47 protein-coding genes and 1 pseudogene (1 of these 48 cut by a window edge) are annotated in these 57,671 nt (G+C 45.3%); 35 read left to right on the forward strand and 13 right to left on the reverse strand.

The window, feature by feature from the left end; genetic code table 11:
• Nucleotides 1-597, reverse strand: partial view of a sensor histidine kinase gene (locus J2Z28_RS05010; RefSeq protein WP_211081445.1) — the 5' end (the start) only. The gene continues 1,221 nt to the left of window position 1, outside the view; 597 of the gene's 1,818 nt are visible here — the first part of the coding sequence; it begins with the start codon at nucleotides 595-597; its stop codon lies off the left edge, out of view.
• 115 nt (nucleotides 598-712) lie between these two features.
• Nucleotides 713-2,002, reverse strand: a complete 1,290-nt coding sequence (locus J2Z28_RS05015; RefSeq protein WP_211081446.1) for a Gfo/Idh/MocA family oxidoreductase — start codon at nucleotides 2,000-2,002, stop codon at nucleotides 713-715.
• 127 nt (nucleotides 2,003-2,129) lie between these two features.
• Here J2Z28_RS05015 and J2Z28_RS05020 point away from each other — a divergent pair, with 127 nt between their 5' ends.
• The 12 genes and pseudogenes from J2Z28_RS05020 to J2Z28_RS05075 all read left to right on the forward strand — a co-directional run bounded on the left by J2Z28_RS05020 (nucleotide 2,130) and on the right by J2Z28_RS05075 (nucleotide 13,764).
• Complete coding sequence (locus J2Z28_RS05020) at nucleotides 2,130-3,032, forward strand: AraC family transcriptional regulator (protein ID WP_211081447.1); 903 nt, start codon at nucleotides 2,130-2,132, stop codon at nucleotides 3,030-3,032.
• Entirely contained in the window at nucleotides 3,029-3,475 is a 447-nt protein-coding gene (locus J2Z28_RS05025; protein WP_211081448.1) for a RidA family protein, read from the forward strand. Before J2Z28_RS05020 ends, J2Z28_RS05025 begins: the two co-directional genes overlap by 4 nt.
• Before the next feature lie 8 nt (nucleotides 3,476-3,483).
• Nucleotides 3,484-4,074, forward strand: a complete 591-nt coding sequence (locus tag J2Z28_RS05030) for a GNAT family N-acetyltransferase (protein WP_211081449.1) — start codon at nucleotides 3,484-3,486, stop codon at nucleotides 4,072-4,074.
• 244 nt (nucleotides 4,075-4,318) lie between these two features.
• Nucleotides 4,319-6,541 (forward strand): class I SAM-dependent methyltransferase, encoded by a 2,223-nt coding sequence (locus tag J2Z28_RS05035; protein ID WP_211081450.1) that lies wholly within the window; start codon nucleotides 4,319-4,321, stop codon nucleotides 6,539-6,541.
• On the forward strand, nucleotides 6,538-7,116 hold the full coding sequence (locus J2Z28_RS05040; RefSeq protein WP_244988125.1) for a histidine phosphatase family protein: 579 nt from the start codon (nucleotides 6,538-6,540) through the stop codon (nucleotides 7,114-7,116). Before J2Z28_RS05035 ends, J2Z28_RS05040 begins: the two co-directional genes overlap by 4 nt.
• Nucleotides 7,117-7,361: 245 nt before the next feature.
• A pseudogene (locus J2Z28_RS05045) lies at nucleotides 7,362-7,835 on the forward strand (3'-5' exonuclease); the annotation flags it as partial.
• Nucleotides 7,836-7,857: 22 nt separating this feature from the next.
• Nucleotides 7,858-8,232, forward strand: a complete 375-nt coding sequence (locus tag J2Z28_RS05050; RefSeq protein WP_211081452.1) for a hypothetical protein — start codon at nucleotides 7,858-7,860, stop codon at nucleotides 8,230-8,232.
• A gap of 178 nt (nucleotides 8,233-8,410) precedes the next feature.
• Nucleotides 8,411-9,409 (forward strand): ABC transporter substrate-binding protein, encoded by a 999-nt coding sequence (locus J2Z28_RS05055; protein ID WP_017688912.1) that lies wholly within the window; start codon nucleotides 8,411-8,413, stop codon nucleotides 9,407-9,409.
• Nucleotides 9,410-9,764: 355 nt separating this feature from the next.
• Entirely contained in the window at nucleotides 9,765-11,231 is a 1,467-nt protein-coding gene (locus J2Z28_RS05060; RefSeq protein WP_017688911.1) for an AraC family transcriptional regulator, read from the forward strand.
• A gap of 933 nt (nucleotides 11,232-12,164) precedes the next feature.
• Nucleotides 12,165-12,482: a hypothetical protein gene (locus tag J2Z28_RS05065; protein WP_211081453.1), complete on the forward strand. Its 318-nt coding sequence runs from the start codon at nucleotides 12,165-12,167 to the stop codon at nucleotides 12,480-12,482.
• A 186-nt stretch (nucleotides 12,483-12,668) separates the two neighbouring features.
• The gene (locus tag J2Z28_RS05070) at nucleotides 12,669-12,935 is read left to right on the forward strand and encodes a hypothetical protein (RefSeq protein ID WP_211081454.1); all 267 of its coding nucleotides are present in this window, start codon (nucleotides 12,669-12,671) and stop codon (nucleotides 12,933-12,935) included.
• A complete protein-coding gene (locus J2Z28_RS05075) occupies nucleotides 12,877-13,764 on the forward strand; it encodes a fibronectin type III domain-containing protein (protein ID WP_211081455.1) in 888 nt (295 codons plus the stop codon). The genes J2Z28_RS05070 and J2Z28_RS05075 overlap by 59 nt, the downstream gene beginning before the upstream one ends.
• Nucleotides 13,765-13,823: 59 nt before the next feature.
• Here the strand turns inward: J2Z28_RS05075 and J2Z28_RS05080 are convergent, their stop codons facing one another.
• From J2Z28_RS05080 to J2Z28_RS05110, 7 genes are all read right to left on the reverse strand, one after another.
• Complete coding sequence (locus tag J2Z28_RS05080) at nucleotides 13,824-15,149, reverse strand: SLC5/6 family protein (RefSeq protein WP_211081456.1); 1,326 nt, start codon at nucleotides 15,147-15,149, stop codon at nucleotides 13,824-13,826.
• Between the two features lies 1 nt (nucleotide 15,150).
• Complete coding sequence (locus J2Z28_RS05085) at nucleotides 15,151-15,849, reverse strand: response regulator transcription factor (RefSeq protein ID WP_211081457.1); 699 nt, start codon at nucleotides 15,847-15,849, stop codon at nucleotides 15,151-15,153.
• Between the two features lie 39 nt (nucleotides 15,850-15,888).
• Entirely contained in the window at nucleotides 15,889-16,653 is a 765-nt protein-coding gene (locus J2Z28_RS05090) for a sensor histidine kinase (RefSeq protein ID WP_211081458.1), read from the reverse strand.
• Between the two features lie 178 nt (nucleotides 16,654-16,831).
• Nucleotides 16,832-17,821 (reverse strand): ABC transporter ATP-binding protein, encoded by a 990-nt coding sequence (locus tag J2Z28_RS05095; RefSeq protein ID WP_211081598.1) that lies wholly within the window; start codon nucleotides 17,819-17,821, stop codon nucleotides 16,832-16,834.
• Between the two features lie 38 nt (nucleotides 17,822-17,859).
• A complete protein-coding gene (locus J2Z28_RS05100; RefSeq protein ID WP_211081599.1) occupies nucleotides 17,860-18,900 on the reverse strand; it encodes an ABC transporter ATP-binding protein in 1,041 nt (346 codons plus the stop codon).
• Nucleotides 18,901-18,921: 21 nt separating this feature from the next.
• Complete coding sequence (gene nikB, locus J2Z28_RS05105; RefSeq protein ID WP_211081459.1) at nucleotides 18,922-19,842, reverse strand: nickel ABC transporter permease; 921 nt, start codon at nucleotides 19,840-19,842, stop codon at nucleotides 18,922-18,924.
• 31 nt (nucleotides 19,843-19,873) lie between these two features.
• Complete coding sequence (locus J2Z28_RS05110) at nucleotides 19,874-20,758, reverse strand: ABC transporter permease (protein ID WP_211081460.1); 885 nt, start codon at nucleotides 20,756-20,758, stop codon at nucleotides 19,874-19,876.
• Nucleotides 20,759-20,973: 215 nt separating this feature from the next.
• On the opposite strand from J2Z28_RS05110, the gene J2Z28_RS05115 reads away from it, so the two are divergent.
• The 11 genes from J2Z28_RS05115 to infC all read left to right on the forward strand — a co-directional run bounded on the left by J2Z28_RS05115 (nucleotide 20,974) and on the right by infC (nucleotide 36,229).
• The gene (locus J2Z28_RS05115) at nucleotides 20,974-22,245 is read left to right on the forward strand and encodes an amidohydrolase (protein ID WP_211081600.1); all 1,272 of its coding nucleotides are present in this window, start codon (nucleotides 20,974-20,976) and stop codon (nucleotides 22,243-22,245) included.
• A 57-nt stretch (nucleotides 22,246-22,302) separates the two neighbouring features.
• Complete coding sequence (locus tag J2Z28_RS05120; RefSeq protein ID WP_211081461.1) at nucleotides 22,303-23,592, forward strand: amidohydrolase; 1,290 nt, start codon at nucleotides 22,303-22,305, stop codon at nucleotides 23,590-23,592.
• A gap of 55 nt (nucleotides 23,593-23,647) precedes the next feature.
• A complete protein-coding gene (locus J2Z28_RS05125) occupies nucleotides 23,648-25,204 on the forward strand; it encodes a glutathione ABC transporter substrate-binding protein (protein ID WP_211081462.1) in 1,557 nt (518 codons plus the stop codon).
• A gap of 20 nt (nucleotides 25,205-25,224) precedes the next feature.
• On the forward strand, nucleotides 25,225-26,526 hold the full coding sequence (locus J2Z28_RS05130; protein ID WP_211081463.1) for an amidohydrolase family protein: 1,302 nt from the start codon (nucleotides 25,225-25,227) through the stop codon (nucleotides 26,524-26,526).
• Nucleotides 26,507-27,664, forward strand: coding sequence for an amidohydrolase family protein (locus tag J2Z28_RS05135; protein ID WP_211081464.1), 1,158 nt, complete (start codon nucleotides 26,507-26,509; stop codon nucleotides 27,662-27,664). The genes J2Z28_RS05130 and J2Z28_RS05135 overlap by 20 nt, the downstream gene beginning before the upstream one ends.
• Before the next feature lie 150 nt (nucleotides 27,665-27,814).
• Nucleotides 27,815-30,094, forward strand: a complete 2,280-nt coding sequence (locus J2Z28_RS05140; RefSeq protein WP_211081465.1) for a putative PEP-binding protein — start codon at nucleotides 27,815-27,817, stop codon at nucleotides 30,092-30,094.
• A 115-nt stretch (nucleotides 30,095-30,209) separates the two neighbouring features.
• Entirely contained in the window at nucleotides 30,210-32,147 is a 1,938-nt protein-coding gene (locus J2Z28_RS05145; RefSeq protein WP_211081466.1) for an LTA synthase family protein, read from the forward strand.
• 234 nt (nucleotides 32,148-32,381) lie between these two features.
• Nucleotides 32,382-33,389, forward strand: a complete 1,008-nt coding sequence (locus J2Z28_RS05150; RefSeq protein ID WP_091016929.1) for an LLM class flavin-dependent oxidoreductase — start codon at nucleotides 32,382-32,384, stop codon at nucleotides 33,387-33,389.
• 99 nt (nucleotides 33,390-33,488) lie between these two features.
• Nucleotides 33,489-34,241, forward strand: coding sequence for a metallophosphoesterase family protein (locus tag J2Z28_RS05155; protein WP_211081467.1), 753 nt, complete (start codon nucleotides 33,489-33,491; stop codon nucleotides 34,239-34,241).
• A gap of 443 nt (nucleotides 34,242-34,684) precedes the next feature.
• A complete protein-coding gene (locus J2Z28_RS05160; protein WP_017688903.1) occupies nucleotides 34,685-35,617 on the forward strand; it encodes a manganese-dependent inorganic pyrophosphatase in 933 nt (310 codons plus the stop codon).
• 120 nt (nucleotides 35,618-35,737) lie between these two features.
• Entirely contained in the window at nucleotides 35,738-36,229 is a 492-nt protein-coding gene (infC, locus tag J2Z28_RS05165) for a translation initiation factor IF-3 (protein ID WP_211081468.1), read from the forward strand.
• Between the two features lie 185 nt (nucleotides 36,230-36,414).
• On the opposite strand, the gene J2Z28_RS05170 is transcribed toward infC, so the two are convergent.
• Nucleotides 36,415-37,239 carry a protein-glutamine gamma-glutamyltransferase gene (locus tag J2Z28_RS05170; RefSeq protein WP_211081469.1) on the reverse strand — a complete coding sequence of 275 codons (825 nt, stop codon included), beginning with the start codon at nucleotides 37,237-37,239 and terminating at the stop codon, nucleotides 36,415-36,417.
• A gap of 272 nt (nucleotides 37,240-37,511) precedes the next feature.
• Here J2Z28_RS05170 and J2Z28_RS05175 point away from each other — a divergent pair, with 272 nt between their 5' ends.
• A complete protein-coding gene (locus tag J2Z28_RS05175; protein ID WP_211081470.1) occupies nucleotides 37,512-40,259 on the forward strand; it encodes a PAS domain-containing hybrid sensor histidine kinase/response regulator in 2,748 nt (915 codons plus the stop codon).
• A 49-nt stretch (nucleotides 40,260-40,308) separates the two neighbouring features.
• Here J2Z28_RS05175 and J2Z28_RS05180 read toward each other — a convergent pair whose 3' ends face one another.
• Together J2Z28_RS05180 and J2Z28_RS05185 are read right to left on the reverse strand one after the other, a co-directional pair.
• Nucleotides 40,309-40,521: a cation:proton antiporter regulatory subunit gene (locus J2Z28_RS05180; RefSeq protein ID WP_017688899.1), complete on the reverse strand. Its 213-nt coding sequence runs from the start codon at nucleotides 40,519-40,521 to the stop codon at nucleotides 40,309-40,311.
• Between the two features lie 117 nt (nucleotides 40,522-40,638).
• On the reverse strand, nucleotides 40,639-41,394 hold the full coding sequence (locus J2Z28_RS05185; RefSeq protein ID WP_211081471.1) for a hypothetical protein: 756 nt from the start codon (nucleotides 41,392-41,394) through the stop codon (nucleotides 40,639-40,641).
• 605 nt (nucleotides 41,395-41,999) lie between these two features.
• On the opposite strand from J2Z28_RS05185, the gene J2Z28_RS05190 reads away from it, so the two are divergent.
• From J2Z28_RS05190 to J2Z28_RS05240, 11 genes are all read left to right on the forward strand, one after another.
• The gene (locus tag J2Z28_RS05190) at nucleotides 42,000-43,694 is read left to right on the forward strand and encodes a M3 family oligoendopeptidase (RefSeq protein ID WP_047842657.1); all 1,695 of its coding nucleotides are present in this window, start codon (nucleotides 42,000-42,002) and stop codon (nucleotides 43,692-43,694) included.
• 245 nt (nucleotides 43,695-43,939) lie between these two features.
• The gene (locus J2Z28_RS05195) at nucleotides 43,940-45,091 is read left to right on the forward strand and encodes an iron-containing alcohol dehydrogenase (RefSeq protein ID WP_211081472.1); all 1,152 of its coding nucleotides are present in this window, start codon (nucleotides 43,940-43,942) and stop codon (nucleotides 45,089-45,091) included.
• Nucleotides 45,092-45,302: 211 nt separating this feature from the next.
• The gene (locus J2Z28_RS05200; protein ID WP_211081473.1) at nucleotides 45,303-46,922 is read left to right on the forward strand and encodes an ABC transporter substrate-binding protein; all 1,620 of its coding nucleotides are present in this window, start codon (nucleotides 45,303-45,305) and stop codon (nucleotides 46,920-46,922) included.
• On the forward strand, nucleotides 46,919-47,863 hold the full coding sequence (locus J2Z28_RS05205) for an ABC transporter permease (RefSeq protein ID WP_241230762.1): 945 nt from the start codon (nucleotides 46,919-46,921) through the stop codon (nucleotides 47,861-47,863). The genes J2Z28_RS05200 and J2Z28_RS05205 overlap by 4 nt, the downstream gene beginning before the upstream one ends.
• 2 nt (nucleotides 47,864-47,865) lie before the next feature.
• Nucleotides 47,866-48,726, forward strand: coding sequence for an ABC transporter permease (locus J2Z28_RS05210; RefSeq protein WP_211081474.1), 861 nt, complete (start codon nucleotides 47,866-47,868; stop codon nucleotides 48,724-48,726).
• Complete coding sequence (locus J2Z28_RS05215; protein WP_211081475.1) at nucleotides 48,726-49,478, forward strand: ABC transporter ATP-binding protein; 753 nt, start codon at nucleotides 48,726-48,728, stop codon at nucleotides 49,476-49,478. Before J2Z28_RS05210 ends, J2Z28_RS05215 begins: the two co-directional genes overlap by 1 nt.
• A 2-nt stretch (nucleotides 49,479-49,480) precedes the next feature.
• Nucleotides 49,481-50,266: an ABC transporter ATP-binding protein gene (locus J2Z28_RS05220; RefSeq protein ID WP_211081476.1), complete on the forward strand. Its 786-nt coding sequence runs from the start codon at nucleotides 49,481-49,483 to the stop codon at nucleotides 50,264-50,266.
• Entirely contained in the window at nucleotides 50,250-51,308 is a 1,059-nt protein-coding gene (locus J2Z28_RS05225) for an aminotransferase class V-fold PLP-dependent enzyme (protein WP_211081477.1), read from the forward strand. Before J2Z28_RS05220 ends, J2Z28_RS05225 begins: the two co-directional genes overlap by 17 nt.
• A 2-nt stretch (nucleotides 51,309-51,310) precedes the next feature.
• Nucleotides 51,311-52,453 (forward strand): amidohydrolase family protein, encoded by a 1,143-nt coding sequence (locus tag J2Z28_RS05230; protein WP_211081478.1) that lies wholly within the window; start codon nucleotides 51,311-51,313, stop codon nucleotides 52,451-52,453.
• A 143-nt stretch (nucleotides 52,454-52,596) separates the two neighbouring features.
• The gene (locus tag J2Z28_RS05235) at nucleotides 52,597-53,535 is read left to right on the forward strand and encodes a tyrosine-type recombinase/integrase (RefSeq protein ID WP_211081479.1); all 939 of its coding nucleotides are present in this window, start codon (nucleotides 52,597-52,599) and stop codon (nucleotides 53,533-53,535) included.
• 43 nt (nucleotides 53,536-53,578) lie between these two features.
• Nucleotides 53,579-56,014: an ATP-binding protein gene (locus J2Z28_RS05240; RefSeq protein ID WP_211081480.1), complete on the forward strand. Its 2,436-nt coding sequence runs from the start codon at nucleotides 53,579-53,581 to the stop codon at nucleotides 56,012-56,014.
• A gap of 10 nt (nucleotides 56,015-56,024) precedes the next feature.
• Here the strand turns inward: J2Z28_RS05240 and J2Z28_RS05245 are convergent, their stop codons facing one another.
• A complete protein-coding gene (locus tag J2Z28_RS05245) occupies nucleotides 56,025-57,092 on the reverse strand; it encodes a D-alanine--D-alanine ligase family protein (RefSeq protein WP_211081481.1) in 1,068 nt (355 codons plus the stop codon).
• Nucleotides 57,093-57,671: the final 579 nt, after the last annotated feature.

The raw sequence follows: 57,671 nt of genomic DNA on the forward strand, positions 1-57,671 counted from the left end.
ATAAGATTCACTGACATTCACCTTCATGACATTCTGCGCTGTAGCATGATGAAAGGTGCCAATGGGCATCAGCAGACTGACCACCGGATTGCCATGATCTCTGACACGTTCATATTGATCGGTGTGTGCAGGTAACCAGCGTTCCCCCAACCTGTAGAAATTCGTATACCAGGATTCTTGTACAAAGGCAGGGTCATATGTTACCTGATTCTCGCTGCCAATTCGCAGTCCATTCCGTCGATAGATGGATACATCCGAGATACTGGTGTAACTGTTGGTTGCCTGAGTGAGAAAACGGCTCATCGCAAGGTTGGCCAGCATCTTTTCTCCTTCCGAAAGGTTCGGATCTCCGATCGCATTATCCCAGTTTTTGCCCATATCACTATTGAAAACAAGAGAGGCGACATCATAGATCTGCATCTGCACCATGTCTACGTATGAACCGTATTCCTCCATTTTCTCAAGAGCAGAGGATTCGATGTAAGAGCGAATGACCGTGCGTGATTCCTTGAACAGCAGGTAGGAGAGTGTGCCAAAAGCGAGGACAAACAGGACAACGATAAAGGCAATCAGGCGGTTTTTTAAAGAGAAGAACATAGATTTCCTCCTTCTACCGAGTCGACGTGCAGATTAATTATAAAAATATAAAAAAGACTGCGTGATATGCGCAGCCTTTAGATGAAATTAATAATGTATTGCAGACCTGGGAGACTTAGAAACGAACCAGATTATTGACATTGACAGGCAAGCCCGTCGCGATGGCGCGATTGGCAGCAATACCCGTCAGAATGGATCTGGCACCGTCCACGTGGTTAGCAGCGCGATGGAACGGATCTTCAACAGGCTCTCCAAACAGATCATTCAGCAGAACCGGGTCACCTCCGCCATGTCCACCTGCTTTTTCTTCCACTTCAACCTCATATGGCTCATCAAACATTGGAAGAACCCGCAACGTTTTACCGATTAATGCACCTTCTTTACTTTTGTCACCCAATGAATTGACATAGGATTGCTCCACAATGTTCATTTCAATCCGGCCTTTGGTGCCATTAATGGCAATGCGATAACCTTCCCATGGCTGGTAGGCAACGAGGGAGTAGGTCAGAATGGCTTTGTTCCGATACTTCACAAGAACACCCATCGTATCCTCAATGTTGATGCCATCCCCAAATACGCTCTGATCGCGCTGGTAACCATCTTCCGATTCGGCATCCAGATACATGGACTTCATATGTGCGTCTGAATCCAAATGCAGTGCAAAAGGATCATCCTTTGCGATCGGGTTGCCGGTTGCCCGGTTGTAGAATTGCGTTACACCGCGTTCTTCTGCATTTTCTCTGCCGTAATACATCAGATCACCAAATGCAAACACGGTATCCGGTTGCGAGCCAATCCAGAAATTCACCAAGTCAAAGTGGTGGGTGGATTTGTGCACAAGCAGTCCGCCGCTATTACGCTTGTCCCGATGCCAACGGCGGAAATAATCTGCCCCGTGGCGGGTATTCAGCAGCCATTCGAAGTGAACGGAAGTGACTTTCCCAATGGTATCATTCAGAATAAGTTCCCGAATCTTAGTATGGTGCGGTGCATAACGGTAGTTAAAGGTGACTCTTACGTTCTGGCCAGTCCGCTTGACGGCATCCAGAATCTCCTGACATTTCTCTTCATCGATGGTCATCGGTTTTTCGGTGACAACATCACAACCCAGTTCCATCGCACGAATGATGTACTTGTGATGGGTGCGGTCAACGCTTGTTACGATGACATAGTCAGGCTTCTCGTTCTCAATCATCTGATCAAACTGATCTGCAGGATAAGTGGGTACCTCAGGATACTCGTACTTTTCCTTCAATAGTTGATTCGCGTAATTCATGCGGACTTGATTTATATCACAAAAGCCGACAAGCTCGGAAGTATCCCTGTAATCACGGGTTAATGCACCATAAAAAAATTCGGCGCGACCGCCGGTTCCGACTAATACATAACGTTTCTTGTTACTCATGTCTATCGCCTCCTTGAATATAGCTCTAGACTATAACAAGGGAGTACTTCTTTCGCCGCATTTTATGCGTAACCGCTTTCAAATGCCGCATATTTTGCTATAATTTATGGAAAGGAGAGAGGGCGACATGACAGAACCTTTTCGTGCAGATTTTCATGATCCCTCGGATTTACTGCACATCGAATATGATCGTCGCATTGGATACTTCTCTATGACGGATGACCATCTGCATGATCATTATGAGTTGTATTATCTGTTGTCTGGCGAGCGTATTTATTTCATCAAGGACCGGACTTATCGGGTAAAGGCTGGCGATCTGGTGTTTGTTGACCGCAACACGGTTCACAAGACATTGGAGAGTGGTATGCCTGACCATGAGCGGATGGTGCTGTATTTGAAGCCGGAGCTTTTTGCTGGTATGTCTATTTCAACGGAGTTAATTGAAGCCTTAAAGGAACCCTTCTGCTGGGAGATTCCTATTGTAAGGTTTCCATCTCAAGTCACTGAGGTTCTAGAACGGATGGTTAGCGAAATGGTGGATGAAATGCTTCGTCCCCAACCGGGAAGCAACCTGTTGCTTCGTCACCGGGCTATTGAATTGTTGCTGCATGCCTATCGGAATCAGCATCTGGGCAGGTTAAGCTCCGATGATCGTGAGCCGGTTCTTCATCCCAAGACACAGGCAGTTGTACGTTACCTGAATGAGAACTATCAGAAACCACTGACATTACCGGAGGTGGCGGGCATGTTTCGCATTAGTCCGCATTATCTGAGTCGATTGTTCAAACAAACGACGGGATTTACCTTCAGTGATTATCTGAATCTGTTACGGGTGAAGGAAGCACAGCGTTTGCTGCGAGAAAGTGAGGAATCCATTACAGACATCGCCTGGCTTGCGGGATTCAGTAACTTCTCTCATTTTGGCAAGATGTTCAAACGTACCGTTCAGGTATCACCAAGAGTTTATAGGCAGGAATACAAGGAATTGGGTTCCGTGAGGACCATTAAAGAGGGAGAGAATATACGATGATTGAAGCGAGATTAAATGAACTGGGGATCATTTTGCCACAGGCCAGCGCGCCCGCAGCGAAATATGCCAATGCCGTTATTGTGAATGGAATTATGTATGTATCCGGGAAAGGACCGGATACCTCCGAACGCGGCAAACTGGGATCAGACTTCACAACAGAGCAGGGGTATGATTTTGCCCGGAATGCTGGACTGGAGGTGCTTGCTGTCGTTCGAGACGTGCTGGGTTCACTGGATCGGGTGAAGAGAGTGGTTAAAGTGCAGGGCTTTATCAATGCGTCCGCTTCGTATCAGGAGCATCATAAAGTGCTGAATGGATTCTCGGATCTGATGTTGGAGGTATTTGGGGATCAGGGGGTACACGCTCGTTCAGTATTCGGTGCAGTGTCCGTAAGGGATAATTTGCCGCTGATCATTGATTCTATTTTTCAAGTGGAGGAGTAGGTATAACCATGACAGAATCGTCTTCATTTAATCCGATCATGTTAACGATACCCGAGAGCTTCCATACGGAACGCCTCACAATTCGAGCACCGCAGTGGGGGGATGGCGCAGCCGTTAATGAAGCCGTCCGTGAGAGTGCGGAGCAGCTGCGGTTGTGGTTACCTTTTGCCGAGAAAATCCCTTCATTGGAAGAGTCTGAAATGACCGTTCGCAAAGCAAGGCTGCAATATCTGGAACGTACCGACATGATTTTACATTTGCGTGATAGACATACGGATGAATTCTTAGGCAGCAGCGGGTTACATCGCATTGACTGGAATGCCCGCTGTTTTGAGATCGGTTACTGGATTCGAACATCGCGAGCTGGCGAGGGTTTGATGACGGAAGCGGTAAAAGGGATAGAGCAATTTGCCATTACTCATCTGGAGGCGAACCGGCTGGAGATCCGCTGTGATGCCCGCAATGTGCGAAGTGCCAAAGTTGCCGAACGAGCGGGTTATACACTGGAAGGTATACTGCGCAAGATGCGGCGGGACAGTACAGGTACGCTGGTCGATTTTATGGTTTTCTCCAAAGTAAGAGGCAGTGAGTTCGAGTAAAGGGAGGGTAGGGCGATTTTCACACCGATAATGTTATGCTCAGTGAGGCCGGTGACCCATACTGGGTTATCGAATAGATGACTGGCATGGCGGGAGATACTGCGGGTGATGTGGCTCGAAGCTGGGTAATATTAATGAGCGGCACATTGCCGGAAGATACAGAGCCAGTTATACGATAGTTTAACTTCTATAAATGAATCTAATCATTTTATATAAAAGGGTAGAGAAAGAGAGGGACATATTCATGCTGCATTCATTAAAGGCCATACAATCATACAAGTCAGGTAATACGCCGGAAGCGCAGCAGCTATGGCTGCAACTGCTGGCAGCAGCAGAGAAGCCCCATATTAACCTCGAACGCATTCATTCCATTGCCGAACTTGAGGGAACAAATCCGGTGCTGGATTACACCGAGCGTACACTGCATGTGCTGGAGAAACTTCAGGTTTCTTTTTGGGTGCGAGAAATTCTGGAGGAAGTATTAATCTGGTCAGAGACGGCGAAGGCCGGATCACGGGAGCAGCGGCGGGTATGGCAAAAGCAGGGCGTTAACTTGTTTGTACACAATGTGGGGTCCGTTCAGTTATATGATCTATACGCAGGGGCAGACCACCTGGATAACGACATCGGTAAGACCAAGGAGACGAGTATAAATCAACCTGGATATCCGAGTGGTGCTCTAAGTAACAATGCGGATATAAGCGAGCATGCTGCGCTGAATACACACACTCCAAGGCATGAGATTATACGTACTCTAATTGCTACGCATGGACTTATCGGCCAATACATACGGGGTGAGATTCCATTTGCCGAGAATGCTTCGCTCCACGCCTTGACCGTCAAAGGGTGGCTTACTACAGATGAATTGCACACCATACTGATGGCATTAAATGAGTGCATTATTGCAGGTGTTGATCCAGCGTTATGGAATCAGGTTCAGGCTGAGGTACAGCGAATTGTAGGCTGGATTATCGCTGGACCGGATCATGAGGACTGGAGCGTGAAGGAACGGTTATCCCGCTTAAGAAGTTCATCCATTCGGCAAGGAGAGGCTATGGATACGGCTTACGGCAAGCTCCAAACCGAACTGGATGTAGAACAGGCGCTGGCTCCGCTGGCTCATCGCACATTATGGTATGTGGAGTCGGCCATGCAGGATTTTTCGTTGCAGGAGATGGTAAAAGTGTTCCTGTTGACGCTTCGCAGCGAAAGTATGCATCCCACATCCATGGAGAGTAGATCTGAAATCGTTCGTCATATCAGCTTCGAACCATTGATGAATACGATGTATTACGATTACAAGGGCGTCAAGAAGCTCAATATTTACAAGAAACGAATGATTGAAAAATATATGGAACAGTATGCATGGGAACAGATTATGTCAGGGGAGCAGATCGTCTATCCCCATCTAACCCATCGCATTGAACGTCATACGGATCTGCCGGATACATTATTCGTGACCTTTGAATTTTCTCCAGCGGCGGAGAAACTGATTGCATTCTGTATTGAAGCAGAAAAGTCGCCGTTATACGAGAAGGCTGTACTGCTGTTATTTGACCTGTTCGGATTACGCCGGGATGCCTATGACCGCTTCCACAACGAAGAGACGTATTTGTCCGATATGAACAGCTCCGGTGATTACAAAAAAGTACTGCTCGACTATATCGTTGGTAAACGGGTACTGGATATTGGTCCAGGTGGAGGGATTCTACTGGATCTGATTGAGCAGGAAAAACCGGAAGTGGAGCCGATTGGTATCGATATCTCAGCCAATGTCATTGAAGCGCTGGAACGCAAAAAACAGCGTGAGGGACATCGCTGGCAAGTGATGAAGGGCGATGCCCTGCAACTGGAGCAATATGTGCAGCCGGGCACCGTGGATACGGTTATTTTTTCATCCATTCTGCATGAATTATATTCCTATATTGAACTGGACGGTCGAAGATTTAATTCCGATACGGTTGTAGCAGCGCTGAGAAGTTCATTCCGTGTGCTGTCACCTGGAGGAAGAATTCTGATTCGGGATGGGATCATGAGTGAGCCGGAGGCGCAGAAGCGCCGGATTCGTTTCCTGGAACCGGATGGGATGCGCTGGCTGGAGCGGTATGCAGAGGATTTTCAGGGACGTGCAATTCAATATGAGCGGGTCTCAGACAATGAGGCCGTATTGCCGATCAACGATGCAATGGAGTTTCTCTACACCTATACGTGGGGCGAAGAGGCATACGTGCATGAAATTCAGGAACAGTTCGGTATATTCACGCCGACAGCCTATGAGAACTGTATTCGAGAAGCGCTGGGTGAACAAGCCGAGATTATTACGTTCCGACATTTTCTCCAGGAGGGGTACACGGAAGCACTTGGAGAACGAATGATCTTCATGAAGGAAAATGGTGAGCCTGCGCCTTTGCCAGACAGTACCTGCCTGATTGTCATTGAGAAGAAAAAAGGGTTGGCGGATGGATGATGAGTGAGGCCAGTACGTTTTTGTATTTTGTCAGACATGCGGAGTCTCGATATGTTGAAGGACAGGAACGCGAGCGTGGACTGACAGAGCAAGGTCATCAAGATGCGGGAACGGTTGCCAGTCTGCTCCATGGGGAGCAGATTCAACTGTTTTATTCTAGCCCCTACAGGCGAGCGGTGGATACGATTCAGATTCTGGCAGATCGGTCAGGTGGAATTGTGGTGACAGAGGAAGATTTGCGGGAACGCCAGTTGTCGAGTTCAGATGTGAAGCATGCTAATTTTCGTGATGCCAAGCAGCGGTTGTACCGTGATCCTACGTATGCGTTTCCTGGTGGGGAGTCTGGTGAACAGGCTCGCCTAAGAGCAGTAGCGGTCATCGAGAAAATTTTGGATAAACATGTGGGTCACAAGGTAGTCATCGGAACCCATGGAGATGTAATGACACTTATTTTACAACACTATGATTCTTCCTACGGGTATGACTTTTGGGAGAGTACTACGATGCCGGATATTTTTAAATTGCAGTTTGATGGAACGCGCAAGTTGGTCCAGGTCACCCGATTGTGGGAGTGACAGAGTTATATATGAGAAATGCATTTGCCAGAATGATAGTGGGGAGGAGCGAGTTGGCGGATGAAAATTACGCTTTTGCCTGATACATACTTTATTGAAAATCTAAGCGTATCTCCATTACAGGATAGAATGTACTGCATATTTGATCTCGAAGGTACAGGCATTAATCCTGTGGTGGAGAGTGTAACTCAATTTGGTGCGATGCATTACCAAAGAGGACAAATATGTAAACATTTTCATCACTTGCACGTGCAAACAAACCTATACCAGAACCTGTGGCGAAATTAACAGGAATTTCAAATGAGGAAATGTTGGAGCCTCCGTCGTTCGAAGAAGCATTTCAGGAATTCAAGAAATTTATTGGGGATAATGTGCTTGTAACACAAGCTGGATATGAATATGACCTACCCATTTTGAAGCGGCATTGTGATGAGTATGGGCTTCCGATATTGACCAACCCGGTGCTCGATACAAAAGCGATGTTTACCTACATTCATCCTGAGATTAACGAGGTCGTCTCTACAGATTTTCTGATTCGGTATTACGATCTGAATACAGATGGAATTCACAGACACAATGCTTTGGCAGATTGTGGTGTGATTGCTCGTATCTTTGAAAGTATCCTTAGCGAATATGAGGGACTTCAATTGGATCATTTTACAGCCGATCCTAATCGAATGATGAAGCGTTTTGTTATACCTGAGATGTATCTGACATGATGAGGAACTGGAGGGGAGATCAATGAGCAAAACGGATATGGAGAAGCTTCTGTCGGATCTTAACGAGGGACGGATTCTGAACCAGCAGACATTCGAAGGGTTAGATGTGGAAGTTTACCTGGATGAAAGGGATGCCTCTGCATTTGCTGACGAGTGGATGCAAGCTTTTGAACGATGGGCTCAAGCTACCGCTGTGGCTAAAGAAGAGGTGCTGCGCGCATGCAGGGAACAGGCGTTTAAACAGACTTTAGCTCTCACCGGCGAACCTGAGTTAGCGGGGTATGTGAGTGATGATATAGGTTTAATTGGTGCTGCATTGTTACAAGGTACGGCGAACGATTCCTTTGTGGATCAGCTGCTGGAAAGTTATCGTCAAGGCAGGTTGCCCCTGCGATAAGCGGGGGAGGACCAACAGGGGTGTTTTCGTTTGTATAAAAAAACAGCATCAAATGTACATTGTGGGTCGGCTGAGGCATAAGGTACAATTCACCTAAGCAATCGGTGAGAATGATAATCATTATATGTGAAATGTTCTCACGGTTACATCAACAGATCACATAGGGGTGAAGGGTAACATGGTAGGTTTAGTTAAAGGTTTCAAAGGGTGGGCGATCACATTATTGCTCATGGGTCTGGTTATTTCAGGATGTAGTACAAATACCGCTACGAATGCGGAACAGACTCCTGCAACTGAAAGTGCAGCTTCTGGAGAAAATACTACTGAAACCGAGACAGAGCCTGCTACACGGGTTGTACAGGATGAATTTGGAGATGTGACGATTCCGGTTCAACCACAGCGGATTGCTGGAATATATGTGGAGGATTATCTGAAGGCGCTCGATATTACACCTGTAGTGCAGTGGTATCATCCTTTGTGGGGTGTACAGGATTATTTAGGACTGGATGTTCCGCAATTTGACACCACAGGGAGCATTGAAGCTTTGTTGGCATATGATCCGGATCTCATCATTGTAGATGGTGGAGTGGATATGGAGAAATATGAGATGTATTCCAAGGTGGCACCGACGTATCGCTTGCCTGAGAGCGTATTGCAGGATTCGAATCAAATTTTGAAAACCATTGCCGATGTTGTGGGTAAACCGGAAAAGGGTGAAGAAGTTGCTACGGCATTCGGAGCTAAGGTTGCAGATGCTAAGGCGAAGTTGCAGGAAGCGGTTGGAGACGAGACCGTCGCAGTTGTCCGGTTGAATGTTAACGATGATACACTGGCGTTGTTCGGTGTGAAGAATCGATTTACCGGATTTATTTATTCGGAGCTTGGTCTAACACCTCATCCTCTGGTTAGCAAGATGGAAGAATATCAGGAAATCTTGTCTGAGGAGGCCATCCCGCAACTTGATGCGGATCATCTTATTATTTTCCCTTCCAATGGAGAATGGTCATCCCCTGAGAACAAGGAAGCTTTGAAGGTACTTGACAGCAAGTTGTGGCAGTCGCTTCCAGCGGTTAAGAACAATCAGGTGTATATCATGGAAAGAGCACATTGGCAATCAGGTGCGATTACAGCAAATTCCATGAAAATTGATGATCTGTTGGAAAAAATGACTCCATAAGTGAATCAATTTCATAAGACCTTAATCCATTTTTAGTGAGTCATGAAATTGATTCGAGCATGATCCCATAAGAAAGTTCTTCAGCCAGGGTTGAAGAGCTTTCTTTTTTCGTATACACTATTTTAAATGATAATAATTCTCAGTTAGGACGATGAACATGTGCTACACGATAATACAACTCATTCCCAAGCCCTGGCTATGCACGCTTCTGCATATGGAATACGTAGATCACCATCAATCTCATATCGATAAACGTTTGTTATACAGAATGTCGTCTTCACACGCTATATTCGTTGTAACGTCTGGGAAAGGTTCAATAGTTTGCTCAGATCGGGAATCTCATCTGGAAAAAGGAATGATTATGTTTGTTCCATCGGGAACATCTATTAAGATAGAAGGCTCTCCTTGGACAGAAAGTGAATTGCAGTATTATAAGCTTGATCTTATGGTGGCTGAGTTGAAAGAAGAGACTTCAAACGCTTTGTTTAGAAGAAACACGGAGGAGCAGCAGGGACTTTCCCAAAGTCCAGATTCTCCGACATTATTACCGCTTATGCAACTCAGCTACAGTCCGTGGAGTTCTTGTCTGGAAGCCTTGGAACAAATACTGCGTCAACAGGTCACTGGCGATTGGCTGGAGCAATGGGAGGTACAGCTTCGTTTCCAGGAGTGGTTCCGTGCCTTGCTTCGCCAGAGTGCCCCCGAAACAGAAGTACCTGATGACCGTGCCCGTCTTCAAAGTTCAATTCGTTATATTGGCGACCACTACGATCAGACGATAACCGTGGATGAGCTCGCGGCAGATATTGGTCTTACCAGAGCTAGCTACACTCGGCAATTCAAAAGGATTACGGGCAAGCTCCCGCTTGAATATGTAAATGCGGTTCGGCTTGAACGCTCGAAGCAACTATTGCAGCTGACGGATGATCGCATCCATGAAATTGCACAGAATGTGGGATTTAGCAGCGAGTATTATTTTGGTCGCCGATTTAAGCAATACTCTGGTATTTCACCTGGGTTATACCGCCGTCATCACCGTCAAGAGGTTCGTGTCTTTGCTCCGTATCTGGAGGACTTTGTGTTGGCTCTTGGCGTAAAACCCGTACTGCAATGCTCGCATCATTCTTGGGGGAGACAGCATTATTTGGGATTGGATGATGTACCTGAATTTGATGTGAGCCAGATGGATGCACAGTTTAATCTGGGCAATGTACCTGATTTTATCATGCTGGACAAGGGATATGATCGATGGAATCTGGACCGCTTCGAGCAGGTAGCACCTACGTTTTACGTGGAACATCTGGGAGAAGATTGGCGCTCCATTTTGAGATCGACCGCCGATGTATTGGGAAAGGTGAATCGGGTTCAAGATGTAATTGGTGCGTATGAGGACAAGGCAATGGAAGCTAAGAGTCGGTTATCACGTTATATGCGTGGTCAGACGGTGGCATTTTTGCGTATATCCGCGTCTGATATTACTCTCTATGGGGATCAGCAGGGCTATGTCGGACCTGTAATTTATCAGGATCTTGGACTGACTCCGCACTCCCGTGTGCAGCAATGGACAAGACACGAGCGGAGGATTTTCATTGGATTGGACCAGTTAAGTCAGCTTCATGCGGATCACTTATTGATTACATTTGACACTGGAAATTCGACCAAACCTGGAGTTGAGCGCGAACTGCTCGATAGGGATGAATGGAAATGTCTGCCTGCGGTGAAGAACGGTAATGTGTATGAGGTGGATTTCATGAGTTGGATGAACTACGGTGTGATCTCTCATGGGAAGAAGATTGAGGATATATTGCGGTTTATGGCTTGATAATGAATGGTCTGTGAGATGTTTTTCGAAAAAAATCAAGAAAACCATATGACTTTCAAAGCTATCAAAATTTTGTGATGTAATTCACAGGCACTCTATGAATCTACTGGTATTATCCTTTTCGTTAATCTATAATCTGCTTGTTTAATAGACTAAATAAAGGAATTTTAATTAGATTGAGGAATATATTATAACAGATAGGATATAAACTAAAGGAGCAGATCAATGATAAAGGATAAAATTCCATTATGGTTCTGGTGTATCTCGATAGTAGTTGCCATTATGTTAGTATTCAACTTGTTTCAAGTAGATTCTCGTATTAACATGCTTGCACTAGGCATTCTAAATATTGCTAATGCCATTCGGATGTGGAAGAAATATCGAAACTCAGCAATTATGTTTTTGGTAATAGGTGTTCTTGGTACAGTTTTATTTTTCAAATATCAATTTCAATAATTATTTTGAAGCCTGATCGTCATTTATATGACGGTCTTTTTCGTTTCAGAGATTAGAACAATGAAGGCATCATAATGAGCGACAAATGACAAAAATATCTTGTGTGTGGAACAGTCGGAACAGATCGAGTGCCAGTAGATGGAGTGAAATTTCTGTTCGCCTACTGATCACGATTGATATTCGCTGTTGTTTTGATGCGGCGTTCGACGACGATGTATCTGTCAAAAACATTCACTAGCCGTGTGTGCTGAACGAAATCGATTACTACTGGGTATTGTTCAAGGTTGTCCGAACCTTTCAAGAAATTAGGGACACGCATATTATTCCCAAGATTGAGGATATACAGCGGTTTATGGCTTGATGGATGGGTTTTGAATAACAATCAGGTTGGATTCAACATCCGGAGAAAGGAAAATATTATAACATTCCATTTTAATGTATAATATAGGAAAATATAAACGAAGAAAGGAACTTCCTATGCGGAAAAAAATCTGGGCCATACTTTTAGTAATAGCTGTAATTGGGATGATTCCTGTTACAGCAATATCGACGACTACGGTTGCCGAATCGCATGAAATTTTGGGTGAAGATCTTCCTGAAAGCTTACGATATGATTCTAACCATCCAGATATAATTTATGTGAAGGATTGTGGGGTCTACGAGAAAGTTGATTCGAGTTTAGTAAATTACGGCGAAGAAGAAGTTGTGTTCGATGATGTACAAAAGGTAACAGATAAAACGAATGTAATTGTTGCTTATGATGCAACTTACATCAAAAAAGGTGAATGGGAATAGCTCATGCAATAGATTTATAATATGGAGCGCAAGGAGAGTTTTATTCTTCTTGGGCTTTTTCAATATCCAATAAAAATAAAATTCCAGAGTTTAGCTGAATTTTATAGATGAGCAAGTTTATGTTTAGACACATGAACATATATACACTAAAGTGAATTTGTACATAAACACTTTAGGAGGATTCATGTGAAGACAACATTGTTCAAGAAAGTCGGGTTATTGATTGGAGCATTAATTTTTACAATCGGTTTTGCATCTAATTCAGGGGTACATGCTGCGGTAGATTATAGCGGCGGGCTCATGGATAAGATGATAATGACACTTAGCGATACGGAAAACAAGGGGAGTAAATCTACATATGCATTAACAGATAATAATGAAGCAACAAGCGCGATTGATAGAAAAATGGAACACGCCATCATCAGCAGTGGATCATGCTGTTGGAATCTTTAATGGAACAGTTACAGCGAATGCAATCCGTGTAAAAGCAGATTATGATGTTTCCGTTGGATTATTTGATTCCACTGGAAAGGCGATTTTACCGACTTATTGGTACACAGTAAAAGCAAATCAGGCTGATGGAAGATTAATTTATCTTCCTACAACGTACAAAGGAATAGCAAAAGTTAACTTGTTTAATTACTCCAATACACGGACAGTCAGTGTATCCGAGTTTCAGCTGTATAATATTACACCTCCAGCTAATCCATTAGATCTCGAAGCATCTGCAGATGAATCATCCATTGGATTGGCATGGAATGAAGTAACAACAGCAACCAGTTATACGATTAAAAGATCAACTACAGCAAATGGGCCATATACAACAGTGGCAACTGGCGTAACCAAGGTCAATTATACAGATTCAGATGTAACTCCAGGTACGACCTATTATTACGTAGTTACTGGTGTTAATCCTGTTGGTGAAAGTGTTAACTCTAACGAAGCATCAGCCATTATTGAGAGCAACGGGCAGGTTGATCCGGAACCAGAGCAACCAACCACACCAGAACCAGAAGAACCTACAACTCCGGAACAACCAGAGGAACCTTCCACCAACCGTGCCATCTCTGTTGTCACCATGACAACGGGCTTGGAGAAAGAATTCGACCTAAGCATGAAAGAAGTAAATGATTTCATCGACTGGTATGAAGCCAAGCAAGCGGGAAGTGGCAAGGCATCGTATGCGATCAATAAACACGACAACAACAAAGGGCCATTTAAGAGTCGAAAGGATTATATCCTGTTTGATCGGGTGCTGGCATTTGAGGTAAGTGAATACTAAAAAATGTGAAGTTCCTTCAGCTTAGCTGAAGGGGCTTCTTTTTTGTTCACTACGATGAATTAGCGATCTGAATCCATTGACGTGTGTTGAGTGTGGCGACGAAGACCTAGCGTTACGAGTAGATAAATACAGGTTAGAACAGCAGATACAGCACTGCTGATCCAGATTCGTTCAAGCCCCGAAAAAGAGGAAAACAGCTGCAACAAAAATTGAACGATCCATCCCCCCAGTGTGATAAGAGGAAGTGCAATGCCGTGTGTACGCTTGTGAATTAAAGTCAGTAGCAGCATGGGACCAAGCATGCAAGCATGCAATGATCCGAACAAATACAGGATTTGAATCGGCGTCATCGACACGGAAAGGGAAATGATGGTTGCTATAAACATGGCCATGCAAATGATGATGTTTCGAGTGCGTTTTTCACCAGAGTTGGCAAGGTTGAATTGTTCCATACATAATTTCAGAACGGCTTGAAACCGGCTCATATAGGACACCGTGAACATCAAAATCAGACATATAATCAACATCCCAAACAAAACGGGTGAATGGGTTATGGACAATAGCGGATAGATCAGAGAAGGTATATTTGCCAGCCCACCAGAATGAATGGAGACCATCACGAGCAGTAGAAAAGCCATCAGCACGGTGGCATACATCATACCGGACATCATAAATGCTGGTACAATTTTGGATCGTTCGATGTGAAATAGACGCTGCCAAGTAGCTGGATCAGCGATAACCTGTCCCAGACCAACCAATACACCAGTTGCTATAAAAAGCAGGGCAGAATGGTTGTCGATCACAAGCATATAAGGATGATAAAGGCGAATTCCAGAGTAAACCGGGTCAACACCTTGCCGGATAAAATAAAACAAAGGAAACATGATGGCAACGCTGAAAGTCAGAATGACTTGGGGGATAGCCAATGCATAAAGTGTCTGTAATCCAATAAAACCTGCAAGCAAGGAGAAGATGACAATAAAAGCCGTTCGCCCAGCAACTTCGGGAAGATCAAATAATTGATGGAAGAAGAATCCAGCCACCATTCCTTGTAGGAGCACCGTTTCCAGAAGCAGTATCGCAAACATTCCTGTCATCAAACGAGCCCCTGAAGGTGTCAGTTTGGCTGTGAGCCATTGACTCAGCGTTATTGCGTCACCGGAGTGGCTTCTCACATATTTGCCCAGCCACCCAAATAACATCAGCGCGAGGGCTGTCGCGAGAGAGTACCCCAAAGTGCCGTACAAGCCATAACGCATCAATGCTTCAGGTGAATCTACAATGTTGAGCCCAGTGAGCCATCGTCCAAGCAACGCAATAGTTCCAAGTCCAATACCCAGTTTGACAGGGGCCGCCAAATTGTCGCGGAAATGATTGTAACGCATCTTAATTCCTCTTCTCACGGAACTTTTTGGGTGGCATCCCCACATGTTTATGGAATTGTGTGCAGAAGTAGTGCTGGCTGTTAAAGCCACATCGCTCAGCAACGTCAGCAATATTCAAATCTGAATGACGGTGAAGAAGCTGTTTGGCGTACTCCATTCGCAATTGATTCAGATATTCAGAGAAAGAGATGCCTACTTCTTCATGGAAGAGTCGGCTTAAATAGGTTGGATTCATGTGAACAGCTGAGGCGAGCCCGGAGAGATTGATTTTTCCTGAAAACTGTTTTTGCATAATCTGGAGTGCTTCCTGAATGACTTTGGACTGCACGGCTGGCGAGTCATTATGATCAAACTCATGCAGTACTTCGAGCAATTCCTGTTCAATGACGGGTTTGGTGATGTAATCCATAACTTTCAGCTTGATCGATTGACGAGCGTATTGAAAGGTGTGGTGTGCAGAGATCATGATAATATGAATTTCGGGGTGAAGACGGCGTAGGTCCTCGGCAACGAGCAGACCGGATTTACCAGGGAGATTGATATCGAGCAGGGCGAGTTGAATCTGTACTTCTTGTCCAATCGAATTGGCTTGTGTTCCATCGGCAGCTTTGTAGAGACGCCAGAAAGGAAATTGAGGCTGAATTAGAAATTCCAGCTGCTCCAGTTCCAGAGGCTCGTCATCAACCAGCAATACATTCATGATGAAGTCCCCCTATTTGTGATGTATCGTTCTCTGTTTCTAATGAGCTTTCAATATCTCTTCTTGGGTATAGGGCCAACGGACCTCAACGACAGCTCCTCCTTGTGTTCCAGCGGATAAGCTGAGCGAACTCTCCTCACCAAAAAAGATATGCAGTCGTTTTCTGATATTTTCCAGCCCATGTCCTTGAATCATTTCATCTGAGGATATTGGTTTGAGACCCACACCATTATCGATTACGGTTAGCAACACTTGCTTTTGACTTCGAAGACAACGGATGGTTAACTCGACAGGGCCCATTTTTGATTCAAGTCCATGTTTGAACGCATTTTCTACAATCGTTTGAAGCACAAAGGGAGGGATATAAGCATCAAGCACATTCTCATCGTAATCCGTTACAAGTCGCAAGCGTTCACCAAACCGCAGATGCTGAATCTCCAGATAATGACCGGTATAACGAATCTCTTCTTCCAGACGAATCATGGGCTCATCGGTATTGTACTTGAATTTGAGGAATTTGGAGAAAACCTCAAGTGCACCGACAACCTGTTCGGTACGACGTAGTCTGGCGAGACTGAGAATGACGTTGAGGGTGTTAAACATAAAGTGAGGCTGGATCTGTTGACTGAGCTGTACATACAGTGATTTTTGGAACTCTTTCTCCAACTCAATCTGCCTTGTTTGCATCCGAAGCAAGTCCAGTTGTTTCTCGAAAAAAAACAAAATTAATAGCGCAATCGCCCCCACGATGGGAGCGATAATGAATATTAGGACGATGAGAGTAAATTGATCAAGATTAATCATGATGGTCCTCCATGCTAGCATCGGGTGTATATTGAATCGGATAGAGCCATCCGTAAATCATAAAATTATTAAATTATGAAGTTGAAAGAGAAATGTATTGTCATCTTAATTTATTTTGGTAAGTGATTCAATAGAGGGAAAGCATTTTGTAAATGGTGCCCAAAAAGGATTCATGATTTTAGGAAATCAGATGGCAGGCAGCCTGATGTCCCTCATGAATGGTGCGCAGTTCGGGAACTTCAGAAGAGCAGCGATCAACTGCAAATGGACAACGTGTATGAAACCGGCATCCACTAGGTGGGTGGATGGGAGAAGGGATATCACCGGTTAACTGAACACGTTCTTTTGGCTGATTACGTTTCGTCGATGGAATGGAACTCAGCAGTGCGCGTGTATACGGATGTTGCGGGCGATCAAACAGCGATTTTTTATCAGCGATCTCGACGATTGTGCCCAAGTACATCACGATCACACGATCAGAGATGTGACGGACCACACCAAGATCATGGGAAATAAACAGGTAGGTCAGTTGATGTTGTTTCTGAAGTTTTTTGAGCAAATTAATAATCTGAGCCTGAATGGATACATCCAGTGCGGAGACGGCTTCGTCACAGATAATCAATCGGGGCTCCAGGGCAAGTGCTCGAGCGATACCAATCCGCTGGCGCTGCCCACCACTAAATTCATGAGGCAAACGATCGACATGCTCCGGACGCAAACCAACATTGTCCATCAGTTCACGGATGCGTTCATCCTGTTTGCCGCGAGGGACGACTTTCTGGATCTCCAGTGCTTCCTTCAAAATCTGCCGTACGGTCTGGCGTGGGTTTAAAGAGGCGAAGGGGTCTTGAAAAATAATCTGCATATCCTTGCGCATTCGCTTTAACTCAGCTTTATTTAACTCTAGAATGTTCTTACCTTGAAAATATATCTCTCCACTCGTTGGGTCATCGAGTCGTAGGATGGAACGGCCCGTCGTTGATTTGCCACAACCCGACTCCCCTACAATGCTGAGCGTTTCACCTGCATGAATCTGAAAGCTGATGTCATCCACAGCTTTGACATGGTGAACCACTCTGCCGAGCAAGCCTCCTCGAATCGGAAAGTATTGTTTCAAATGCCTGATATCAGCAAGAACATCAGAACTCGAAAGTGCCGAAGAATTCATGTCCGTTGCGGATAATTGGTGCTTCACATGGATGTTTGTCATATCACTTTACTCCCTTCCTGATTCGAGATGTGCGGTTGGCCGCTTGCATCAGAGCCACTCCAGTTTTCGTCATACATCCAACAGCGTACCGATTCTTCATCGGAATTCTTCAACAGCTCAGGCTGAGCCGTAGAACAGATATCTTTGCGGAAAGCACATCTGGGGGCGAATCGGCAACCTGAAGGTAGATCATAAGGACTCGGAACAGTTCCCGGGATGGCTAACAACTCATCCTGGTCTTCATCGATCCTTGGCAGTGACTGAAGCAGTCCCTGGGTGTAGGGATGTTTGGGGTTATCGAATATGGAATCCACAGAGGCGTATTCAACAATCTGTCCTGCATATAGAACAGCCACGCGGTCACAGGTTTCTGCGACAACACCCAGATCATGTGTGATCAGGATGATGGACATGCCCATACGCTGCTGGAGTTGCTTCATCAGATCAAGAATCTGAGATTGTACGGTTACATCGAGCGCTGTCGTGGGTTCGTCTGCGATTAACAGATCAGGTTGACAAGCCATAGCCATTGCAATCATGACGCGTTGACGCATGCCGCCACTAAGCCGGAAGGGTTCCTGATGCGCGCGTTCTTCAGGGGAGGGGATTCCTACCATGCGTAACAGTTCAACGGCCTTTGCCCAAGCTTCTTTCCGTCCCAGGTTCTCATGCAGCCTGAACACTTCAGCAACCTGTTCTCCGACTGTATAAACAGGATTCAGCGAGGTCATCGGCTCTTGAAAAATCATGGATATCTCTTTGCCACGAATACGCCGCATCTGTTCTTCAGACTTGGTCAACAGATCCTCATTCTTGAACAAAATCTGACCTCCAACCGTTCGTCCCGGCCGACTTAGAAGCTGCATGATAGAGAGAGATGTCATGCTTTTTCCACAACCGGATTCTCCAACCAGACCTAGTGTTTCTCCGCGATATATACTGAAATCAATGCCATCAACGGCTTTGCTAATTCCTTCGTCCGTAAAAAAGTATGTTTGCAGTCCTTGTACTTCCAGCAACTTCTCCTGTGTTACCATAGCCATGCGATTTCCTCCTCCTTAATCCATCTCAATCCTTTTGTTGAAGTACCGGTATAACAGATCCACACCCAGATTCACGAATACAAAAATGACAGAAGCAACAAGTACACCTCCTTGTACGACAGGTAGGTCCCTCATACGAATGGCATCAACGATCAATCGCCCCAGACCATTGATAGCAAATACGGATTCGACCAGAACCGTCCCACCAAGCAGTGTTCCAAATTGCAATCCGATGACCGTGATCACGGGAATAAGCGCGTTTTTGAGGGCGTGTTTGTACACAATGAGTCTATTTTTCAGACCCTTTGCCCGTGCGGTACGGATGTAGTCCTGATGAATGACATCCAGCATACTGGAACGGGTCATGCGGGCAACAATGGCTGCTCCCGAAGCACCAAGCGTGATAGCAGGTAAGATGACGTGTTCCAGGCTTCCCCAGCCGGTAACGGGCAATAGATGATATTTGACGGAGAAAAAAGAGATTAACATCATGCCCAGCCAGAAGCTGGGGAGTGAGATGCCCAGCAGGGCAACCAGCATGATCAGGCGATCCGCTGCACTATGTTGGCGGGTGGCGGATACAATTCCCGCTATCATACCGAGTACAATCGTGATGACAATACTCGCGAGTGCCAATTGAATGGTGGTGGGCAAGCGAAGCATAATTTCGTCCATTACCGGATGGTCTGAGCGATACGAGGTTCCCAGATCTCCGCGAAACACATCGAGTACATACTGGATGTATTGCAGCGGAAGAGGCCGATCAAGTCCCAGATCATGGCGGATGGCTTGTACCGTTTCTTCAGATGCTCCGTCTCCGGCGATGAGAACGGCAGGGTCTCCGGGGACCATCTGCATAATGAGAAAGACGACTAGAATGACGCCGAATATAACGGGAACGGTCTGAATAAGACGTCGCACAATGTAGGTCAGCATATATGATGTTCTCTTCCTTTCATGAGCAAAGTTATTTTAATTTGGGGTCAAGTGCATCCCGTAGACCATCACCAAACAGATTGAAGCCGATCACAAGTGTGGATATGGCGAGGCCGGGGAAAAGAGCCAGATATGGGGCACTGAACATGTAATCACGTCCACTGCTTAACAGGGCACCCCATTCTGCGGAAGGAGGCTGAGCACCCAGACCTAGAAAGGAAAGGCCTGCTGCGGACAGAATTGCAGTTGCGAGTCGCAACGTAATCTGCACGATAATAGGCGACATAATATTGGGCAATATGTGCACGAGAATGATTCGCAGATCACTTCCGCCAAGCGTGCGTATGGAATCAATGTATTCAAGCTTACGGACGGTCAGTGTTGAGCCTCTTACAATTCGTGCGAACATGGGAATGGAGAAGACACCGACAGCAATCATGACATTGATCAGGCTTGCTCCCAGTGCACTAACAATAGCCAAAGCGAGCAAAATACCCGGAAAGGCTAGAAGGATATCCATGATTCTCATAATAATGGCATCCAGCCAGCCACCGTAGTAACCAGCTACCAGTCCCAGAAACACGCCGAAGATTGCACCAATACTTACAGCAGCAACACCGATTAATAGAGATAATCGTGTTCCGTAGATGATGCGGCTAAGCAGGTCGCGACCTTTATCATCCGTACCCATCCAATGATCCCAGGAGGGGAGAAGTAATTTGTCAGGCAGATGAATGTTATAAGGATCGTATGGAGCAATCCATGGGGCAAAAAGAGCAACAATAATATAGAAGAGAACAATGAGGCCTCCGGCAGAGGCTAGTTTGTTTGCTGCCATACGGGTAAGAAACTTACGCAGTTGACCAGGTCTTATTACCGTGTGTGGAGCAGCAGGTGTGATCAAAGATTGATTCATAGGAGCCTCCTTTATCGCTTGATATGTTAATAAAACTAACACATAATAATGAAAAATAAAGGATTTTTACTCATGAAGTAAAAAAAACGAAAATTTAAGTAAATATCATGTAAATAAACATGACAATTAATCGCTAGAATGAAATTCAAGGCAGGTTTGACAGCCTCCAACTCCAAACAAAGAAGCTAAGAAGGGGGAGATGTGAATTGGATAACATGAATTCAACAGACTACTGGCTGCTTAATGTTCAGATTGAACGCCGCTATGTGTATGACGGGGATGCTGTACGGGGTACGGAAACAGAACTTAGTCATGTACAGATTAGAGAAGGGGTGATTGTGCAAGTCATTGCGGCTGACAGGATGAATTCGGTCAACATGGACGGAGAACAGATTCTAGCGGAGCCTGCGTATGATGGCAGAGGAATGTTGATGTTACCTTCATTTACCGAGAAGCATGTTCATCTGGACAAAACATTGCTGGGAGAACCGTGGCAAGCGGTTATACCCGCCAGCGGGGTGGCGGGTAGATGTGAAATCGAGAAACGAATTCTTCCGCAGCTTGTCACACCGCCGCAGCAAAGGGCTGAACTTCTGCTTCAACGTCTGATTGAAGCGGGTTCTACCCATATACGGACCCATATCGATGTGTATCCTGAAGCAGGAATCAAACAAATGGAACCCGTTCTGAACTTGTTCCATTCTTATCGTCATCAGATTACACATGAGGTCGTGGCGTTCCCTCAGCATGGTTTATTGCGCTCGGGCAGCAAGACATTGGTTCGTGAAGCGCTTCGGCAGGGGGCTCATCTGGTTGGTGGGGTGGATCCTGCAACAATGGACACGGACCTGGAGGCAAGTTTGCAACTGATGGTGGAGCTTGCAGTTGAAGCGGGTGCAGGTATAGACCTGCATCTCCATGATCCGGATTATTTGGGCACCTATACAATGAAGAGATTGGCAAAATTGACCGTGGAGGCAGGACTGCAGGGCAACGTATCGATCAGTCATGCATTTGCGCTTGGTGAAGTCAGTGAGGCAGAAGCTCGATCTACAGCAGATCTGTTGGCAGAGGCGGGAATAACCATCATAACCAGTGCGCCTCATGGTCGAACGTTGCCACCTGTGCCTCTGCTGTGGGAGCATGGAGTGAGTGTGGAAGCAGGGTGTGACAACATATATGATACGTGGCAACCCTTCGGAAACGGAGACATTCTGGAGCGTGCCTCGAGACTCGCAGAACGGTTTGCCTGGATTGATGAACGTTCTTTAGCGCAGTCGCTGAGATTGATCACGGGAGGCAGAGAGACATTGGATGCTCAAGGTGAACGGGTGTGGCCTGTTCCTGGCGATTCGGCGGATTTGATATTGGTGGATGCGAGCTGTGCAGCGGAGGCAGTAGCCCGCAGAGCACCAAGAAAAGCAGTTTTCTCCAAAGGACATCTCATCTGGGATGATCAGAAGGGACACCGAAAGGTGCATGAGTAAGTGTTTGGACAAACCTACGAATGTTAATTGGATTCGGATCATTTGACGAAAAAGGGGATGAGGAGCATTTTACAGCATCAGCATACACCGTATTGGTTACGCAATGTCCGTCTGGAACAAGGGTATCGTTATGAGAATGATCATATAACCGGGACCCTAAGTGAATTGTTTGATCTATGGATCGAACATGGGAAAATCATGCGAATCGTTAAAGCGGAAGATCGTAATATTTCAGATTCGTTAACGGTTACTACAGAATTGATGAATGAAGGAAAAGCGGAGTTGGCTATGCCAAGCTCAGATCGGGATGCGGGGGGAATGCTGCTTTTGCCGGGGTTCCGGGAAATGCATATTCACATTGATAAAACGTATTACGGTGGACCTTGGATCGCGCCGACGCCACCTGAAGGAATTTTCAAAAGAATTGCAGAGGAGCGTGAACTGTTGCCACGGCAATTGCCGCATGCACAGGAAAGGGCTGTGAGAGTATTGTCTCTTCTGCAATCCAGCGGGGTTACGCATGTGCAAACTCACTGCAATATTGATCCTCAGATTGGGCTTGCCAACCTTGAAGCAACCGTGTCAGCCGCGGCTCAGTTTAGCCAGAGTCTCACATGCGAGATTGTGGCGTTTCCACAACATGGTCTTCTACGCAGTGGCGTCGTTGCAGAAATGAAAGAGGCACTGCGACGCGGTGCGCGCTGGGTAGGCGGGGTGGACCCGGCAACGGTAGATAATGATATCGAAAAATCACTCTTTACCATCATGGACCTGGCGGTGGAAGCCAATGCAGGAGTGGATATTCACATTCATGATCCGGGTCATTTGGGCACATTTACGATGAATCGTCTTGCAGCGATGACGGAGCAGGCCGGTTGGCAGGGACGTGTGAATGTGAGTCATGCATTGGGTTTTGCAGACGTTCCAGAAGCGATGCAGGTGCAACTGGCCGAACGGTTTGCGGAACTGGATATCTCGATAACGTCAACTGTACCGCTTAACCGCTGGATGCCCTACTCTCTTCTGAAGAAATACGGAGTTCGAGTTGAATTGGGTGAAGATACCATCACGGATCACTGGGGACCTTTTGGCCGTGGTGACATATTGGAACGAGCCGGACGGTTAGCCGAGCGTGAGCGATGGAGTTCAGAACGAGGATTAGCCGAGACACTGGGATATATTACAGGGGGAATCACACCGCTAGACGAACAGGGTAATATTCAATGGCCTCTCATTGGTGATCCAGCGACAGCGGTTCTTGTACAGGCTTCCTGCTCGGCCGAAGCAATCGCAAGGCGTTCAAGGCGAGGTGGGTCCATATATCAAGGGGATCTGGTTAACGGGTAACATTCAGACATATTACATCATTCAGTTCAATTCATAACGGAAGTAGGAGATTATTATGAAAAAAAGAGGGTTTGTCGGAAGCATGCTGGCATTGTCCATGACACTTGTAATCAGTGCTTGTTCATCGGGAGGAACATCTACTGCAGGTGGTGAAGCGGTCTCTCCGGGAGAACGCCAATCGGGCGGTACACTGGTCATAGCGAGACAGAGTGATGCCAATAATCTGGACCCTCAGTATAGTTCCCAGATTAATTCGATGGCGGTATACCATCATAAAATAACAGAAGGGCTTGTCTTGATGGACAAGAACAGCAAGTACCAACCATTGCTGGCAACGGAGTGGACGCAACTGAAAGATACAACATGGGAGTTCAAATTGCGTGAGGGAGTGTCTTTCCACGATGGGACACCTTTTAATGCAGAGGCTGTTCAAAAAACGTTTGAACGTATTCCGACCACACCCAAAGCAGGCATGTTCTCCATGATCAAGGAAGTGAAGGCGGTGGACGAGCATACGATTCAGTTTATCCTGAATTATCCTTACGCTCCAATCATGTCGTTGCTTGCCAGTGCGGAAGGAAATATACTTAGCCCGGCTTCCATAGAATCGGCGGGAACAGATATGGTGAAGGAACCTGTCGGAACAGGACCGTTTGTATTTGAATCATGGACACCAGGAGACAAAATTGTACTTGCTAAAAATGAAAATTATTGGGGTGACAAACCAAACATCGATAAAGTGGAGTTTAAAACCTTCCCGGAAGATACGACCCGCTTAGCAATGGTTGAGACAGGAGAGGCCCAGGTAGCAGAACAGGTTCCCTCCACAGAGATTGCACGGATTGAAGCATCTTCAACCATGAAACTGGGGCGTTACGAGGCTTTTTCTACGGACCATATAGGGTTTAATACAAGCAAAGAGCCATTTAACAACCCGTTGGTTCGCCAGGCTGTAGCGTACGCGGTGGACAAGGAATCTATCGTCAGCGGCGTGTACAACAATATTGGCAAGGTAACGGACTCCACACTCGGAACCACGATGATCGGATACAGTTCCAATGTGAAGGGGTACAGTTATGATCTGAACAAAGCGAAGTCCTTGCTTGCTGAGGCTGGGTATCCAGAGGGGTTCTCGGCCACGTTATATACCAGTGATAACAAAACAAGAGTGAACGTAGCAGAGGTATTACAGTCTCAGTTGAAAGGTATCGGAATTAACCTTGAGGTGAAAGTGCTGGAGTTTGGAGCTTACATTGATGCAGCAGCCAAAGGGGAAACCGAAATGTTCCTAAGTGGATGGGGGAATGCAACAGGCGATGCGGATTATAACCAGTTCAACCTCTTTCACAGCACCTCCAAAGGAGTCCCTGGTAATCATTCCTTCTATAATAATCCGGAAGTGGATCAATTCATTGAAGATGCCCGGAAAGAAACGGACCCGGATAAACGCACAGCCATTTATGAAAAAGCCATTCAACTTGAACTGAATGATGTTCCTACTTTACCGTTCCGTAATGGCGAGAATCTGGCAGCCCTCTCCAAAGATGTGGATGGGGTATGGATTAGTCCATCCGGTTTTGTTGAGATCAACAGCGCAAGCTTTCTGAAATAACGGACGGAGGAGTGGTCAACATGATCCGCCAACTCATTCAAAATTGCCGGATTCCCGGGTGTCATGGACTTCATAATATCGTATTGCATGGTACAACCATTGAGCAGATCCTGCCGTCTTCGGACGGTGGGGGTTCATCCATAAGTGACATGACAGGTATGATCCATGGAGAACTTGAAGAAAATCATGGGCAGTATGGATTTATATTTGATGCTAAGGGTGGTCTCGTACTGCCAGGATTAATTGAACCCCACATCCATCTGGAAAAGGCGCTTTTGCTTGATCGCATGCCTGGTGATGCTGCCTCATTGCAGGAAGCGATCTCGATGACAGCCGCACTTAAGGCGGGCTTCACGGAGTCCGATATGATCAAAAGATCCATAGAAGTCATCCGAAAACTGTCCCGTTACGGCGTAACCAGACTCCGTTGTCATGTTGAAGTGGACCCCTTGCTGGGACTACGGGCTATGAACAGTGCGTTGACTGTGAAAGAGAAAATGGAGGACATGATGGAGATCCAGATTGTGGTCTTTCCGCAAGAAGGGATTATTAGTGCCCCAGGTACCGCAGATCTTATGGAAGAGGCAGTAAGGATGGGAGCCGACGTAATTGGTGGAATCACTTATGTCGATCCTGAACTGGATGAACATTTGAATTTTACGTTTGAACTGGCTGCGCGGTATAATCGCCCCCTTGATTTTCATGCTGATTTCTCATTAAATCCTGATGATGAAGCTATACTTCACATTGCGAATAAGACCTTGGAATATGGCTTCCAGGGCAGAGTTTCGGCTGGCCATGTAACATCGCTTGCGGCTATGCCTCGGAAAAAGGTGAAGTTATATGCCAGAAAGATTGCAGAAGCGGATCTTCATCTCATGACACTTCCTGCAACAGATCTGTATCTTAATGGTCGAGCGGATAACGATAACACCCGCAGAGGCATAACGCCGGTTAGTTTGTTGCGGGACGAAGGGGTGAACGTAATTTACGGCGCCAACAATATTCAAAATGCCTTTACACCTTTTGGTAATGGCAATCCGTTTGATATCGCTTGGTTGCTTGCCCATACGGCCTACATGGGGAGTGAAGCGGATGCCGATACATTGGTGGAGATGGCAACACTTGGTGCAGCACGTGCGATGGGGATAGAAAATTATGGTCTTCAAGTTGGAGCACAGGCCGATCTGGTCATATTTCCAGTGCAATCAAGACGTGAATTGATTATTGAACGACCGCGACCTGTTGGTGTATGGAAGAATGGTCGCCTTCTGACTACGAGAGTGGAGGATGGAGAATGTCATGAAATTAGTTATCGATAATGTACTTTTGCCTACGGGAACACACACTTTGGTTATTGAAGAGGGGAAGATTACACAGGTCATAGCAGAATCCACGGATCAGGATCAAATCATAAATGCTCGCCAGAGCGCTTCCGAATCATGGAACGCTGCCGGGCTTGTGTACCTTCCCACACTTGCAGACATGCATTGCCATCTGGATAAACATCATATCGGTGAACGCTGGATTCCCCTGGAGCCGTTCCAGACACTGGAATCACATCTTGCATATGAAAAAAAGCTGTTGGGTGGATTGACTCAAACAGTAGGAGAACGGGCGAAAGTTCTTGCGGAACAAATGATTGATTTCGGTACAACGCGCATTCGTACGCATGTTGATGTGGATCCTGAGGTGGGGCTCCGAAATCTGGAGGCGATACTACGCGTACGAGAAGAGCTTTGTGATTACATGGACATGGAGATTGTAGCATTTCCACAGCAAGGGCTCATTCGTTCATCATCTGAACAGATCGTGAAGGAGGCGTTGGCACTTGGTGCCGATCTGGTTGGTGGTGTCGACCCGGCAGGTCTCGATGGGGATATGGAACGCAGTTTACAGATGATGTTTGATATCGCTACAACTGCAGATAAGGGGATCGATCTTCATCTTCATGATGGAGGTGAACCCGGTTTAGCTACCTTACGGCGATTTGCTGAATTGACAATGGAGGCAGGACTTCAGCATCGAACAGCGGTTAGCCATGCCTATTGCTTGGGGGAGCAGACTGAATCCGACGTACAGCCAACCCTTGATATGTTAAAACATGCCGGAGTAACACTCGTATCCAGTGTACCTATTGATCGTCCAATGCCGCGAGGAAGCCAGGTCCTCGATACAGGTGTTAACTTCATGCTTGGCTCCGATAACATCCGTGATGCCTGGTCACCATTCGGCAATGGGGACATGTTGCAGCGAGCTTCCCGAATGGCTGAACGCGAAAATTGGGTCAGTGATGAGAGGTTGCTTGGCACCTATGCGTGGGTGAGTAATGGCAAGTTAACCCCAAGCGTTGGTGATCCGGCTGACTTCATGTTAGTACGGGCATTGAACGCCCAGCACGCTCTAGCTTCTGTACCTGCGCGTTCGGCGGTATTCAAAAAGGGCAAACGTATACGTTAAGTTAGAAAATACGTTTTACATTCCCAACACAAATTGCTGAAGCAAATGTCCTTGACTGCCTCATTGCAACATACCATTAACTAAAGGACAATTCGAAGGTTTGGGTTGCCTTTGAAGCATAGCCATGTAATGGCAGATGGGAGCGCTGTAATGACGAAACGGGTAGTTCAGTTGGAAGAAGGTACGGCAGAGATGAAAGGGCTGATGGGTAGTAAAGGGGCTGAACTTGCAGTGTTACTTCAGGCAGGTTGGCCCGTTCCGGCCGGGTTCATTGTAACAAGGGAAGGCTGTCGCGCGTTCTGTACCCGTCTTGGACATCTTTCCACAGAAGAAGTTCAAGAGATTGGCAGCGCAGTTCGGCACTTGGAGGCGCAAACAGGAAAATTCTTCGGCGATTCTTTAGCACCGTTGCTGCTTGCCGTGAGGTCAAGTGAAGTGAGTTCCCATGATATGGATTCCCTGGCTTTGCTTCATGTGGGACTGAATGATGTGACGGTGGAGGGGCTCGCCAGGCAAACCAATGATCGCCAGTATGCGCTTAATTGTTATCGAATTTTATTGCAGGATTATGGTCAGTTAGTACAGGGCATCCCGTATTCCCTATTTGAAGAGAAATTGGGAAACCTCTCGATACTCGATGAAGCGAAGCTAGAATTCGCCATCGCAGAATATAAGCAATTAATAGAAGATATAGGGCTTCATCCATTCCCTCAAGATGTTCAATTACAATTAAAAGAAGCGATTCGTGCGGTTTCTCATACACAACGTGCAGCTCGACTCAACTCCCAACAAGAAGCTGTTCTCCAAACCACTCAACGCTCAGGGGATCATCAAGGAGCTCCGGCTCTTATTCAGGTGATGGTTAATGGTGAGCAAGGTGAACGCAGTGGCAGCGGCACGGTATATTCCCGTCATCCGGCTACGGGGGAAAGAGGCATGACAGGTGAGTACATTGCATCTGCTGTTTCCCAAACTCCGGATGAAGGACTGGACCAGTTACAGAGAGAAGAACCTGGATTATATGGTCTTCTGTTGGATGCTTGCAGTTATCTGGAGCATTATATGGGAGAAGTTCAGAAAATCCAATTCATTATCGATTCAGGGGAGTTGTATCTTTTGCATGTCAGTCCAGCGTGCTTGAGTTCTAAGGCCGCCTTGCGGAGTACTTTTGATTTTGTGCATGAAGGGGTAATCACCAAAGCAGATGCGCTATTGCGTATCGAGCCGTGGCATGTGACAGAGATGTTGAGAGGGTTCTCAAGTGGTACACCGGAACTTCAGCTTCTGCTCGAATGGGCGGATGAAATAAAGGAACTGACGATACTGTCCAATGTAGATCATCCACAAGACGCGATTACAGCTAGGGCACTTGGTTCGGAAGGTATTGGACTGTGCCGTACAGAACAGATGCTCATGTCTGCTTCAAGGCTTCCTTTTGTACAAAAAATGATCTTGGCAGACAGTGAATCCGAACGCAGGCGTGGTTTGGAGCGTCTGTTGCCGATGCAGCAGTCTGATTTTGAACAGATATTTGAAGCGATGGATGGATACCCGGTAACGATACGTTTGCTCGATTCGCCGTTGCATGAACTGTTACCTGATCTGGGAGTGTTGGAGAAACGACGTGAGTGGTTACAAGCAGAGGAGTGGCAGGAGCAAAAAGACCATCAGGTTGAACTGGAGGAACTGGAGCGTGTCATTCGCAGAGTCTGTGAATTGCATGAACATAATCCGACATTGGGGCAACAGGCTTGTCGGCTGAGTACGGTATTCCCGGAAATCGTTGATATGCAGCTGGAAGCGATATTCCGCGCAGCGGTGAAAGGCATCCGGCAAGGCTGGTGGGTACGTCCCGAGATTATGATCCCGCAGATCGGTCATGTGCATGAACTTCAGGTGATGAGAGATCTGGTGGATCATGTGGCTGACCAAGTGCTGGGTGGAGAAAAGCGGCATTGTCTTTATAAAGTGGGGGCGATGATCGAAGCTCCGAGAGCGGCGCTGACGGCGACTCACATTGCTCGCCAGGCAGACTTTTTCTCGTTTGGCACGGATGGGCTGACAGAGATGACATTTGGATATAGTCGTCATGAAGCTGAGAAGCGGCTCCTTCTCCTTCAACGTGATACGGACTCTCATCCGGTTACGAATAATCCATTTCATGTGCTGGACATTGAGGGAGTCGGACAACTGGTAGAGATGGCGGTTGTTCAGGGACGAATTCGAAAACCTCATCTGAAGACAGGGATCTGTGGAGAAAATGTTGTGGACCTGGAATCGATTTCGTTCTGCCACCGCATTGGTCTCGATTACGTAAGCTGTTTGCCTGAACAGATCCCTTATGCACGAATTGCTGCTGCACAAGCAGCAATTAAGGGAGAGAGAGAGGGAGCGGACACGCAGAACACGGATATCTCTACAATTGCGTAACGATCACTCTGTCCTACACGGAACTTCCATGGAATAGCAACCAGAAAACTGTTATACTGAAATATACGTTTTGTAAAAGGAACGTAAAATTTCAGGGTAAGGGTTGAAAACGACCATGTATAATTCCAAAAATGAACGAACTTCATCACGGACCTTATTCGCCGTGTTATTCATTCTTATGCTGCTCAAGCTGTCACTACTGCGGTATTTCTTTTTCCAGGGTCTGTCCAGCATCGGTCTGTTAACTGACGCATTAGGTGCATTAACGTTGGTATGCCTGCTGGATCTGATCGTGCCCAAAGGCTGGAAGCGAGCAGTATACGGAGGATTCAATATTCTGTTTTCTCTGGTTCTGTTCGCGGCTACGCTGTATAACGTTCATTTCAGTTCGGTACCTACCTATACCGTGCTAAGTGAGCTGGGGCAGGTTGCCCAAGTGCGGGGAAGTATCGGACCGCTGGTACGACCGGAACACTTTCTATTTTTTGCAGACATCGTACTGGCATTGCCAATATGGTTGATTATGCGCAGACGTGCTGGCGGGCGTAACTACAGCAGTTACCGCGATAGCGGTTTGACGTTTGGCAGAATTCGCAGACGTTACTGGGGCAAACTCGGCGTTGCGCTTACGGCTGCATTCTGCATTGTGCTGTCTGGCAGTTTTATTGTCAAAGGTGAAACGATTGATAACGAGCTGGTGCGGGCCGAGAATCTCGGTTTCCTGAACTATCAGGTATCGTCAGCGATTCTGACGAGCAAAGAAAATGAGGCCATTGCGAATGGCAACATTAACGAAACGATTGCCAAGATCAATGAGCTGGTTAGCCAGTATCCGTATCAGGATACACCAAGTGACGGCACAGCTGTGAAAGCCAAATATTTTGGTCAGGCCAAAGGCAGCAATCTGATTGTACTGCAACTGGAGTCCTTTCAGAATTTCCCGATTAATGCTTCATTAGACGGTCAGGAGCTAACACCGGTACTGAATGATCTGGCCAAAGAAAGCTATTATTTCTCTCATTTTTTCCAACAGATCGGACAGGGAAACACATCAGACGCGGAGTTCATGTCGAACACGTCTATTTATCCAACCGGAGTTGTTCCCATGTCAGCAGGGTACAGTGACCGCGAACTGCCGAGTCTTCCCAAGTTATTAGGAAAAGAGGGATATGAGTCCGAGACGTACCATGTCAATGACGTCACCTTCTGGAACCGGAACAAGATGTATCCGGCACTCGGATTCACTCGTTACTTCGACAAGCCCAGCTTCGAAAATGACAGATTCAATGACTTTGGACCATCGGATGAAGAGTTATACCGTGTAGGTGTGGAAAAAATGACTGCGCATCAGACTGCGAATCAGCCGTTCTATGCTCAGTTCATTACGGCATCGAGCCACTCGCCGTTTACGGTTCCCGCTGATCGTGCACGCATCACGATTCCAGCGACCATCACGAACAAACTGCTTCACGACTATCTGCAAGCAATCAACTATACGGACTATGCCATCGGTCAACTCATTAATGAGTTGAAGGCGAACGGATTATGGGATAATACTACTTTAGTGCTCTACGGAGACCATTTTGGTCTGCCTGCTGACGAAGAGATTACACAGCAGATTCAGGCCAATCTTGGCGTCCCGTATGACGGTAAAGTAAGTCGATTTAACATCCCGTTAATGATCCACACGTCGAAGCAGACTAAAGGGCAAGTGATTGAGCAGTCAGGCGGTCAGCTGGATATGTTGCCAACGATTATGAATCTGATGGGAGTTTCGCTCCAGGATGAGAAATTCACTGCCTTCGGACATGATCTGCTCAACATGGATCATAATGCCTTCGGTATCCGGTATTATTTGCCGACGGGTTCATTTGTCAACAATGACATCATGTTTATTCCGGGTGCGGGCTTTGACGATGGAACAGCCTATTCGCTGAAAACATACGAGCCGGTAACGGATTTGGAACCGTATCGTGCCGATTATGAACATGTGCTCAGCCTTATGAAACTGTCTGACGAGTATGTGAAGTTGTTACCGAAACGTGCGCCATAAATCAATTTCTCTGCAATAGGTCAGATCAAAAACGTCACCGGTCTAAGAACTGGTGGCGTTTTTTGCATGTTTATTACATGAGTGTGGTAATAAAGAGAATAACTAAAGTTTGAAACTGTAATAATTAATGTTACAATGTAATGAGCAAGAATGAAGTGAGCAAGAGCGCGTAATATACGCAGATCTCATATTCACAGTACTTATGAACTTAACTGACGAGAGGATTGAATATATATGAAACTGAGTGTACTCGAACATGGACATATCAATGAAGGACGAACTGTACAGGATACGTTGCAGGAAACGGTGAAACTCGCACAACATGCGGATCAATTGGGGTACTCCCGTTTCTGGATGTCGGAGCATCACGGTAGTGGTGCGCTGTCTTTCTCAAGTCCTGAAGTTATGATTGCACATGTGGCTGCACATACGGATCGAATTCGCGTAGGTTCCGGTGGCGTTATGCTGCCTCATTATAGTGCCTATAAGGTTGCAGAGAATTTCCGTCTGCTGGAAGCTTTGCATCCGGGGCGGATTGACCTTGGGATTGGCAGAGCACCGGGCGGCATGCCGATTGCCAGCAGAGCTCTGAATGAAGGCAAATCATCGAATGTACAATTCTTCCCGCAACAGATCGCGGATCTGGGCGGATACTTCCACGAGCAGTTGCCCGAGGATCATCGGTTTGCATCTCTGGTAGCCGGACCATCGGTTCCCACGGTACCAGAAGTGTGGTTGCTGGGTTCCAGCTCCGAAGGTGCGAGAATTGCTGCAGCGCAAGGGACGTCGTATGCTTTTGCCCAATTCTTCGGAACACCAGGCGGCGAAGAAGCGATGAAACATTACCGCAGACATTTCAAGCCGTCCATCCTGAATGACAAACCACATTCAATGATTGCTGTCTCGGCATTCTGCGCGGAGACAGAGGAAGAAGCCGCTGAACTTGCGCGCAGCAATGAACTTTTCTTCTTACGCCTTGGACGAGGTCTTGAACAAAGTTCATTCCCATCTCTGGAGACGGTGAACAACTATCCATACACAGCGATGGAGATGGAACAGATTCGTCAACGTCGTTCTTTTTCCATCGTGGGAACACCGGATCAGGTGAAAGATAAAATTACCGCAATGGCTGAACGCCATGAAGCAGATGAAGTCATTATTGCATCAGCGGTCCATTCGTTTGAAGCACGTCTGCGCTCATTCGGCTTGATTGCAGAAGCCTTTGGACTCAAGCAGGACTAATGGTAAGCAAGCGGGAATAACTACTCTAAACAGACTGGAATCTTGCTCATGCAAGGTTCCGGTTATACTCTTGCGTGATCAGGGGGAGGAGAGATTCACATGCGCAGATGCGTCATTAGTGATATTCATGGCTGTTACGATGAATTTAATGCACTGCTTACGCTTGCAGACTATAATCCGCAGCAGGATGAATTGATTTTACTCGGTGATTATGTGGATCGAGGTCCAAGCAGCAAACAGGTCATGGAACAGATTATGCAGCTTCAGCAACAGCACGATATTATGGTGATCAAAGGTAATCACGATGCCATGATGGTCAAGGCTCTAACCCAGGATGTTGAGCAATATGATCAACACTGGATTCGTAATGGCGGATTACAGACGATGGCAAGTTATCTGGATCTGGAGCTTACTTATGATGAGCAGCAGATAGATTGGGAAGCTTATGCTGAAGCCAAAAAGTGGATACGTACACACTATGAACACCATCTTCGTTTTCTGGAACAGCTTCCGCTGGTGTACGAAATTCCGGGTTATATTTTTGTACATGCCGGGATCAACCCGGATATCGAGGATTGGAGAAGCCAGTCCGAGCGGGACTTCATTTGGATTCGTGAATCATTCTATTCCAGACCAACAACGATTAGAGAGACGGTCGTATTTGGACACACCCCCGTGAAGCATTTGCATGATGAGACAGGCATATGGTTTGACCCGAGCGGAGACAAAATTGGCATTGATGGTGGTTGTGCCTACGGAGCGCAATTGAACCTGCTGGAGATTAGCGAGGACGGCAGTCTACAGACCTTTTTTGTACAGCAAGGGCAGAGCGCGGAAGAGCCTGAGATTTAATGTTTTCGTTGCGTATCAGAGTTTCGTATGCTAATTTATAAGGTTGTAGGATGGAATAAATAGGATACATACCATATCGACTTGAGGGAATGAACCAAGTTTGGCTATTTTCCAAAATGAGTTGCCTGAGAATGATTTGCAATTAATTCGCTGTAAAGGGATTGGAATTAAGCCCTATTAGCGCTATAATCAGTAGGGTATGATTGAAATATGACATATATTTTCTATATAAGTTCAACTAAACTTTTTACACGAGAACGGAGAGGACAGAAAAAAGCTGGAGAAGCGGAGCGTTCGCCTTTATCACCGGATTTTCCCTTTAAAAGGGAATCAAAAAATCTGGGGATAACAGCGATCGGAAGGTTATTCTGTCATCGGAGTGGCAAGTGTAAACATTCTTTGGTTGAACTTATATAAATCAGAATTGACGGAGGGCTATGAATATGGAAAAAGCGTTAATCTTCGGTCACAAAAATCCCGACACGGATACGATCTGTTCGGCAATTGCCTATGCGGATCTCAAAACAAAATTGGGTCAGGACGTTGAAGCTGTTCGTCTCGGCGAAGTCAATGGTGAAACCCAGTTTGCACTGGATCAATTCAAAATTGCAGCACCGCGTCTGATTAAAACCGCTGCAAATGAAGTAAACAAAGTTATTCTGGTTGACCACAACGAGCGTCAGCAAAGTGTAAGCGATATTGAGGAAGTGACTGTTGTTGAAGTTATCGACCATCATCGTATCGCTAACTTTGAGACAAGCGGACCTCTGTATTTCCGTGCAGAGCCTGTAGGTTGTACAGCAACCATTTTGAATAAAATGTACAAAGAAAATGGTATCGAAGTGAGTGCACCGATTGCTGGCCTGATGCTGTCTGCGATTATCTCCGATTCCCTGTTGTTCAAATCCCCGACTTGCACAGAGCAGGACGTAGCCGCTGCGCGTGAACTGGCTGCCATTGCTGGTGTAGATGCAGACAGCTATGGTCTGGACATGCTGAAAGCCGGTGCGGATCTGAGCCAAAAAACAATTGCTGAACTAATTTCCCTGGATGCCAAAGAATTCGTAATGGGTCAATCCAAAGTGGAAATTGCACAGGTTAATGCTGTTGACGTGAATGATGTTCTCGTGAAGCAACCTGAGCTTGAAGCAGCTATTGATGCGATCATTTCCAGCAAAGGTCTCGACCTGTTTGTATTTGTCGTAACAGACATTCTGAACAACGATTCCGTAGCTTTGGCATATGGTACATCCACTAAAGCAGTGGAGAAAGCCTACAATGTGACGCTGTCTGATAGCAGAGCTATCTTGAAAGGCGTAGTATCACGCAAATCACAAATTGTACCGGTTCTGACGGAAGCATTCAACACGCTGTAAATCAAACCGATTGGCGTATTTGTACGCTGATAAGTATTACAAATAAGTAGCAACACCATCCTAGCCTGCTCTGATCCGTAAATGGTCAGGACAGGCTTTTGATGTAGAGGAGGAAGAATCATGATCAAAAACGAAAAGATCAAAGCAGCTGAAGTGCAGCTGACCGGCCTGAATGGTGAAGATCTGGGTGTGATGTCCACACAGGAAGCTCTTTTACTTGCGAAGCAGCATAAAGTAGATCTGGTGTGCTTGTCCTTGATGACCAGTCCGCCACCATGCAAGCTGATTGGCGCAGGAGCAGCCAAAGTGGAAGCGCAGCAGGCGAAGAAAAAAGCGAGTAAATCCCCCGATAAACGTAAAGTAAAGGAAATTAGATTAAACCTTGCGATGGAGGATCATGACCGGGATACGAAGCAATCTCAAGCGGAGCGAATTCTGAAGAAGGGTGATTCGGTAAAACTCGTCATCCAGGTGCATGGAGCCAAAGAAGGAGTTGCTGGCAAGGAGTGGGCTGAGCAGCTGAGCAAATCGCTGGCTGAATTCGGTAGCAAAACGACAGGTGTTCAGGTAAGTGGTAAACAGGTTGTTGTGCAACTGGACCCGAATGCGTAAACCGCCAGGTGCGATCCTCGATGTAGCACAAAGGTAAAAGGAATGTCGATATAGTAATGACTTTTTGGATGTAAAGAAAGCCCAATGAGGTGGCAGGTTAACTGCTGCTGTATTGGGCTTGTTTGTCATCAATTGGATTGAGGTATCGTGCAATTTAATGTGAAAGCCGTTACCGTTCCAGTAGTTCAGCTACGTAAATAACGGCTGCCACCAAGTCGTACATATAACTGTCCGGGTAATACAGGCGTAGAACCAGCGGCAATATTATTCTGGCTGTTTTTGGCGAATCGGGATAAATAAAAGAAGTCCGGATAGATCACCATATCCATTAAGTAGGCGGAGACCCGGCTACCTGGAACGCGGAACTGATTCAGGGTACGTATAATCTCTTCGCCACTTGCAATGCCAATGCCATGACCATAATACCAGTTCTCGCGCAGCATGAACGTATTCTCTCCCTGCCACTCGGGGGTTTCCGGAGAAACATCTGGATTTTTGAAATACAGCACATCTCCTGGCAGGGCGGTTTCGCTACCGTTTTTTTCGGTTAATCGCAGGTCACTGTCATAATGCCAGTCAAAGAGTAACAGATTGCGAAACAGGGAATTAAAGGCGTCTTCGCGAATGCTTCCCAGCACGCCACCATACAGCACAATAACGGTAGCTGTTGCACATTCAAAAGCATATAAGTGTCCATTCCTCCAGATATCCCGGATGCCGTCGGCGGGGGTCACGTTTGATCTTAGCTCAAACCCACCTTCCGCATTACGATTCCAGTAGGCAGGATTACATCTGGATTTTTCAAAGGATGCAAAACTCACACCGCTTCGATCCAGTCCTTCCGCGGCTTCCACGAGAGAGCCCCTCAAGTCCCATTCAAATCGAAGATGATCCATGGATTGGTACACATACCTCGTTGGACGATTCTGGAGTTGCTGTAACCAATACCATTCAAAATCAGACCATTCCGAGCGGTTCAGTTCTACGGGTTGATTTGCGACAATGATCATAATCTATAACCTCCGTTCCTATTCGAATACTCAACATTGTATAATCAGGATAGCACGGGTATTGTGTAGTATATGACGTGATGTGTTCGAATTGGTATGTACACAATGAAAGTTGCCAGCATCCAAAATTAAAGATGTCGATTCATGTGGACTTTTTGTCTGACCTCGTTTATAAATCATGGCATTTGGGGTAGTACTCTATAGATGAAGTTATGTTCAGGTCGATCTATTCATACGGAATACATTCAGATTCTCATAAAGGAGGACATGTAATGTCGAAATCCATTACAGAGAGCCGATCTCTGTTCGAACAATTGTATACGCACGCACCAATCGGCATTGCTGTCGCATCGCATGTAAATGGACGGTGGTTGCAGCTTAATCCTGCATTTTGCGAGATGCTTGCATACAGTGAAGATGAACTGATCGATACTTCGGTCATACATATGATCTACGAAGAAGATCTGCATATGGAGGAATTCCGCAGCAAGTTCTGGGAAATGACTCATGAAACAAGTCCGATGTACGAGACGGAGGTTCGTCTGAAACGAAAGGACGGTTCGTTATTATGGGCAACCATTAGAGCTTGCATTGTTAGGGATGAAACGAATGGTGAGCCATTGTATCTGTTGGTACAGGCTGCTGACATTACGAAACAAAAAGATGCAGAGGAAATCCTCATTGTGCAACGTAAGCAATTGGAAGAGAGCAGTCGCATCTCTCGCTTGCTGGCGGAGTCTTCACTAGACCTGATTGCAATACATGATGCCGATTCAAGTCGTACATTTAAATATGTATCAAATGCATGTAAAAGCATGTTGGGCTATGAGTTGGAAGAAGTTATAGGTAAGCCGGGAACATTTGTGATCTATCCGGAGGATGTGCCTTTGGTTGAAGCGTACGTAGAAGAGCAGAGAAAGGGTCTGGCTCCCAAACGGCTCAATTATCGGCTGCTACATAAGGATGGATCTACGGTATGGGCAGATACGATTACGCACTATGTATATGACGATTCAGGTGAATTAATGGAGATGGTCGCCGTAACCCGGGATATCACAGCCAGCCAGCAACAACAGTTAAGTATGCAGGAGTACAGATCGTTATTTGACTGTAATCCCCTAGGTGTGGCTTCTCTTGATCTGGAAGGCAATCTGCTGAAAGCCAATATGGGTCAGGAACAGTTGACAGGACACACCAAGGAGGAGCTGCTGAGTCGGCCTTTTGATCACCTCATTGATCCTGTAGATCTGGAGAAGACTCGATATCATTTTGAGGAAACGGTGAAAGGCAATGCACAGAGCTACGAGATAGGTTTAATTCACAAAAATGGGCAGCGGATTGAAACAAATGTGATTAATGTTCCTATTATACTTGAGGACAAAGTTGTTGGGGTCTACGGGATTACCAGTGACATTACAGAGTCCAAACGTTACGTCGAGGAAATCGAGAATCTTAGTTATGAACGGGCATTGATTTTGAATGGCATGTCTGAAGGTGTTATTGGACTGGACCTGGAAGGGAATCTGAACTTTGCCAATCCGGCCGCTGCGGAGATCATGAACTTCTGTCCAAGTGAATTGAATGGCAAACCATTAGAGCAGATGATGATCCAAATGCAGAGCGAAGGCATCCCCTACCCATCCAAGGATACACCAATTCTACAGGCTGTTCGTGAGGGACGAGGTCTGCCACGTACCGAATCCGTATTCTGGAGACCGGATGGATCCAGTTTCTTGGTGGAGTTCCAATTGAAGCCGATTATGGATCAGGGTAGAACCCGCGGAGCAGTGTTGGTTTTCCGTGATATGACATCTGTTAAGGATATCATACGTGCCAAGGAAGCAGCAGAGCATGCAGACCGAGCAAAGTCCGAGTTTCTCGCCATCATGAGTCATGAGCTTCGTACGCCATTAAACGGCATCATGGGCATGGCCCATCTGTTAATGGAAACCGAGCTGGATGATGAACAGAAAGGCTTTGCGGAAATCATGATTGATAGCGGCGAATCCCTTTTGTACATTTTGAACGAAATTTTGGATTTCAGCAAAATCGAAGCAGGCAAAATGGATCTTGAGCGAGCACCTGTAGATATTAAGGCGATGCTGGGTGGGGTGATCGAGCTGTTTGCACTGAAGGCATCAGAGAAAAATATTGAACTCTATTGTGAAGTGTCGGATCACATTCCTGAACGCATTCGAGGGGATGAGACACGGATCCGGCAGATTTTGATCAATCTGGTGGGTAATGCCGTTAAATTCACAGAGCAGGGCCGTATTATGGTGAGCGTAGGTGCTGATTTCTCAGATGAGCATGGTCAGGATAACCTGATGTTGACCTTTAAGGTAAGAGATACGGGGATTGGCATTCCAATAGAAAAGCAGCATCAGTTGTTCCAATCCTTCTCACAGCTTGATCCGGCCATCAATCGTAAGTTTGGCGGGACAGGTCTAGGCCTTGCGATCAGCAAAAAACTGGTGGAGTTAATGGGCGGAGCGATTGGCGTACAGAGTGAGATCGGTGAGGGGGCAGAATTCCAGTTCACCCTCGTAGTGGAGCGGTGGTTAGAGGAAAGTAATGACCCGATCGAAATCACCACGAATGATGAACTGCAATTGGATCGAGCGAGTCTTGCCCATGACATCAAAATTTTGATTGCTGAGGATCAAGCGGTCAACAGTCATCTGTTGGAGGAGATGCTGCGCAAGTTTGGTGGAGTATGTGATATCGTTGAGAATGGTGCACAGGCCGTCGATTCATTGAACAAGGTTCAATATGACCTGGTGTTTATGGATATTCAAATGCCAGTTATGGATGGGATTGAAGCGACCTGCCACATCAGACAGAGCCACCCAGACATACCGGTTATTGCAGCGATTACAGCTTTTGCAGGCGCCGGTGACCGTGAGGAGTGTCTGAAATGCGGGATGCAGGACTTTATCAGCAAACCATTTCATTCCACGGAGATTAGCCGCGTACTGAATACATGGGTTCCATATATTCGCTCTCAAAGGGTAACGTAACAGAAAAATAACCTGTGCCTTGAATTCAAGGTACAGGTTATTCTGTCATTTACGACCAGCCTCCGATTAACCCGGAGAGGGTTACGCATTCGTCATCTTCCAAATCTGCAATCAGAGTGAGTTCTTCGTTGTCTTGTGGATCAACGGAGAATAATTCACGGCGTCCGTCCTCATGCACAATAATGACTAACTGATGGCCGCCCTTTGTATCAAACTGGTACTTAACTCCGATACCAGGTAGTGGGCATTCGCGGATATTCATGAAACCTGTCACCTCTTTAGCTTTGCTTAATAAAAAATTAACCGTTCACACAGTACGGATGTATTCTACTATCCATAACACCGTTTGGCAAGTCACAAATAAAATTGGTGGGAAGAATTAATTTTTTTCACGATGTGATCTTGCACTATGGCGCTGTCTGGCCCGTCTGCGACGAACAAAAAACCAAATGAGCAGAGCAACGATAAATAATAGGCCTATGACTGCAATTATGATGATATTCCGGATATTGGGAACCTGTACAGTCAGATCCAGTTTATTCATCTGGAGGGGTGAAACGTGCCAAATGAGCGTTTTCCCGCCATCCTCCACTTGATCCGCATTCGAATCGGCTGTCTTGATGGGCAAAGACAACTTGAAGTCAAAGTTAACATCTTTTAACAAGAGGTTTTTAAGAAAGCTAGGCACCTTGTTAATTTGATTTTTGATCTCACCATCGGGCATGGACTCCATGAGATCGGCTTCTGCTGTAATGTGCATCTTGGAAGTGAAGAAGCCGGGGGAAGTTGTTTGTTCAACCTTGATCCCTTGTGGTAACTTGGACGTATCAAAGCTGGTTTTATTACTTTTTTCATAATGGGTGGTCGCTGTGAGCTGCTTCTGATCTCCCTGTTCCGAAACCTCTGCCTGGAAGTTATTTCGATTCAATGCATCTGCGATCAGAGGCATGAGATTGTCTTGTCCAATTTTTCCAAGAGCGGAGTTCTTTACGTTGAGATTGAGATCCAGATCCGTTGATCCATCCATATTTACCGTTAGATGGGCTTCTCCATCAGCACAGGCGGTCAAAACAGATAACATAAGGGCTAATAAAACAGTAAGAAATAGCTGACGTAAGGGAATGCGAGTTGACATGTCTTTCAACCTTTCTGCGTAAAAATCCAAATTCCATTTCATAGAAGTATAGTATACACCGTAAGTATGGCGGATGAAACTTTGCACCGTGCAGCGAGGTACGTATGATTTAGTGTGATCGGGGAAATAATCCATTTATTAAAATTAAAGATTTCGTATTTTTGTCAATGTTCGGTCAATTCAAACGGCGCTTCACCGTGTACACTAGTAGTAGTGTGATGAATATACGGAAGCAGGGAGGTTACATTCATGACATATATCATTATTATGGCCGTTATTATGGTCGTGGGCATGGTCGGAATGGGCTGGTTCTATCAGATTATGGATAAAGACCAAAGCTAGTATTGTTTAAATGTGAAAAGAAGAGAGACAACCTATAAGCTGGCTTCGCTAACGCGAGGCGGGCTTATTTGTGTGGTTAAAATTTTGAGGCACTGACCTTACATAAGTACGTAATATTTGTAACCATTCATGTTGCACAATTTGACCGATGGACAAATATTTTTCGTAATTATGGGATTTTTTAGCTGCTCTTTTGTATAATAGGGGGTAGTTTAACTCGGGATACTCCCGAAATTCTGCCAAACAGGAAAGGGTGTACATAAATGAAATTTAGTGAGTATACGTATACACGTCCGAATCTGGAACACATCAAGACATCTTTCCGTGAGCTGTTGAGCGGTTTTGAAGCTGCGGCAACGGTTGAAGAACAGAGTGGGTTCATGGATCAGATTAACGCGCTGCGCAGTGATTTTGAGACACAAGCACAATTGGTCTACATCCGTCATTCCATTGATACCAATGATGAGTTTTATAAGGCTGAGAACGAATTTCTGGATGAGAATGCACCGATTGTACAGGAATATATTACGGATTTTTACCGTGCATTGGTTAACTCCAAATTCCGCAACGAGTTGGAACAAAAATGGGGTTCACAGCTGTTCCAACTGGCGGATCTTTCACTGAAAACATTCAGCCCAGAAATTATTGAAGAACTCCAGAAGGAGAACAAACTTTCAACAGAATACAATCAGTTGATCGCATCGGCCAAAATTCCGTTCGAAGGTGAAGAGCGCACGTTGCCACAGCTTCATCCATTTGAACTGTCCACGGATCGCTCCATGCGGGAGCGTGCTTCGGAAGCCAGATACACTTTCATGGCTGAACATGAAGCTGAATTTGATCGCATTTACGATGAGCTGGTTAAAGTACGTACACAGATCGCGAAGAAACTAGGTTATCCAAGCTATGTGGAACTCGGTTATGATCGTATGAACCGCACGGATTACAACGCCGAGATGGTTGCCAACTTCCGTGCACAAGTTCGTGATTACATTGTACCTGTAGCGACCAAGCTCAGAGAGCGTCAGCGTAATCGGATCGATGTGGATACGCTGTATTATTACGATCAGGGCTTCAGCTTCAAGACGGGTAACCCGACACCTAAAGGTGACGCGGACTGGATTATCGAACATGGTAAAAAAATGTACGCTGAATTATCACCAGAGACGGATGCATTTTTCCAAATGATGACCGAAAACGAGCTTATGGATCTGGTAAGCAAAAAAGGTAAACAGGGCGGCGGATATTGTACGTTCCTGAACGATTACAAAGTACCGTTTATCTTCTCCAACTTCAACGGTACATCCGGTGATATTGATGTATTGACACATGAAGCAGGTCATGCTTTCCAAGTGTATGAGAGCCGTGATTTTGCAGTGCCTGAGTACAACTGGCCGACATATGAATCGGCTGAGATTCATTCCATGAGTATGGAGTTCTTCACATGGCCGTGGATGCAGTTGTTCTTCAAGGAAGATACGGACAAGTACAAGTTTGATCACCTGTCTTCCGGTCTGTTGTTCATTCCGTATGGTGTAGCTGTGGATGAATTCCAGCATTTTGTGTATGCGAACCCGGATGCAACTCCAACGGAGCGTAAGCAGGCATGGCGCAACATTGAGAAGACCTATCTGCCACACATCAATTACAAAGATAATGCGTATCTGGAGCAGGGTGGTTTCTGGCATAAGCAAGGTCACATTTTCTCATCGCCATTCTATTACATTGACTACACGTTAGCACAAATCTGTGCATTCCAGTTCTGGAAACGCAGCAATGAGGACATGAAGTCCGCATGGGCCGACTATCTGACATTGTGCAAAGCGGGAGGAAGCCTGTCCTTCACTGGATTGGTTGAACTGGCTGGATTGAACTCTCCATTCGAGGATGGCTGTGTATCCTCCGTAATTGGTGAGATTGAGGCATGGCTTGACGGCGTGAACGATAAGGCGCTGTAAGCCTTCGTAAGGATGCTTTTAGTGTAAGTACCTTCGGTAAGGTATAAGTAGTGGATAAAGCTTTAAGATAGAAAAGTAAGACGGCTTGGACACCTTCGGGTGTCTGGGTCGTCTTTTTCATTACGGGGAAAAATCAACCTCAAGTGTAACATTTACCGACTCATTGTGATTTATTTCACTATATCTGAAAACGGATTCAGTTACAATGAAGATAGTAAATCAGGGGTTACAGGAGGCTGGTTCAAATGGCAACACATGCATATTATGTTCCGCCCGTGAACTTGATGGGTAGAGGATGTTTACAGGAAGCAGGTCAGATGATTGAACAGATGGGTATCCGCAAGGCGCTGGTTGTAAGTGATCGCCAATTGATTACTTCAGGCGTTGCTGAACAGGTACTGTCTATATTAAGAAAATCAGGGTTAGACTATGTAGTATATGATGAGGTTCAGCCTAATCCAACATGTCAGAATGTACATGACGGACTTCGAGTATTCCACGATCATGGCTGTGACGCCATTATATCGATAGGCGGAGGTTCACCGCAGGATGCTGCCAAAGGCATTGGCATTGTAGCTGCGAACGGTGGGCATATCCGTGAATATGAAGGATTTCATCAATCGAAACATAAGTCCGTGCCACTTGTGGCTTTTAACACAACGGCTGGCACATCGAGCGAGGTGACAATAAACTACGTGATTACAGATGAGGAACGTAAAGTGAAGATGGTGATGGTGGATCGCAACAGTCTGGTCTCCCTGTCGGTTAATGATCCGGAGCTGATGCTCAGCAAACCTGCAAGTCTCACAGCGGCCACAGGAATGGATGCGTTGACACATGCCGTAGAAGCGATGGTTACACCGGGTGGATTTACAGTGACAAGTGCGACAGCTGCAGCAGCTGTTGAACTGATCTTTGAATATTTGCCAAGAGCCGTGAGAGACGGCAGTGATCTGGAAGCGCGGGAACATATGACGTATGCGTGTTTCCTTGGCGGGATTGCTTTTAATAATGCGGGCCTGGGTTATGTCCATGCGATGGCGCATCAACTGGGTGGCGTATATGATCTGCCGCACGGTGTGTGCAACGCAATGTTACTCCCTTATGTGGAAGAGTTGAACGCCAAGCATGTACCCGGCAAATTCCGTCATATTGCTAAGGCAATCGGTATGGATGTGAAGGGTAGAAGTGATGAGGAATGTTCCGATTACGTTATTGAGGCCATACGTCAGCTATCGAAGGAAGTTGGTATCCCTGAGAAATTGTCTGAACTGGGTGTAAAAGATCCCGATGTGGAACTGCTTGCCGATAACGCGATGAAAGATGCCTGTGCACCAGGCAATCCCTATCAACCGTCCAAGGATGAAGTGATGGAGCTGTTCCGCAAAATTATATAGATTTAGGCACAAAGAGAGCCAGAGTATATTCTGGCTTTTTTTAGTGTTGTGTGAACTTCTGAGTCCTTTGAATGCGGAACCATTTCCTGTAATGGATATATTAGTTTTAATCCTGCTGTAAGCAATATTTTTTGTTTGACAGAGGGATTTCTTTGATCCATAATCAATCCATACTAATCAGATATGAATTATTGGAAGGGGATATTCAGACATGTCACAGTTTAAATTATCAGCCAGAAAGTCATTATGGGTAGGAGCTTTAGCGGTCCTATTATTGGTGATCGTTAGCGGATGCTCCGGGTCCAAGAATGATCCCGCTCCCAATACAGCAGCTCAGCCAGGTGCTAGTCAAGGTACGGATGATAAATCAAAAACAGACGAGACTGTAGCGGGAGGCACTTTTGTCTACGGCAGGCCAGCTTCTGTGACCTCGTTTGATTTGCATAATCAGATTACGTCGAACAATGCTTTTGCCATTGATAAAGTATTTGAGTCTTTGGTTGCTTTTGACAGCAAGGGAGAAATTGTGGACTGGCTTGCCAAGTCGCATAACATCAGTGATGACGGCTTAACGTATACATTTGTGTTACGTGACGGATTGAAATTCTCTAACGGCAGTGATGTTACTGCGGAAGATGCCGTATTCTCTCTTGAGCGGCATTTGAAGGTTGGCGGCCCGCTAGCTATATCCGCCAAAGTGGATACGGTCAAAGCAACGGGTAGCCATACATTGGTGATTACGCTTAAAGAGCCGTATACGCCGTTTATCTCTGAGCTTTCCAACTTCTCGAACGGTATTATTCCGAACAATTTTGGTGGAGCTACGGAGGAAGAATTTTTCAAGAAACCGGTAGGCACGGGACCGTTCGTGGTTGAGCAGTGGGACCCGGCAGGCGATGTGACCTTTACTAAGAACAGTCATTATTGGCAAGAAGGAAAACCTTCAGTGGATAAACTGGTGTACAAGCTGATTGAAGACGATAGTCAAGCGATCAACCAGCTAAAGGCAGGAGAAGTGAATGCGATTGAATCGTTGGCGCTGCAAAATGCCGATGAAATTAAAAATGGTGCCGATACAACTGTGGTAACGAACGGCAGTTGGGTGACAGAGCAAGTATTCTTCAATACGCTGGACAAGCATTTTTCCGATGTGCATGTTCGTGGTGCCCTGGCTCTGGCACTTGATCGTGACGGTCTGACTAAGGCGCTTACCTTTGGGTATGCACAGACCGCTAATTCATTGTTGCCTACGACCATTCCATATAATGCGAATGACACAATTAAGCCACTGAACTTTGATGTAACTGCGGCGAAGGCAGAACTGGCAAAATCGGCTTTCCCGGATGGATTCACTACCAAATTGCTTGTAGCCTCAGGCAACAGCACTAGAGCCCAAGAAGCACAAATCATTCAGGCGGCGGGAAAACAAATCGGCATCAACATCGAGATTGAATCGATTGAGCTGGCAACCTTCCGTGAACGATTCTTTGCTTATGATTTTGCAATAATGCTGAATAGTGGACAGGCAGATTCTCCGGAAGCAAACTCGATCATAGCTTTCCAGACCGATCCGGACGGATTCAGTAAATCGTACTGGACACATTACACCAATGATGAAGTTACCAAGCTTCTCTACGAAGGTCAAAAAACGGCAGACGGCGATGGTCGTGCGGAAATCTACTCCAAGCTGCTTCAGACGCTTGCCGATGAAGTACCTTATCTCCCGCTTTATTACCCGGACATTCTGATCGGCGCTCGTTCTTCCGTAGATGGACTCGTTGTGTTGCCTAACGGCAGCGTACGGTTCGAAGACGTTCATATTCAGAAATGAAGAAGTTCTGGTTGTTCAGCGTTGTAGGAAGAGCATTGGCAGTAATTTTTTGTGTGATGACAGCAGTCTTTTTTCTCATCCGTATGGTACCAGGAGATCCCGCTAAAATGATTCTGGGCGAATATAGCACGCCAGAGGCGCTTGAGAGCATGCATCATGCTCTCGGGCTGGATCTTCCGGTGGGTGAACAGTACATCCGGTTTGTCAAAACGCTATTTACGCAGGGAGATACCGGCAACTCGATTATCAATGGAACCTCTACCCGGGAGTTGATTGCTGACCGGGCGCCCGTCACGCTGCTGCTCATCGGCATGGCTTGTGCTTTGGCTATTGTAATTGCCCTTGTGCTTGCTACACTGGCAGCTACGCATAAGGATAAGCTGCTGGATCATGTCATACGTATATTTCCTACGGTAACGCTAGGTATGCCAATCTTCTGGGTTGGCATCCTTTTGATTCTGCTGCTGAGTGTTCGTCTTCACTGGTTTCCCGTTGGTGGAGTCGGCGAAGGGTGGTGGGGCACCTTGTACAGTTTGACGCTTCCTGCCATTACCGTAGCTTTGTCACAGATTCCGACATTGGTTCGTTCATTGAGAGCCCAGATGCTTGAAGTACTGGAATCTGATTTTGTCGTTACTTTGAAGGCGGCGAGATTGCCAAGTCGGGTTATTTTGTTCAAACATGTCCTGCGCAATGCGGCTCTTCCAACGCTGATCCTTCTTGGTGTTAACATTTCTTATCTGATTGGCGGGACATTGGTCGTTGAACAAGTATTTGGCATTAAGGGAATCGGCAGTTTGCTGTTTAGTTCTATTTCTAAACGGGATTTCCCGGTCATTCAAGGCATAGCTCTTTACTGCGCTGTGTCTGTGGTGATTATTAGTCTCCTGATAGAGATCCTTACCAGGTGGCTTGATCCCAGAACGAAAGGAAAAGCATGAACATGATAGGAACAGAACCTCGGTTATATGAAGAGCACTTGAACCCGACCCTCATGAACCGCATCTTAAAAATCCCTTCCCTGCTTGTGGGAGGTATTATGTTTGCCGTGCTGATTATCTTGGCTGTGAGTATACCGTTTATTAGTCCATATGACCCTTCTGAGCAAAATTTGAGTGACTTTTTGCAGCCTCCTTCTGCGGAACATTGGCTCGGTACAGACCAATTGGGGCGTGACTTGTTTACAAGACTGATTTATGCCGCGCGAACCGACCTGAGTATTATGGTGTTGGCGGAAACTGTCCCTTTTTGCATGGGGATATTTCTGGGGATGCTTGCAGGGTATTACGGAAAATGGGTAGATAAGATTATATCGTTGATCACGGACACATTTATCGCGTTCCCTTTTTATCTAATCGTCATTATCGTGGCTTTTGCCAGCGGAGCAGGCGAGCGGGGAATTTATATTACGTTTATGCTCGTTGGCTGGATCGTATTTGCCCGTGTAGTCAGGGGCCTAAGTGCATCTTATCGCAAACAGGAATGGATGGCTTCCGCACAGACATTGGGACTACCGGGAATACGAATTATCCTTCGTCATCTCCTGCCCAATGTATTGCCTCAGGCAGTTGTTGTGCTAATGACGGATATGGTCGGCCTGCTAGTGGCAATTGTTACGCTCGGATATCTGGGCATTGGCATCGCACCGCCTACCCCGGACTGGGGCACCATGATCTCGGATGGTCAATCCTTTATCACAACAGCTTGGTGGCTTTCGGCAGTTCCGGGATTCGCAGTGGTATACACCGGAATTGCTTTGTCCCTTGTGGGTGATGGATTGGCCGATCTATGGAGGAAAAAATAATGTCCACAAGTCCGATTTTGGAAGTCGAGGCATTGTCACTGTCGACCAAGTCGAATCAAAAATTAGTCCAAGATGTTCATTTCTCCCTTGGCAGAGGGGAGAGTCTGGGATTAGTAGGTGAATCCGGTTCCGGAAAATCACTTACATTGCGTTCCATTCTGGGACTCCTGCCAAGCGGTGTGGAGCAGACTGGAGGCACCATTCGGAGTGACGTGAGCAGCGCAATGGTGTTTCAAGACCCGAGAGGTGCGCTCGATCCGCTCTGTACCGTTGTTAAACAACTGTCCGAAGTTGTCTATTACAGGCAAAAGTTAAGCAGGAAGGCTTCAAGGGTAGCCGCACTGGAGTTGCTCGAACTGTTGGGTCTTCCCGACTCGCTGAAGCGTGAGGACCGATACCCTAGCCAGCTGTCAGGTGGGCAGTGCCAGCGTGTAGTTATTGCACTGGCTCTGGCTTGCAAGCCGGGCGTTCTGCTCTGTGATGAGCCGACCACGGCGCTGGACGTTACGGTTCAACGTCAAATTATAGAGACGATCACCCGATTGCAGCGTGAACTGGGCTTCGCCATGGTATTTGTAACACATAATCTTGCCATTGCAGCGACCCTTTGCTCGAAGCTGTGCGTGATGAAGCAGGGGCAAATTGTGGAGCATGGAGATTCACTTGCCATTTTGCAAGATCCACAAAATCCGTACACACAGATGCTGATTAACTCGGTGCTTCCTTTGCCGGAGCTTGAAGGGAGTGAATAACGATGGAACCAGCTTTGCAAATACAAAATGTATCGGTTCGTTATGGTGAATTTACTGCACTGGACCACATTGAATTGAATCTCCAGCATCATACGACACTTGGTCTTGTCGGTGAGTCTGGTTCGGGGAAATCTACTCTTGCGAGAGTTATTGCCGGCTTGATCACGCCCGATGAGGGGCAAATTCTGCTGGGAGATCAAACATTGAAAAAGAAGAGAAGTCGTGAGCAATATAAAAAGATACAGATGATCTTCCAAAATCCGGATGCCTCACTGAATCCCAAGCATTCCGTCCGGCAGATTCTTGCTGAAGCGCTGTTGTTTCATCGGATTGTGGACCGTTCACAGGTGGAGAAAAGATCCAAAGAGCTTTTAGCCCGTGTTCAGTTAGAGGCTAAAGCACTGGACAAGTATCCTCACGAATTCTCCGGCGGACAACGCCAACGGATTGCCATCGCACGGGCAATAAGCGTGGAACCGAGCCTGCTGATTGCGGATGAACCGACGAGTGCACTGGATGTCTCTGTGCAGCTGAGTGTGCTTGAACTGTTCAATTCGCTAAAGCGTGAGCTTAATCTTACGTTGTTGTTCATCTCTCATGATCTGGGAGTCATTCATGCCATTAGCGATACGGTAGCAGTTATGCGGCAGGGTCAACTTGTGGAAATCAGTCCCAAGGAGCAATTCTTCACACGACCTGAAACGGCGTATAGTCGAGAATTGCTGTCCGCCGTTCCAAAGATGCCGAAATTAATTTCATCAGGAGGTTTATATGAGCCAACCATATAAAGGATTTGTACCGCTTACGCGTAGTGAATACGAGACACTTACACAGTTGCTCTCCAGTCTTTTATCTACGGAGCATCCCCCGGTAATCATCCCTGGAGAGGCGATCTTGGGCATAGAGGCCGTGGCAGCCGGAATATCCGCGCCAGGTCGTACCATTGTCAATGTCGTGACAGGCCCATACGGCAGTTTATTTGGTCAATGGCTTGAACGCGGCGGGGCAACGGTGATCGAAGTTAAAGTTCCTTTTGATGAAGTTGTACCTGCGAAGGAGGTTGCTGCCGCGATTGAACGGTATAAACCGTCCGCGTTATCCTTTGTTCAAGCCGAGGTGGTTACAGGTGGATCAAATCCAGCGGAGGAAATCATAAAGATTGCCCGTGCGCACAAACTGATTACGGTGAGCGACTCCGTCTCGGCAGTTGGGGGAGAGGCTCTACCGGTTGATGAATGGGGCGTGGATTTTGTAGCTATCGGTGCGCAAAAAGCTCTCGCCGGGCCTAATGGCATCAGCGCTGTAAGCATTTCGCCGCGAGGATGGAAATTTCTTGAGTCCAATGCGTATGCGCCGCGTAATTCCATTCTCTCTTTGCTTGATCTGAAGCCATCCGGGAAGGGGACTGCACCAGTACGTGTTCCTCCCAACATTCCAACGCTGGAGGCCAGAGCGCTGATCTCGGCATTGACAGCGATCGAGTCAGAAGGGTTAGAGCAGGTGATCAAGCGTCATGAACGGGCTGCTGCATCAGCTATTGCTGGTATTCAGGCTTTAGGTCTGGAGCCTTGGCAAAAAGATAGCAAAACGTATTCTACACTGACTACGACGGTTCGAATTTCGGGGGAGGAGAAGTTGCATATCGATCACCCGATCGGCATTGTTGCTCCGGGGGACGGAGAACTTTTTGGTCAGCTGCTGCGAATTAATCATTTTGGGGCTAATGCATCCTTGTCGGGCGTGGAGGAAGCGGTTGCGACTATTGCCGCATTATTGAATCAGGACCATGAGCAGGCAGTCCAGGCTGTTCGCCTCGTTTGGGGGAAATGAATATGACTCAGGTAAATTCGGAAGATCAAAACTTCAAGCATATTTTTATAGCAGGTATTGAAGGCAAACGCTTCGATATCTCGATTCAGAATGGCCGGTTTGCATCAGTTGTAGAATCCATGTCACCGTATAATCATCAGGTTCGTCCAGATACTAATTTGTGGATTAGCCCGGGCTTAATTGACCTGCATACGCATCTGGCATGGACAGACTTCGACCACTCGGATCAATTGAAGCGTGATAAGCACGAGATTGAAGTCATGCAGGCGCAAGCTTTTGCAGCTACGCTTAGGACTGGCGTAACCACCGCTCGTGATGCAGGTGGATTATTGCCTAGGACGGCTCAGCATCTTGCTGAATACTATGGACATCCTCTCAAGGTTGAAACCAGCAGTGATATGTTGGGTGCGGCAGATGCCCACGGTGTGAAGCATCTGGAACAACGGTTGAACGATATATTTGATACAGGCGCAGGCTGGGTTAAAATCATGGCAACAGGTGGACTTGGAGCGCCTACTGAACAAGTGTTAGATCCCGTATTTTCGGAGGAAGAGTTTGCATTCATCGTTCGCCATGCACATGCTCATCATAAAAAGGTGCTTGTTCATACCTGGGGAGGCGTGACGATCGACTGGTCCATCCAGGCAGGGGTCGAATCAGTGGAACATGGAATGTTCTTAACCGAGGATCAGGCTGGCAGACTTGCTGAGTCCCGAACCGCCTTTGTGCCGACCACATCAATCTATCGGATTGCCGCAGATCCAAAAGGTGTGCTGGCGTTGCCTGCTGTTATTAGTGATCGTGCCGCACGTGCTGCTGAAGCTCATTCCACAGCCATCGGATATGCCAAAAGAGCAGGAGTCCGTTTCGGGTTCGGTACCGATTATGCCACACCTGCGCTCCATGGCTACAACCTGCAAGAGCTGGATACGCTGATCGACTATGGCTTGACCCGGACAGAAGCATGGCAGTCTGCGACGACCCATGCTGCCGAGATTATTGGGCGTGGCGACGAATTGGGGCAGATTGCAGAAGGTTATCTTGCGGACGCTGTTATTTTCAATGCCGATCCGTATCAAACGAAAAATGCAGATCAGCTACGCAAGAGTATTGTTTCCGTTATTACCGGAGCGCAGAAACCATAAACTGGTTTCTGTGTTTTTTTCTTTTTGCAAGAAAATCAGGATTGGCAGGTCTATAGCACTTTGGACATCTTCACAAATAAGCTGGCATGCGCAATAATGTAGGTCGAGCGATGCGACATATCATATATACATCAGGAGGCACTATGAAACTCGGCAATCATGATTTAAATACATATATCAAGCAATATGAAATCTATTTAAGCGTAGAACGGAATTTATCCGACAAATCCATAAAAGCCTATCGATCTGACCTCAACCGACTCGTAGAATGGCTCAATGACAATCATTTACATGATGTGAACAGAGATAATTTAAGAAAGTACTTGGAACAATTAACAAGTACACACACATTGAAAGACTCAACGATCAAAAGAAAATACATATGCTTTAAAGCATTTTTTAATTATTTGGTACAAGAAGGAGACATTGCTGAATCGCCTATCTCTGGCTTCGGAAGAAATTTCAAAACAGCAAGACGTATTCCGAAGACTCTTTCAGTGACCGAGGTTGAAAGGTTGTTAAATGCACCACAAGAACATATGAAGCAATTACGTACTATCTTTAGAAAACGAATTAACCAGCGCAATGATGCTATTATCGAATTGCTTTACGTAATCGGCATTCGTATCGGCGAATTAGTGAGTATTGATATGGAACACATCGATCTGGAAGAAAAAACAGTGTTGATCTTTGGGAAAGGCCGCAAAGAGCGGTTATTGTATATTTCGAGTAATGAGGTAATTCTTAAGATTAAAACATGGCTGCATGCTCGCGAGCATTTCGAATCCAAGTCTAATGCATTGTTTCTCAACAAATATGGTGATCGACTTTCGATTTATTCCATTGAAGATATTTACTCCAAATACAGGGACTTGTCTAAGGTTAGCAAAAAATCAACACCCCACTACCTAAGGCACAGCTTTGCTACACATCTTTTGAACAACGGTGCAGATTTGCGCTCAGTGCAGGAGATTCTTGGGCATACGAATGTTAGTACAACCCAAATTTATACAGAGGTGTCTGTTGAGCGGAAGAAGGATGTGCTGTCGAGGTTCAATCCGAGAAATAACTTGAAAGTGTAGAATAGAACCTCCAAATAACTATAAATTATTTGGAGGTCTTGTGATGTTGTCTAGTGCACAAGAAGAAATAAAGAAGAAAATCAAAGATTTCTTCAACGGGGATCAAGTCAATATAGTTTATTTAAGTGGAGAAACTGGAAGTGGTAAAACATTTTTGGTAGATAATTATCTGAAGGAAATTGATAATTACGAAGATTGGAAAACTTATTATATAGAGGGTAAAAGTGGTGATGTCAGTGCATACTCAACAATTATTCAATCTGAAAGCGTTAATTCTCCCAAAACAGAAGTTACAGGTAGAGGTTTGAGTTTAGGCTTCCGCATACTTGAAATCTTCAATATTGGTCTAAGTAGTACCTCTCGAATAAAAGAGATCTTTGATTCCAAAATCGATTTTTTCATCACGACGCTAAGAAAAACAACCGAAAGTAATATTTTAATTATCGCAGATAGTTTTGAGTTCTGGGATGAATCTTCGAAGACTCTGATAATGGCTATTATAAATCACAAAAAAATTTTAGATCATAAAAAGGTTAAATTACTCATTATCGCAAACGAAGATGACAGTTCAAAAGTGATGAATTTAAATTCTAGAACGCTTTTTAATTCAGTGAAGAACTTAAGGCTATCACTTCCTAATTCTGATGAAATAGAAGAAATTATTAAACTGCTTGGGTATAATTTAGTGCTAACCAATGAAGAAATTGAAACAATTATGTCCTTAAGCGGAGCTAATATAGATTTTATTAGAATAGTTATTGAAGCTTTGTATACCGATGGAATTTTGGAAATTAATAAAGACGGATCTGATTTAAATCTAAATAGTATACTTGAACATCGTCTGAAAATATTTGGTTCAAGAGAAGCTGATGCTAAGGATGTACTTAAAGCGTCATCTATTATTGATGGTGAATTTAATACTAATGAGATCAGGTTTCTTTGCAGTGAAAATAATGATGTTGATAATCTGTTGCATGAATCCTATACTCATTTATTCTTAAAAAAAGGACGTAAATTCGCTTTTTCTAACAGTAAAATTAGAGATTTTTTCTATGAGAAAGTCACAGGTACTCAAGCCAGATTTCACTTTCAGTACTCAAAGTACTTACAAAAAAATAAACCAGAAAACTATTTTTCGCGTGCACTGCACCTTTCCTTAGCAGATGACGAAGGACTAGAAACTAAAGAAATATTTGGATTACTTGCTTTAGCTTACTGTAGAAACATGGATATTTCAGCTGATGAGGGACATCAAGTTCGCATTAATGTGATGCTTAATCATTACATTAATAATAATGACAAGTCTGATTTTTTGAAAACTGACTTTGATCACTTATCCAGGGCGTGTGAATATTATTTGTCTCAAAACTATAAGGAATCCTATCAAAAGTTGAATCAAATATCAACGTCTCATTCACTACTATTTCGTTCTGAGGTATTAAGAATGAAACTTTTAGTTTCACTAATGTTAGATTTGGACACACCAAGAATAGAACGAGATACTCAAGCATTGTGTGCAGTTTTAGACGATATTGGACAAGAAGAGGCAGAACAGTGGGCTCAATGTAACTTTGCTCTCTTCTCGACTTATACGAACAAACTCGGTCAATTTGAAAGAGGTAAACAAATTGTAGACAAGTTACAGAGTTTTATAAGAAAACAAAATAACAGACCATTTTTTGAGTACCTAGGTAGAGTCTTGGACAGAAAAAGTTTCTTATTTGATTCGGCAGAAATTTCAATAGCGCCTATGAGAGATAGTGTTGTATATTTCAAAGCAACCGGTGACTACTTACAATACTATTTTGCACTGTGCAACTATGGAGGGATTTTAATTGTTTTAAACCAATTTGAAGAAGCGTCAGCACAAATAGAAGCAGCATTACGTCTTATTGAAGAACATGATTATATTAAATTCCCTTCAATAGAAAAGAATTATAATAATCTATTTTTAGCTAAATTTTTGTCTGTTTTTAGAGGTGGAGAATCAGTAACTAAACAAATCCTCGATGAGAGCATAATGAATTTTAAAGCTAAAATTCATTATGTTCCAACCGAAAAGGATGCTGTAATGTTAATTAATCTTGCAAATTTGTATTTGATAAATAGAAATTATCAAGATTACGATTCAACTATAAATATTTTAAAACATAAAATTCTTGCAAACACTGTTGATAGTTTCTATGAATACCACTTGACCAACTTAGAACTGGCTAAAAATATACTTCAATGCAATTGGCGTGACGCAGAAAATATACTCGGTGACTCTAAAGATAATCTTCCTAATTTTCATACAAAAAATGAAGATAAATTAAAAAATAGGCTGGTAGCCTTAGATACATTGATTAAAAATAAGTTGATACTCGAACCCGCTGAGCTTGATCAATGGGTATACGAAAACTCCAATCCCAAAGATGAGTCTAGTTCTTTTCATTGCAGATTATTTCTTTTTTCTGATCTGCAATTCTCATCGTTATAGTCAGTTATCACTAATCTATTTTCGTAGATAATCCAATTATTGTACTATATATATCGTGATACTCTAAACCCATTTGGTTAAAAGCATAAGCAAATGAGCTATGCTTGGTTGTATAAGGCGAAGCAGCTATATCCATTAAGTAAGCAACACCCTGATTATCAATTCTAAAATCTACTCTTCCATAACTTCTTAACCCTACAAGTTGAGCGATGTCAATCGCTGTTGCTTTAACTTTTTCGCTTATTGAACATGATAGCTCTTTATCTAGGGAGTAAAAGTTATAACCGTCATTGAAAGAGTGGTCATAAGTCAAAATACTCTGTTTTAGATGATTTTCACCATTTATTGAAATGCCTATTGGATTTAAAGCGTGAGGTCTACTAGAAATAAGTAAAGGAACTTCACACTCATATCCTTCTATGAATTGTTGTACTAAAATAGGAGAATTTTTCTCTTTGCTATCATTAATGATTTTTAGTTCAGTATTGGAATCAAACAATTTAATCGATGTTTCTGATAAACCTATGCTAGCTGATTCGTGCATAGGCTTTATAATAATCTTTGTATCTAATTGGGGTCTATTACCAGATAACCATCCATTTGATGGATGGTAAACCCAACTATCAGGAACTTTCACATTATGAATCTCTAAATATTTGGTATAAACATATTTCGCTCTACTTAATGATATAACAAGTGCATCTGAGCCTGTATAAGGTATAGACATTAGATCACAAAAGGAAGGAATAAGAGATTTCTTCCCAATGTGCTGACCGTTTCTAGATAGATTATACACAAACCTTTTATTCTTAAAATAGGACTGTTTGAGAACTTCAAGTATAAATTCAATCTCGTTGAAAAAAGTCTCAACAAAGAAATCAGCCCTTTTGATACCTTCAAAAACTTCATCAAATTCTTTATCGTTGAAAAATTCGTTGTTATCGGAATAGCTTATAAGAGTATTGTTTAATTCTCTTGTATTAGAGCGTGTGTTAGTTAATAAAGAGATATGGTACTCCTTTTTTAACTGTGCAGCAACAGATCTAAAGTTTTTTATCAGATTCTCAATTTCATTCATCCACAAGACCTCCAAATAATTTATAGTTATTAGTATGTAACTCTTCGATAGATTGCTCAATGCAATTCTAAGTGCTACTTTTATACCATATCTATCATTCGACACATTTCTATGTATTCCTCTAAAAATTTACAATAAATATTATAATTCCTGATACTAAAGCCCTTTTTATACAATTTTGTAGGTATATAGATCCACGAACCTTACATTTTTACCATGAATTTTCCAAAAGGAGTTTCATTCCTTTTTATCGAATACAATATGAATAACAGCGGCACGAGAAAGGGTAATCTCACCCACAACTTGATGTCGATGTTTTCCAGTAAGATTCCCCAGTCCGTTTCGTGTTTAATGTTAAATAGGAGTAGTCTATTTCATTGTTCACGAGCTACACCTTAAGTTCTGCATCTAACATTCACCTCTGTAAGACAGTCAAGCAATTCTACACCAGCATCATCTCTATTTCAGGCTTTACAATCCAAGAAGTTCAACTGCAACAAGATTCACCGGTTACACATCTGTACAGCATGCTCCTAATCAAGACAACAGTGTCCACACAACAGAATATCGATTATGGGC

Origin of the sequence: Paenibacillus xylanexedens (genome assembly GCF_017874615.1) — a bacterium.
GTDB lineage: Bacteria > Bacillota > Bacilli > Paenibacillales > Paenibacillaceae > Paenibacillus > Paenibacillus xylanexedens.

Bases quoted from the DNA above. Each gene is read 5' to 3' on its own strand.
- J2Z28_RS05015 (WP_211081446.1), bottom strand. From the start codon at position 2,002: ATGAGTAACAAGAAACGTTATGTATTAGTCGGAACCGGCGGTCGCGCC.
- J2Z28_RS05020 (WP_211081447.1), top strand. From the start codon at position 2,130: ATGACAGAACCTTTTCGTGCAGATTTTCATGATCCCTCGGATTTACTG.
- J2Z28_RS05025 (WP_211081448.1), top strand. From the start codon at position 3,029: ATGATTGAAGCGAGATTAAATGAACTGGGGATCATTTTGCCACAGGCC.
- J2Z28_RS05030 (WP_211081449.1), top strand. From the start codon at position 3,484: ATGACAGAATCGTCTTCATTTAATCCGATCATGTTAACGATACCCGAG.
- J2Z28_RS05035 (WP_211081450.1), top strand. From the start codon at position 4,319: ATGCTGCATTCATTAAAGGCCATACAATCATACAAGTCAGGTAATACG.
- J2Z28_RS05040 (WP_244988125.1), top strand. From the start codon at position 6,538: ATGATGAGTGAGGCCAGTACGTTTTTGTATTTTGTCAGACATGCGGAG.
- J2Z28_RS05050 (WP_211081452.1), top strand. From the start codon at position 7,858: ATGAGCAAAACGGATATGGAGAAGCTTCTGTCGGATCTTAACGAGGGA.
- J2Z28_RS05055 (WP_017688912.1), top strand. From the start codon at position 8,411: ATGGTAGGTTTAGTTAAAGGTTTCAAAGGGTGGGCGATCACATTATTG.
- J2Z28_RS05060 (WP_017688911.1), top strand. From the start codon at position 9,765: ATGATTATGTTTGTTCCATCGGGAACATCTATTAAGATAGAAGGCTCT.
- J2Z28_RS05065 (WP_211081453.1), top strand. From the start codon at position 12,165: ATGCGGAAAAAAATCTGGGCCATACTTTTAGTAATAGCTGTAATTGGG.
- J2Z28_RS05080 (WP_211081456.1), bottom strand. From the start codon at position 15,149: ATGCGTTACAATCATTTCCGCGACAATTTGGCGGCCCCTGTCAAACTG.
- J2Z28_RS05085 (WP_211081457.1), bottom strand. From the start codon at position 15,849: ATGAATGTATTGCTGGTTGATGACGAGCCTCTGGAACTGGAGCAGCTG.
- J2Z28_RS05090 (WP_211081458.1), bottom strand. From the start codon at position 16,653: ATGATTAATCTTGATCAATTTACTCTCATCGTCCTAATATTCATTATC.
- J2Z28_RS05095 (WP_211081598.1), bottom strand. From the start codon at position 17,821: ATGAATTCTTCGGCACTTTCGAGTTCTGATGTTCTTGCTGATATCAGG.
- J2Z28_RS05100 (WP_211081599.1), bottom strand. From the start codon at position 18,900: ATGGTAACACAGGAGAAGTTGCTGGAAGTACAAGGACTGCAAACATAC.
- nikB (WP_211081459.1), bottom strand. From the start codon at position 19,842: ATGCTGACCTACATTGTGCGACGTCTTATTCAGACCGTTCCCGTTATA.
- J2Z28_RS05110 (WP_211081460.1), bottom strand. From the start codon at position 20,758: ATGAATCAATCTTTGATCACACCTGCTGCTCCACACACGGTAATAAGA.
- J2Z28_RS05115 (WP_211081600.1), top strand. From the start codon at position 20,974: ATGAATTCAACAGACTACTGGCTGCTTAATGTTCAGATTGAACGCCGC.
- J2Z28_RS05120 (WP_211081461.1), top strand. From the start codon at position 22,303: ATGAGGAGCATTTTACAGCATCAGCATACACCGTATTGGTTACGCAAT.
- J2Z28_RS05125 (WP_211081462.1), top strand. From the start codon at position 23,648: ATGAAAAAAAGAGGGTTTGTCGGAAGCATGCTGGCATTGTCCATGACA.
- J2Z28_RS05130 (WP_211081463.1), top strand. From the start codon at position 25,225: ATGATCCGCCAACTCATTCAAAATTGCCGGATTCCCGGGTGTCATGGA.
- J2Z28_RS05135 (WP_211081464.1), top strand. From the start codon at position 26,507: ATGAAATTAGTTATCGATAATGTACTTTTGCCTACGGGAACACACACT.
- J2Z28_RS05140 (WP_211081465.1), top strand. From the start codon at position 27,815: ATGACGAAACGGGTAGTTCAGTTGGAAGAAGGTACGGCAGAGATGAAA.
- J2Z28_RS05145 (WP_211081466.1), top strand. From the start codon at position 30,210: ATGTATAATTCCAAAAATGAACGAACTTCATCACGGACCTTATTCGCC.
- J2Z28_RS05150 (WP_091016929.1), top strand. From the start codon at position 32,382: ATGAAACTGAGTGTACTCGAACATGGACATATCAATGAAGGACGAACT.
- J2Z28_RS05155 (WP_211081467.1), top strand. From the start codon at position 33,489: ATGCGCAGATGCGTCATTAGTGATATTCATGGCTGTTACGATGAATTT.
- J2Z28_RS05160 (WP_017688903.1), top strand. From the start codon at position 34,685: ATGGAAAAAGCGTTAATCTTCGGTCACAAAAATCCCGACACGGATACG.
- infC (WP_211081468.1), top strand. From the start codon at position 35,738: ATGATCAAAAACGAAAAGATCAAAGCAGCTGAAGTGCAGCTGACCGGC.
- J2Z28_RS05170 (WP_211081469.1), bottom strand. From the start codon at position 37,239: ATGATCATTGTCGCAAATCAACCCGTAGAACTGAACCGCTCGGAATGG.
- J2Z28_RS05175 (WP_211081470.1), top strand. From the start codon at position 37,512: ATGTCGAAATCCATTACAGAGAGCCGATCTCTGTTCGAACAATTGTAT.
- J2Z28_RS05180 (WP_017688899.1), bottom strand. From the start codon at position 40,521: ATGAATATCCGCGAATGCCCACTACCTGGTATCGGAGTTAAGTACCAG.
- J2Z28_RS05185 (WP_211081471.1), bottom strand. From the start codon at position 41,394: ATGTCAACTCGCATTCCCTTACGTCAGCTATTTCTTACTGTTTTATTA.
- J2Z28_RS05190 (WP_047842657.1), top strand. From the start codon at position 42,000: ATGAAATTTAGTGAGTATACGTATACACGTCCGAATCTGGAACACATC.
- J2Z28_RS05195 (WP_211081472.1), top strand. From the start codon at position 43,940: ATGGCAACACATGCATATTATGTTCCGCCCGTGAACTTGATGGGTAGA.
- J2Z28_RS05200 (WP_211081473.1), top strand. From the start codon at position 45,303: ATGTCACAGTTTAAATTATCAGCCAGAAAGTCATTATGGGTAGGAGCT.
- J2Z28_RS05205 (WP_241230762.1), top strand. From the start codon at position 46,919: ATGAAGAAGTTCTGGTTGTTCAGCGTTGTAGGAAGAGCATTGGCAGTA.
- J2Z28_RS05210 (WP_211081474.1), top strand. From the start codon at position 47,866: ATGATAGGAACAGAACCTCGGTTATATGAAGAGCACTTGAACCCGACC.
- J2Z28_RS05215 (WP_211081475.1), top strand. From the start codon at position 48,726: ATGTCCACAAGTCCGATTTTGGAAGTCGAGGCATTGTCACTGTCGACC.
- J2Z28_RS05220 (WP_211081476.1), top strand. From the start codon at position 49,481: ATGGAACCAGCTTTGCAAATACAAAATGTATCGGTTCGTTATGGTGAA.
- J2Z28_RS05225 (WP_211081477.1), top strand. From the start codon at position 50,250: ATGAGCCAACCATATAAAGGATTTGTACCGCTTACGCGTAGTGAATAC.
- J2Z28_RS05230 (WP_211081478.1), top strand. From the start codon at position 51,311: ATGACTCAGGTAAATTCGGAAGATCAAAACTTCAAGCATATTTTTATA.
- J2Z28_RS05235 (WP_211081479.1), top strand. From the start codon at position 52,597: ATGAAACTCGGCAATCATGATTTAAATACATATATCAAGCAATATGAA.
- J2Z28_RS05240 (WP_211081480.1), top strand. From the start codon at position 53,579: ATGTTGTCTAGTGCACAAGAAGAAATAAAGAAGAAAATCAAAGATTTC.
- J2Z28_RS05245 (WP_211081481.1), bottom strand. From the start codon at position 57,092: ATGAATGAAATTGAGAATCTGATAAAAAACTTTAGATCTGTTGCTGCA.